This is a genomic window from Halobaculum halobium, from assembly GCF_030127145.1.
In the GTDB taxonomy this organism is placed as follows: Archaea; Halobacteriota; Halobacteria; order Halobacteriales; family Haloferacaceae; genus Halobaculum; species Halobaculum halobium.
Genome location: NZ_CP126159.1, coordinates 1 through 57,671 on the forward strand (window position 1 = coordinate 1; position 57,671 = coordinate 57,671).

Genomic DNA, 57,671 nt, shown 5'->3' on the forward strand with positions numbered 1-57,671 from the left:
GAAGACCTCCGGAAGGCGTTCGATCTGGCACACGAGGACGCCGACTTCTTCGCCACGCAGCTGCGACGCGAACCCGTGATGCGAATCGCCGCCGGAAGTCGCGACTACTACTCCGTCGGGTCGCGCCTGAAAGAGGAGACCGGCGAGGACGATCTCAAGGGGAAGCTCAAGCGACGCTCGACGCACGGAAAGCTCTCGCACGGTCAGTTGGAGGAGGCGATCTCGGTCGCCGCGACGTCGGACGTGATCGGCTACCTCCAAGGCGAGGGACTCATCATCGACATGGACGGCGAGTACCTGGTACGGAGCGCGCTCGACGAGTTCGCCGAGAAGCTCGGCGACGACTTGGGCGACGACGTGGCCCGATCGTTCGACGACGCGGGCAACGTGATGCCGACCGGCGAGTACAGCTCGCTGATCGAATCGGAGATCGAGGTCCGCTCGAACGTCCTCGCGCACGTCAGATCCAGCGGAGCGGACATCGGCAAGCGCGACGTCATCGAGGCCGTCCAAAGCGAGTACAACGACGACGCTGCCGATCCGCACATCGACGTGCTCGATGCCCGCAGCTTGGCGGTCGCCGTCGAGCCGTTCGAGCAGATGGTCGAGGCGCGAGCTGAGGACCTCACCCGTCCGCTGCTCCAAGACCTGACGGCCGCGACGGCGGACTCGCTGAAACAGGAGCTCCGCGAGTCCATCGACGACCTGCACCTCACGACGAGCGACGCCGGAAACGCCTACGCCCGCACGCAGGTTCGCGAGCGCGGCGAGGAACTGATCGACGAGCGATTCTAACCACCCGCAGCCACTGCCCCTACCACATCCAATGCGATACACCACCTTCGACGAAGACGAGGAGTCCGGAACAGTCGTCGCGCGACCCAAGAGCCAGACCGACTCGGCGGTTCGATTCGAGTTCGGTTTCGCCGAGTGGGCTGACGAAGACAGCGGCAACTGGGAGGAGTTGCTCGCCCATCTCATGGAAGAGGTGCTCGGCGGCGAAGAGCTCTCCATCGACCAAGACGGCAACGCGGTCATCGACGTCAACGAAGCCGCACAGACCCTCGCAGAAAGCGACCACGCCCGCAGCGAGGACTCGGCTCGCGCCATCATCGACTACCTCGGGCACAACGACATCGTCTCGATCGAGAGCTCCACCGTGACGGTCCTCCGTCCGCCACACACCTACGACGAGGACGAGATGGACCGGGCGGTGAAGATGTACAGTAACTGGGCGGCGGCCTTCGACACGCTCACAGAGCGGATCGAAACGGCGGTCGGCCGGGTCGAGGAGGCACAAGAGCGACTCACCTCACGGGCCGAGGAGACGACCGACGTGACCGAACACCTCCAGAACCTTCGAGAAAAGCGCGAGGAGTACAAACAGGAGATGCTGTCGGTCGCCGGCGATCGCGATATCTCAGACCTCGAAGAGGAAGAGCGCCGGAAGTTCGATCACGCCCGCGAACAGTATTACCACTACGACAACCTCGTCGAGCAGGAGGAGAAACAGGGCGACACGATCCCGAATCCGAACCCCGACCAGATGGACCTCGGGAGATCATCGATCAGCTCGAGTCGACGAAAGACCAGTTCTCGATCGAACAGGAGCGCCTTCGCGATCGGATCCGTACGCAGCAACTGTGGCCGACCGAGGCCGTCGCGGCATCTGAGCAGTTCACAAACGTGCTCTCGGCGATGGGCAACGTCGTCCCGAAGCAAGAGCGGATGGAAGAGGAGGACCCGCAGAACTTCCTCGACGACCTCCGCGGCAACTCCGACGAGATGGAAAAGTTGAACGAGTCGTCTCAGGCGATCACCCAAGAGGACGCCGGGACGGAGACGATCACGGAGTCGTGACGATGTCGGCCGGGATCCGATCGAGCGGCGACGCGGCCGCGGTGGTGTGCTCGATCCGCCGACCCGCGGCGCGGCGAGGCGGGAGGTAGCCGCGTGACACGTCCCGTTCGCGCAGAACCGTGGGTCGAGCACGTGGCAGCCATCGAGGAGACCAGCGAACGGATCCTTTCGTGGACGTCGCCGCCCGAACCACGGGAAGTCTGGGCAGCGATCGCTTCGTTCGACGGGTCGCTGCGCGGACTGGGGACGCTGCTTGCGGACGCGTTACCCCTCCCGGTACCCGCCACAGTCGACGACGGACGCGTCGCCGCGGCAGTCGAGCAGGTGATCGGAGCGGCAATCGACGGGGAAGAGCCGCCAGCGGAGGCCGTCGAGACCGCGCGAGCAGCGAATCGGATCTCCGTCGGCGACATGGACACACCGACTGTGCCCCTGGCGACCGTCGGCGAACCGGTCGCGAACTGGTTCGTGCTCGTCCCCGTTCTCACCGATCGGCTCGAACGAGCCGCGGCGATGGTCGAGCGCGGCGCCGGACGAATGGAGCTGTACAGCCGCGACGACTCCGCGGCCGCGTTGTACGACGTGGCGGGCGCGCTCCAGGACACCGTCACGACGGTCAGGAACGTCGCCACGCGGACGCTGTGGGTCAACCCGCCCGACGGGTTGATCGACGCCGAGGACAGGCGGGTTCGCGAGTACGTGACCCGAACGATGAACGCTTACAACCCAGTCGCATGACGAGTGTCAATCTCACGCCGATCACGAAAGAAGAGCAGCCGACCTCCCACGTCACCGTGGGAAAGAGTAAAGTCGGGTCGCGGGCGGAGATCGCCCGCGTCCGCCACGCCGGCCGCGAGGCGTTCTTTCGAGTCGACACCGAGGAGGACGGCTTCGCGTCCACGATCAAGAACAAGGTCTATCTGAACAGTAACGTCGCGACGCTGTTCGGGGGATCAACCGAACCAACGACTTCTACGTGGACACCGACGTGTCGCTCGGGAGCGTCAGAGCCTGCAAGCGCGCGACCATCTACGCCGAGGGAGTAAACGAGGAGGCGTTGACGTCGGCGCTCGCCGAGCGACAGTTCCTCTTGCACCCCATCCACGAGGTCGTCGATATCGGCGGCGAGCGCGTCGAGTTCGTCGTCGACGAACTGGAGCCGCGCGGGACGACCCTCCGCGTGGACGAGGACACCGAGTTTGTGTTCCTCGATGAGCCGCCGGCGAGCACGGGCCCGCCGGCGGGCGCCGGGGACGGGACCGACGCCGATGGAGCGCCCGGCGGCGACGGGTCCGGCGGGGGCGGCGCCGCGGGCGACGAGGAGGAGGCCAACATCGACATCACCCCGCAGAACCCGACGACGAGCTTCGAGGAGGACGTCGCGGGACTCGAGGAGGTGAAGAACACCGCAGAGATGATGCTGTCGCTGTTCGAGCCCGACGTCCGCGACGAGGTCGTCGAGCGCTACGGGGAGGAGTTCGCCGACCGCGGCGGCGGCATGATGCTGTACGGCCCCGGTTGCGGGAAGACGCTCGTCTCTGAGGCGATCGCCTACGAGGCGAAGCACAACACCGACATCGAGGACAGCTACGGCGAGGTTGTCTTCCTCGAGGTCCGCGGCAGCGACGTGGTCTCAAAGTACTCCGGCGAGTCCGAGAAGAACGTCCGCGCAGCCTTCGAACAGGCACACGAGGCGGCCGGCGACGGGTTCGCCGTCCTCTTTTTCGACGAGGTGGAGACGCTCATCCCGGACCGCTCGGACGACATCCAACGCCACGAGCGCGCGCTGACGAACGCGTTCCTGCAGGAGATGAACGACGTGGAGGACAACCTCCTCGTCATCGGCGCGACGAACATGCCGTTCAGCATCGACCCGGCGGCGACCCGTCGATTCCCGATCCAGCAGTTTATCCCCCAACCCGACGCGGCCGTGATGTCTGAGGTGTGGCGCACGTCGCTCGGGCGTATCAGCGAGGAACTTGGCGAGGAGGCCATCGCAGAACTTGGCGAGGCGTCGGTCGGATACACCCCCGCGGAGATCGCTGACCGCATACTCGGCTCGGAACTGCAGCGCGAACTCATCGAGAGCGTCATCGACGGCGACGCGATCACGCCAGACAAGGAGTACCTCATGGAGAAGCTCGAGGAGTCCGAGCCCAAGACCGTCCGGCAGTACGTCTCCTCGACGATGAAACAAGCCTCGGAGCTGGAAGGATACCCGGAGATGAAGCGCTACCTCGAGGAACAGGCTCAGCAGATCCGCGAGGAGAACGCCACGAGTGCGAACGCGGCCGCGACATCCGACGGCGCCGCAGGCGAAGAGGGATCGGCCGCGTCTGGGAGCGACACGGAGGCCGAGTAGCCGTGGGTGACGCGGGCTCGGACCCGGATGATTGGGGCAGTGCGTCCGCCGATCCGGAGTCGGACGAGTGGGGAGATCAATCAGACGGCGACTCGAGCGGGCCCGCAGACGCCGGGGCCGAGGGCGAGTCGAACGCGACTGCGCCGACAGACACAGCGGAGACAGCGGACGAACCGGCCGAGACAGAAGCAACGGAGTCGACGAGGGGATCGGGCGACGACGACACCACGCGCGACGTCAGCAATGAAGTCGGAGCGGACGCCGACGACCCTGAGGTTCCCGAGCGCTACGTTCAGGTGGACGCCTTCGACGTGGCGGAGGTCGCGGCCGCCGATGCCGGCGCCGGCGCCATCGCGGTCGCGACCGCAGACGGCAGGGTGTCGCTCATCACGTCAGGCGACCGTCGCCGCGTCGCGCGCAAGGACGGCGTGATCGACGTCGCCGTCGCCGACAGGGTGTACGTGCTCAGCGGTGCAGAACTGGAGGCGTTCTCGCACGCGGGGAGCCGAGTGTGGGGCGTCGACGTTCCGGACGGCCAGTCGGTCGACGCCGACCCCGACGACGACCGGGTGTACGTCCGGACCGGCGACGGAGAGTTCGTCGTCGTCGAAGGACGAACCGGCATCGAGGCCGGCCGGTTCGAGCAGCCCCACGCGGATGTCGCCGAATCTCCGGCTGTCGCGGCAGCCGACGGTCGCCTTGCGGTCGCCTCGTGGTCCTTCCTGACGGTGCTCGATTCGACGGGCGAACAACTCGACGAACAGACGCTATCGGGCGCGGTCACCGACGTCGGGTTGCTTCCCGGACGGGCGGTTGTCTCCTTGAAAGACGGCCAACTCGTCGGCTACGAGGGTGACGACTGCCTGTGGGAGATCGACGGGGACGTCTCCTGGCTGGCTGACGCCGGCGTCGCAGCGCTTGCGGCCCGTGTCGCCGGCAGCGACTTCGCGGTCGACGCCGACGGCAACCGCCACCCACTCGACGGAGTGAGCGGTACGCCGATCGCGGCGACGCCGTCGCTGGATCTGGTGTGTACGGTCGGCAGCGGGACGGCGACAGTGTACGCCGCCGTCGGCCGAGCCGACGAGTCGGTCACCGTGACCGTCGAATCGGAATCGCTTCGCCCCGCTGACCCGACGGTGGTGCTCGCGTTCACGAACGAGGGCGACCGCGCAGTCGAGGTCGATGCGACCGTCGACGCCGATGGCGCCAGCGTCGCTTCCTCGACCGTCTCAGCTACCATCGACGCCGGATCGACCCAGCGGCGGCGCGTCTCGTTGGGACCCTTGTCGGCCGACGAGGTGACCGTCACCGCCGCGGTCGGCGACGCGTCGACCGAGAAGGTCCTGGAGGTCCAAGAGGAAACGACTGCGCTGCACGTCGAATCGGTCCTCCACGGCGTCGAAGACGGCGTGCTGTCGGCGGCCATCGACGTGGAAAACGACGGGGATACGAGCGTAACTGGGGTGACCGTCGGCGAGACGACGGTCGGGACACTCGATCCGGGCGAGTCGGAACGGGTCCCGCTCGAACAGGACCTGCCGAGCGGCGCAGTGACGGTCCGGGCGGACGGCGTTGACCCGCTGGAGACCGAGACGACCGTTCCCGCGACCCCCACGGGGATCGACATCGAATCGGCGTCCAAGGGTTTCCTCTCGGTGACGTTGCACAACGACACGCCCGTCGCCGTCGACGATCAAGTCACTGTCGAGGGCGTCCCCGACGACGACGGGTCCTTCTCGATGCCGGTGTCGATCCAGGCGAACGGCGCCTACCGCCTCGCGCTCCCAGTCGCGTCCGCCGGCGAGCGCTCCGTTACCGTCGAAACGAGTGGTGGGCGCGTCTCAGAACGGCTCTCGCTGACTCGGTGTTCGCTGCTTCAGGACGACGCAGACCGAGGCGCCGCGAGTCGAGGGAGTTCCGGCGGCAGCGCCCACCGCGGAGCTGCCACGTCGCGGTCTCGATCGACTGCCGACCCGCAGTCCCACCGCGGCGACAGCGGGTCCGTCCCGGTGTCCATGGACCGGCAGTATCCGTCAGCCGACCCCCGGCGAGGCGTCGTGTTCGAAGAGCGGTTGGTGGTGGCGAACGAATCGGCCGAGCCCGTCGAGTTCGAGCTCCGGACGGACGACGGCGCGTACGCACAGCGGCTGAAGGTCCGCGCGAACGGGCAGGCAGTCGGCACCAGATACCACGTGCCACTGGAGTCGACGCTGTCGCTCCCCCGGGTGGAACTCGATCACGGGGGACGAACCGTCTCAGTCCCCGCGACCGATCTTGCGGTCGAGGACGGCGAGTTGGTCGCGATGGTCACCTGGCAGCGGGCCGACGACGGCGACGGGGGTGAGCTCTCGGTGAACGTCGAGAGCGACGAGGGAACGTGGGAGGTAGAAGAGGCTGTCGTGGGCGGCGAGCCGTCTGCGCCCATCGATGCGAGGGTGTCTCCCGACTCGCCGGCACACGTCACGGTCGCGACCCCATACACGCTCGATGGTGACGTGGCGAAGGCGTTCGTTCGTGCCCACCGGGTCGACGGTGGATCGACAGAGGGTGAGGTCCGCCAGATTAACACCCTCGTCGTGCACGAGTCGACCGTAGACGGGGACAGTGACCGCGTGGACGATCTGACGGTCGCGGTCGAGCCCGAATCGCGCGTCGAACGCGGGTTCGGTTCGGTGTTTCTCTCGGTCTCGAACGACGGATCGCGGGCAGTGCGCGGCGTCACGATCAACGCGGACGGCCCACACGTCGAGAAGGCGATGTACGCCGACGGGGACGACGGCGAGACGGTTGCCCCGGAGTCCTCGATCCGGTACCTCGTCGACCTCGAGGGCGTCGATCCGGGCGAGGAGGTCGTCGTCAACGCGGAGATCGCGGCCGGCGAGGCCACCACACGGGCGACCGTCACGGCGAACGCCGACGACGAGGCGGCCGTCGCCTCGGACGACTGGACCCTTGACGTCGAGACGGACGAGTCACGGCTACCGTCTCGGCTCTCGACGCAGTACGAGTAGTTCCGAGCTCCGAGAACGGGTAAGCCACGGTAACGGGGACGGATCACTCTCCAACGCATCCGATCGGCGGACGGTTCGACAGTTCTCAGCCGGTATCGTCGAGTGTCTTGAACCAGTTCAGACGGCGTACACTCACACCGTCGAACGATCCTGGGTCGAGTGAAGGCTGCGATTGCGGGTCAGATGTGACGATGCACCCGTGAGTTCCTCACGTAGACATCTGTGTGAGGAACTCTCCCGTCGTGGCCGCTTCGGCGTCCTGCACGTACGCGTACGTGCGGAAGGCGACGCGCACGAGCACCAACACAACGACGAGTCCATAGGCTCCGATCGCTCCGAAGAGCCCGTATCGACTGATCGTCAGGCGTTCTTCGACTGTCGCCGCACGGTCGGCGGCTGTGCTCGCCTCGTCGGTCGCCCCGGCCCGCTCGAACCCTCGACCGAGTCGTCGTACCGACTGTTGATCTGGTCGACCTCTTGGAGCACCGTGTCCGTGCGCGCGGGATTGAACACGAGCGGATAACCGGCGAGCACGAGGGTCGCGTTCGAACGGTATCCCGCGTACGCGGAGTCAGCCGTCGCACGGTCACTTGCAGCGTCGTCGACGAGCGACCGGTAACGCGCCGACGCGTCTTCGTAGCTGGACTGATGTCGCCGTTCGGCCTCCTCGTCGCCGGTGTAATCGGCGAGTTGCATTAGCGCCCGGTGTGCCTCCGCCGACTCGATCGCCGATTCGTTCGCCTCGGCGACACCGGTGTAGTGCTCACGTTGGGTAGATGCGGTGGCCTCGAACGCTGAATCGGCCGCCGCGACGCCGCCCTGTGCGGTCGACCGAAGCTCGGGCTGCTCCAGCGACCCGGCGTACTGTCGCATCAGGTCCCGGGCGACTGCCGCCCTCGCGAGCGATCGCTGTGCCTGTGCGTAGCTTCCGTTTTCCTGTGCCGCCCGAGCGGTGTCGATCGAGTCGACGAACAGCAACGTCGCCCGTCCCGCGGCGAGTCCTCGCGAGAGGTCAGAGCCGGGAACGTCGGCGTCACCGCGGAGGCGCTCCTCCATCGACAGGAGCATGTCGTTCATCGGTCCGGCCGTGTCGGCTTTCCACTGCTCCTCTGAGTCGTACGCGCCGAGTGGTTCCGTGATACGATCGAAGCTGTACGGCTTCGCCGCCGCGGTCACGGTGACCGTCTGCGTCTCGACGCCGTCACCGGAAATTCGGAAGCGCCAGCGATACTGCTGGTACAGTTCCGCCTGCGTATCGAACTGCAACGCGACGACCATCGGCTTGACCTCTCCAGCCTCGACGGTGCCGCTGGGTCGGCTGACCACCGTGAGCCAGCGGTCCGGTCCGTCCACCTTCTCCACCTGCAGGTTCTCGATCGACTCGAAGCCGAGCCGCTCGGCCACGTCGATCGTCTGTGTGCGGTTCTCGGTGATCGTCACGTCGCCGTACGTGACGGAGTCGGCCACCGCTAGGTCGGGTTCCTGTGCGATCGTCACCGTCCGCGTGATCGTCTGTGTGCCGGCGTCTTCCGTCCGAACGGTTATCTCGACGTCGTACTCGCCCTCCGGCGTGTCGTCGTCGGCCGAGAGCGACAGGGTCGCCGACCCGGTCGAGAGGCCGTCGACGGTGTTCGGAAGGTCCGAAACGTCGGCTGTGATGTACTGACTTCCGGACGCCATCGTCGCATCGGCGCTCAAGACGTTCATCTCCAGGTCGCCGGAGTTGACGATGCCGACCTCCTCACTCGCTTGGAACGTCGAGGTCGAAGCTTTGGGTTCGTCGAACGGAATATCCGGGTCGGACGCCTCGACGCGTTCGAGGTTCGCGGGGTAGATCACCCGCCCGGTGACGGTGAACGTGTAGCTGGGCGCGTCCTGCGCCTCGGGCGTCACCCGCACGTCCCACTCCAGGTCCTCGTGTTGGTCCGCGCTGTCGCGGGCGGACATCGTCGCCGAGACGGTGTCGCTGCCGCCCGGGCTCGTGGTGGCGTACTGGAGGTCATCGAAAGAGACGCTGCCGTCCGTCTCCGCGCCGATGACCTCGACGTCGAGCCCGTCGAGGCCCTCGTTCCCGGCGACCTCCTGGATCTGGAAGTCGACAGTGCTGGAGGAGCCAACGAGCACGTCGCCGACGTTCACCTCGTCGTCGGGAACCGAGACGATCGGCGGCTTCACCACATCGACGGAGACGGTCACGTCTCGGGTGTTGCCGAGGTTGTCCTCCAATCTCATCGTGAAGCTGTACGATCCCGCGGACACGTCGTCGTCTGCGGTGACTTGGATCTCCACGTCGCCCTCGTCGTTCGCGTCGATCGTGCCGGGGATCGACTCGGTGTCGACGGAGAAGCCCGAGGGAACGTTCGAGAACGTCGCATCGGAGATCACCATCGCCCCCTCGCCCGTGTTCGGGACGCTCACGTCGAAGGTACTCGACTGCGACTGGCTGTTGGAATCGTCGAAGACCAACGTCGGGTTCCCGGCGTCAGGGAAGCCGAACTCGGGGTACAGTACGTCGACGTACACGTCGAGTCCCTCGGAGTGGGACGCGGCACCCGAGATTTGGGCCGTTCCGGAGTACGTCTGCTCGCTGACTTCTCCGGTCACGATCACATCGTACGTGACCTCGTACTCCGCTCCGGCGACGGCGGTCCAGGAGCTGGAACTCCCGCCGCCACCGCCGCCGGCGTCGATCCGATCCCACGAGTCGAACTCGAAGACGACGTTCCCGTTCGCTCGGCTGATCTCGTCGGTCGCCTGGACCGTTCCGTTCGAGTCAGCCGTGAACGTGAACGAGAGCTCGTCGGTCACCGTCTGATCGGTGAGCGCCGCGTCCGTCTCGACGGTCGTAGAGACGCCGAGGGCCGGCGTCGCCGCGCCGAGCGCGACGACGACCGTCAGCAGGACCGCGAGGAACGGGACTGACCGCGTCCGGCGGCTCATTGGCCCGGCACCTCCACTGGGTCGCGCGGAACGATCTGTCCTACCTTCGAGCCGTCGACATCCTCGGCCCACGTCGCGATCCGCCAACCGAACGCGGCCGCGACGAGTCCGACAATGAGGGCGTACACGAGCGACAGTATCGTCGCGGCCACCGACAGCGAGAACAGCGCGTCGCTGGTCGCGGTCTCGAGCGTGTTCGCACGCTCGCTCTCGGCGTCGAGGCCGTGCTTCTCGGCCAGTTGGACTGCGACGCCAGCGTCGGCTGTCGCAGAGCGCGCGTCGGTGTAGGTGCCGAATACGCCTGGACCGAGCGTCGTCATGGCAGCGACGGGCGACCCGCACGCGTCGCCGCAGTCGTCGACGAACGCGCCGGCGGCGGTTATCGACGACTCCATTCGCTCGCGGTCGGACTCGTAGATCGCTCGAATGCGACTCGCCTCGGCGCTGACGGCCGAATATCGGCTGCTCGCCCCGGCGGCTTCAAACGCCGACGCGGCGCTCTCGAGGTCTTCGAGTTCGTCCGACGTGTCAGTCGCCTCGCGTGATCGCTCATACAACACCTCGCCGCGTTGGCGGTAGAACCGCTCGAGGCCGAGGCGTGCCAACGTCGCGTAGTTGTCGCCGTCCGCCGCTTCGAGCTGATCGATCGCTTGTGCGGTGGCATCGGCTCGCTCGAGGCTCTCATCAGTGCTGTCGTTCTGCGCGGCGCGATAGGCCGCGGAGAACTCCTCGAGCACGGTCACGACCGCGGCCATTCGCTCGCGGTCGGCTTCTGTGAATTCGCCCGTCTGTACGTCTGTGACCGCCTGTCCGCGCATCACCTCGAATTCGCTGTACGTCGACAGCGCCGGCGAGTCCTCGTATTGCCGCAGCTCCGCGAGGAACTCGTCGGCCGTCTCGGCGTCCGTCTGGGTCGCCCCGACGGGTACCGTGCCGACGACGAGCAGGAGACACACGGCGATCGTTGCGATCGGTGGGGTAAGTTGGTCGGATAACATGGTCAGTACATCGTCCTGTTGAGTCGGTCGAGCAGCCGCGGGTGTTCGAACAGTTCCGTCACCGCCTCGACGAATCCAGCGACTGCGAAGACGAACGCGGCGTTGCGCACCTCATCGGACTCTCTCGTCTCGCGTTCGTACTCCCGGAGTTCTTCGAGGACGTCGCCGGCGGGCGAAATGACGTTCACCTCGCTCCGTTGGTCCTCGACGGTCGATTCAGCTTCTGAGAGCCGCGATTTTAATTCCGCTCGCTGGCCCACGCGGTCGGACGCCACAAGATCGAAGAGGTCGTCGAGGTCGTAGTCCGCCCGCCATTCCTCGGAGACCCCTCGCATGTCGGCGCACGCGCTGAAGAGGTCGACGTTGTGTTTCGTGTTCATCGCGTTGTCGACCCCCTCGACGCAGCCGCGCCCAGCCGATACCATCGCGTCGACGACCGGGTCGGGATCGATGCTCGTCTCCGCGAACCGGATGCCCGACTCAGGGACCCGTTCGGCGGCGTCGGCCAACGAGCGTGCGACGCTGGCGTAGTACCCGTGAACGGCTGAGTCGAGTCGCCCGCTCGGGACGAGTTCGTCCGCCTCGCTGCGCAACGCCTCGATTGCTTCCCGCTGTGTCGCCGACAACTGGTACTCGAAGGGCACGTCCAGTGTGACGGCCACCGTGTCGTCCTCTGGGACCGTGACACGCTGTCGTACCTCCTCGAACGGTGCGGCATCGACCGAGCCGACGAGCGTGTACTCGCCCGCCGGAAGGCCGACCGCGTCGCCGCCCTCGTCCGTCGGGTTCGACTGCTGGAGCCGCTCGCGCAGCCACTCGTCGTCGGTGTCCAGACTAACTTCGACCGCGTCGGTCGGATCGCCGCCGATGGCGGTTTCGACTCGGAGCGTCCCGGTCTTCCCGACGACGCGCAGTTCAGACGGGAGGTCGTTCGGGTCGGTCACCCGGCGCGTGTCCGGTTCGTATCGGTCGTGTTCGGCGGTCACTTCTACGGTGGAGGCGGTTACCGGGAGCGTCAGCGACGCCCGCCCGTTCGCGTCGGTCGGCTCGGAGATCCGCTGACCGTCGAACTCGGCGGTCACGGTCGCACCCTCCACCGGCTCTCCCGTCTCGTCGATGACGCTGACGTGTTTCGTCACGGGTTGGAAGCTGAGCGTCAGTCGTTCGTCGAGCAGCTCCGCCGTCTCGGTGACGGTGGCCCCGTTGTAGGAGGCGGTGAACTCGTACGGTTCGGCCTTGAGCGTCCACGTGACGATCCCGCCGTCGACGGCCTCTTCGCGGCCGCCGCCGTTTCGATTCACGCCGCTGGTCGATGCCGACGACTGTCCCGTCGGGCGCGCGGTCAGGTACACCTCCTCGGAGAGCTGCTCGTTCGCGAACCCGTCGGTGATCCGAACTCGCACGTCTCGCGTCTGCTGTGTGGCCGCGGCCGACCCGCCGGCGCCCGAACCGCCGCCCATCGACTGTCCGACGGCGTATCCGACTCCCAACACGAGAAGCACGATCAGCCCAGCACCCAGCCCGAGCGTGAACTGTCCGAAGGGGATGCCTCCCGAGGAGAATGGCAACAGGGACGACTCGTTTCCGGTAGATCCGTTCGCCGTTCCGTTCGTGTCGGGCGATGGATCGGTAGCCGGCTGGAGCGATGACAGCTCACCGCCGTCGCCGACGCTGACGGTCGTCGCCGGCGCGTCGGCAAACGCGACGACCATCCGGTAGGAGCCGGCCGGGTTCAGTTCGGATTCGTTCGGGAGCCCGGACAGTGAGAGCGTCGCGCCGTCGACCGACGCGTCACTCATGACGCTGACCTCACTCGATGTAGCCAGGAGGACGAACGAGACAGCACCACCGCTGAACGGGCCGTCTTCGAGCGACACGCTACGGTTCCCTTCGTTGACGGTCGCGGTGTTCGGATCAGTGTCGTTGTAGGTCGGAGACACCACAGACGACCCCGCAGTTGTGACGTCGACAGCGACGCTGTCGGCGCCAGCGAGGTACTCGTTCTCGACGGTCACCGACGTGACGCCGTCTGTCTCGCGTGCGGACGTGGTGGCTGCGTACTCGCCGTCCGGTCCGGTCGTGGTGAGGTGAACGCCGTATTCAGTGCCGCCGACCAACAGCGGCGACTGGACCGTCACGCGCCCAGGGGACACGAGGACTGTCGCGGGGCGTGCCGCGTCCGCGAGCGACACGTCCGTATTGCCCGAGAGCGACGGGCCGCCGTCGGTAGCCGCGAGCGTCAGGGTCGCCGGCGGGGTCAGTAGCCCGGTAAACGCGTCGTTGCGGTCTATCGTGACAGTACCGTTGTCGAGCGTCGCCGAGAGCGTCGCAGAGCGACCGTCGCCGGCGGCGGTCGCCGCCAGTTGGAACGACGACCCGTCGAGCCCGGCGGTGTCGTTCGTCGCCGTCAGGGTGAGCCGTCCGCTGTCGTCGAAGGACGCGCTCGCTGCGGTGTCGAGGTGCCGGAGGTCGACGCCCTGTTCGGTGAGATAGTCGGTTCCGTTGCCGCCCTCGGCCGAGACCGTGATCGTAGTGTTCGCGAGCGGGAAGTCGGGGAGGTCACCTGACGCGATCCGGTAGCGGTACACGTCGTTCGAGTTCGGATTTTCGGCCGTCGTGGTAACGGTGTCTTCCCCGCCGGACGACTCGAACAGGACGTTCACCGCCGACTCGTTCCCGACGCGCTCGGCATCGAGTTCGAATCGGAGCGCTCCCGAGTCCGCCTGGCTGAGATCACCGGCCGCCGTCACCGTCCCCGACTCAGTCAGCCCGTCGGCCGTACTGCGCCAGGCGCTGCGACCGTTGCCGCGGCCGTCGCCGGCCCGGCGACGAGTCCGATCGCGAGGAGTGCCACGAGCACCGACTGAAGCGTCTTCGTTCCCATTTCGATCACCTCGCGTTTATCGACACGTAGCGTTCGAGGTTCTCTGACAGGTCGGCGACGTGGGCCTCGGAGATGGCGTCTTCGGGCGTGTTGCCGAGTTGGCGAGCCGCCTCGACGTTCTGCTTGTGGGTTTCGAAGGCGTCCCGCGAGTGATCGAGCAGCGGGTTCAGATCGAACCCGCCGAGCAACACAAGCACGTCGACGTCGTTGCCGCGGGTCTGCTTCGGCGTGAGCGTCGTCATCCCGACGGCGCCGCCGATGTCGTTGTCCCGCTTCCACTCGCCGAACGCCGACTGGATCCCCGTCTCCGTGATGTCGCCCGACTCGATGAGCTGTTCGGGCGCACGAACGACTGCGTACGCCGCCCGCGAGGTCGTCACGTCCATCGGGACGAACGTCTGCTCGGCCGCGCGGTCGAACATCAGTTCGTACTCGAGCATCCGTCCGTTGAGTCCGGTCGCGACGGCGGGCGTGAAGTGGTACGCCCCGATGTTCGACGGCTGGGCGACGTAGTCCTCAACGTCGATGACGCCGCGGGCCTCGCGCCCGGCGCTGATGAACAGGTCGATCGCGGTGACGATCCGGTCGTTGACCGCGTCATAGCTTCCTTGGGTCCCGTCACCGTCGAGGTGTGAGTTACTCGCCAGCAACACCATATCGGCGTTCTGCTGACCGTCGCGTCGCATCAGGAGCCTGGACAGCCCCATCACGGCGTTAAACTGGCGCTGTGCGGGTTCGTCGTAGTACGGCCACGCCGCAAGCGCGACGTGAACGACGCTGTCCATCCACGGCCGGAGGTTCGACGCCTCAGATCCGCCCGACAGTTGCTCGATCAGGTACGGGATCGAGCCGTTGCCGGTGCCGCCGCCGAGCGTCGTCATGTGCATGAACGCGTCGGCACCCGTCATCCGCTCTTGAATGTCGCCAGTGATGAGGTCGATGTCCTCGCGGGCGCACTCTTCGCCCGCGATGAAGTTGTTGCCAACGCCGCGCTTCGAGCCAAACACCGTCGTGTACTCGGAGGTATCGTCGAGTGACGCCCGCTCGATGGTGTTCAGGATGTCCGCGCGGTTCGTGTTCAACAGTGCGATCCTGTCGTCGATTCCGGGATTTTCCTCGCGTGCGAGCAACTCGGCCGCGATCCGGCCGCCGCCCTCCCCCGACGAGATAACCCCCCAGCGAGTGAACGTGTCCGCCCGGGACATCAGGCGCTCACCCCGGTCTCGTCGGCGTCGACATCCACGTCGAGTTCGCGCAACGTCGTGCGGATGAGGTCATCTGAAGCCGGTACCGAGAGGAACTTCCGCCGCATTTCGTCGTATGTCATCGTATCGCCGTCACTCAGGTTGTGGGTCGTGATCGTGTCTAGGCGGGACCGGAACTGGTCGTGGTCGTACACGAGGACGCGCCCGTCGTCAAGCGCCGCCTCGTGGCCCTCCTCCTCGGCCCATAGCACGAGCAGACAGGGGACGTACTCGTCGGCAACCGGGATGTCCGACTCCGGCGTGAGGTACTCGTCGGCGGCGAATCCGGTCTCCAACTTCGGCGCCACCGTCGGGAGTTGGCTCCGCACGTCCTCGGCGTTCCCGCCGCAGACGCGTTCACGGAGCCCGACTTCTTCGAGCACGAGTTCGACGGACTCGTCGTCGGCCACTTGGATCGTTTCCGCTTGGTCGGCGAACTCCTCGGTCGGGGTACTCCCCGACACCGTGTACTCTCCGTAGGGGACATCCTCGAACGTCGATTCCGTGGCCACGTACGTGCTCGCCGTCTCGCGTTCATCGACGCCGTCGCCCGATAGCTCGATCACCAGTTCGTGTTCGTCCCCGGTCGAGGTCGCCAACTGCGCAGTGACAGTTACGTCGAACGACTCACCGCCGCCGTCGACGACGACGGCTGGCACCGACGGATCGAACTCGACCTCCGACTCCCCTTCGGCGTATAGTTCGAGGAACGGGGTCGGATCGCGGACCGGGAGGTCGTCGCCGGTCACGCGGCCGTCCGTTCGGATCCCCTCGTCGATCCGGTCTTCGACCATATCGTACGAGTCGGCCACCGACGCTTTCGTCTCTGCAGCCTCGACCGCTTCCGTCAGCTCACCCGCGGCCGCGAGCCACTCCTCGCGGAACGCGTCGAGGTCCTCCGTCTCCCGTAGTCGCGCCTCGAAGTCGGTTGCGACTGCCGGCGGCGCCGTGTAGAAGCCGACCGGCACGTTCGCCTCGCGGATCACCTCGACGTCGGTTTCGAGCTCCGTTTCCAGCGTCGCGACGACGCTCGTGGCCGCGCGACGGACATCCTCACCGACCGCGTCCAGTTCGTCGCTGGCGAGCGCCGAGTCGATGCCCGCGAGCGTCTCGCGCGCCTCTTCAACCGTCCGGAGGTCCTCGTCGGCCGCGTAGCGGTCGACGTCGACGGAGTCGATCGTCGACAGGAGCTTGTCGATGCTCTCGCGATCGGCGGTGAATGCCGCACTCACCTCAGATTCGGCGTCACCCTGGGCGTCTGCGATCGCGGCGCTCGCCCCGTCCCAGTCGGCGTCCTCGATACACTCGCGTGCGGTGTCGAGGTGCGACTCGATCCGCGCGGCGTCGCCGTCGTACTCGTCGACGGTCGCTTCGATGCGGTCGACTGCGTCCTCGAACACTCCCGCGGCTTCCTCGCGTGCCGTCGAGACGGCCCGCTCCGTCTCCTCGGGAGTCGCGCCGGCGGGCACGTTGTCCGACGTCATCGAGATCGGCACCCCGGTACCGTCGAGGACGGACTCGTTCACCGAGCGCGCCCCCTGCCGGGCGTGTTCGATCTGCGACCGTCCGAACTCCGCGAACGATTCGTCGCGGTCGTCGGCAAACGCGCTCACGTCCGCTTGGAGCTTGTCGAACTCCTGGACCCGGCCGGGCGAATCGACCGAGATCGTCGCCGCCGAGACGTCGACCGCGACGCCGGCGTCCGCGAAATCGTCGGCGATCTGGCGTGCCCGCGTTTCGAGTTCCCCGGGTTCCCATCGGTCATGGGTAGCCGTGAGCCCGTTGTACGTCGTCAACTCGGTTCGAAACGCCTCGGCGGCCGCGCGGGCGGCTTCCTGTACGAAATCGCCTTGGCTCGTGTTGTCGCGCGTGAGCACCCCGCGGACGTACAGTCCGATAGACGCGACGACCGCCAGAGGCGCGCCGACGCCGATGACGTACACCCCGATCTGTGAGCCGAAATAGAGGAACGAAACCAGACCCACGAGTGCGGTCGCGAGAACGATACCACCGATTCCGAGTGCTGCCTTGTACTGTCGCTTCATAGAATCACCGCCAGGAGGTCACCGCCGCCGAGGACCGCGCCGGCCGCCGCCGTGAGCAGCGCCACCGCGCCGACGGCCAGCGGAACCGCGATCTGCTTCGGGCTGTACTGGGTTGCCGTCGAGACACCGCGGTCGATCTCGATTTTCTCTAACGTCCGTCGGGCGAGGAAGTATCCCAGGCCCCCGCCGACGACAAGTCCGCCGACCAGCGAGCCGACGAGGACAAGCCGGACGGTGTTTGCCGCGCGTTCCCCGCGCTGTTCGAGCGCGACGAGATACGCCTGCAGGTTCTCGCGAGTCGTCTCGCGGGTGGCCGAGCGCGATGTTCTGACGCCGTCGATCACCGTCCGCGCGTCCTCGGCATCGCCCGACTCGGCGGCAGCGAACGTCGCCCGTTCGAGCTGCTGGCCGGCGGTCGTTAGGTTGGCTTCCTCGATGGTCGCCAGTCGGTCGGCCGGGTCGGTCTCGAGCGCGTTGTCGTCTTCGGCCGCCGCTGCGAGCGCTGCCGAGGCGTTTCTCATGGCCGAGCGCCGAGTCTCGAAGGTCTCGTTCGCATTCCGGTACGCCTCCAAATCCGACTGAGAGCCGAACTGGAGGGTAACTGGCTCGCCGTCAACAGTTGTAGTGGTCGCGTACCCCTGCTGGATACCGATCGTCGGTCCGCCAAGGTCTGCCTTCTGCGTGACCGCATCCGCGAGTGCGACCGAGTCTGCGTCGGCAGTGGCGCGGACGACGACGCTCTCCTCACGCTCCGTCTGAACGTCGATACCCTGTACTGCGCCCGCGTCGAAGCCCCAGGCCACGTCGTACGGCTCGGGCTCGCCGCTGGAACAGACGTACAGCGTCAGCGTCGTCTCCGGGTACACCGTCGCGTCTCCGACGCGGTCGTCAGTGTCGTAGTAGGCTACGAGCCGGTTGTCATCAACGCCCGCACACGGTGCGTTCGGGCTCGCGGCCGCCGCGGCGCCGGCAGGTCCGACTGCGAGCGCGACCGCGAGGAGCGCTACCGTGAGCGCGACGCCAGTTCGCGTGCGGGTCATCTCAGCGCATCCCCCGGTTCCGGTACGCGAACACCGCACCGCCGATGGCGCCGACCCCGACGCCGAGGCCGCCGCCGAGAAGCGCCGGCGAGAGGGGAAGCGACGCCATGGATACCGCGGCGTTCGTCTCCTCGTGCTGACTTGTGATCTCGTCGGTGAGCGTTGCGATCGTCGGAGTGTCATCGGCGGACTCTTGGGCGAGGCCAGGCGCCGCGAACACGCCGCCAAGCAGGATCAGTCCGACCGCGAGAAGCAGTGCGACGCCGCGCGTACTGTCGACTCCCTTCACGGCGTCACCCCCGCCGCGTGCTCGGCTGCGAGGTCTTCGATCTCCGACAGCCGAGAGATGTCCTCACGAGCGAACGTCAACAGCGTCGTGAACGACGCGAGGTTCCGCTTCGTTAGCGTCATCCCGATGTTGACCTCTGGGCAGTACGAATCGAGCAGTCCCCGGATCACCGACACCTGGATCCGGTAGTCATCGTCGACCAGGTACGGCGCCGGCGCTCGAACCTGCCCGATCGCTTTGACCGCGTCCGCTGGACTCACGTCCTCGACGCTACGCTTCGAGACGGCCAGTCGAGAGAGCGTCGCCCCGTCGACCGATTTGCGCCCGATGAACGGAAGGAGATAGCCGGGGAGCGAGCGCGTCATCGTGACCGATCGGCCGAGCGTCGCGTAGCCGACATCACCGTCGTCGAGCGTGAGTGACGTGACCACGTCCTGCAGGTCGATGACAGGTGCGTCGAGATCGTCGTACTCGCCGGGGTTGATCCGCTCGAGGATCGGCCCGGAGATGAGGTCGACGATGGCCGAGGCCGCGTAGTCGTTGTACTCGTTGAACCGCCCTCTGCGGCGTCCTCGTACGCGAGCCGCTGGTTATCGATGAGGATCACGCCGTCGACGTGCTCCTCGAGACGGTCGAGCCCGTAGATCGCGTTGGTCGCCTGTCGCGTGGCACTGGGCCCGTCATCGCCCGTCACTTGGCCCGCGGTGTTCGGCAGCACCGCGACGGCGATGATGTCAGTCGAGGACCCGCCGTACTCGCGGATCGCCTCCGCGAGATGCGGTGCGATCCCGCAGCCGGTGCCCCCACCCAACCCGAGGAACAGGAACGCGAACGGCGGTGAGCCGTCGCCGAACCGCTCTTCGTAGGCGTCGACCAGCTGCGGCTGCTGGCCGGCGAGTGCGGCGTCAGCCTTCTCCGGGTCCCGGCCGAATCCGCCGGTCACCTCTTCTTCGAACCCAGCCGTCGTGCCGGGCACGAGTCCGCTCCCCTCTGAGACACCATACCACGCCTCCCGTTCGATATTCGAGAGGTTTTGGAGGTCCCGTATCGTCGAATTGAACGCGATTGGCGTGGCCAGCTGGGCGACCCGCTGATGACTGAACACCGAATCCACCAGCGAACACCCGGCCTGACCAGCGCCGACAAAGAGATATGGCATTGTCTACCTGTGTCTGACTTTTGGTAACGTCGACATAACTCTACCGTCACCTGTACACATTGCGATAACTGGAGTCGTGATCACCCGCGGAGTTGTCTGAGCATCACGCTGTACTCGTTCCGTTCGTACAGCGCCTCGACATGGTCGAGCAGGTCGTCGGTCGCCGTGGCGATCCCCTCAGCACGTGCCCGCTCGCCAGCCATGAGTGACTCGCGTGCGCGCTCTTCTAACGACTCCGTCAGCGACACGAAAAACATCGGGATGCTGTGGTTGTGGTCGGTCCGCGAGTCGACGTACCGCGTTCTGATCTCTTGTCTGCGTTCTTCCAACGCGTCGACAGCTGCACTAGCGTCGTCGGCCACCGTCCCCTCGGGTGCACTATCAGCGGTCGGTCCGTCCGTCTCTGCGGTGCTATCGGCCGTTCCCGATTCGAGCACCGGGACCAGATCGCGTTCGTAGAAGGCGACCTCCTCACGGATCGCGTACGGGACCACCGTGTTGCTTTCGTCCGCGCGCTCCAGCATGGCGTCGAGCCGGTCGGCGCGGTTGTCGAGCGCGTCTGCGACGGGGCCGTCGATTCCGGACACTGTCTCCCCGAGTGACTGGACCCGGGCCGACACGTCGGCGGGGTCGACGTCGACGGTGAGGTTACGCACCGTTGCGGCCTCGTTGAGCGCATCGACGCCCGCACGGAGCGCGTCGGCGACCTGCTCGGTGTCGTCGCTGGCGACGCCGTCGAGCAGATCCCGCGCCGGCTCGCACTCGGCACGATTGGTACCGCGGACGCGACGCGCCGCCTCCGCACCCGGCGCGTCAGCGGCGGAATCGGAGTCGGAGTCCGCGGCGGCCTCCGCGAGGTGCTCGATCCGATCGACCAGCGTCGCATCCCGTTCAGGGGTGGGGGAATCGGTGCGCTCGAGCGCGCGGTCGACGGCGACACGCGCATCCTCGATCTCCGTCGCCGCCGTCTCGTCGCCCCGGTCGCCCGCGGCTTCCGCCAGACGGGCCACGTCGGCGGCGAGGTCGTCGTCGACGCCAGTCAGTCGACCGGCAGTCCGATCCGGGTCACCGGGTTCGAGCGCGCGGTCGATATCGTCGGTCGCCTCAAGGCGCTCAACGGCGGCCGCTATCGCCTCTCGGAGCGCCCCTTCTCCCGTGGCCGACGGCGTCGCGAGCGCATCGAGCAGCGCCGCGGATCGATGCCCCGTCGGTCGCTTCGATCGCGACACGTCCTCTGCGACGGAGGCGACGACGCCGTCGTCCTCGGATCCGCCCGCGGCGTGACTCTCCGAGGCGGTGCGATCGATGCTGAGCTGCCCTCGATCGACCAGCGTCGCAAGCTCCCGCGCCTTTGCGGCGGGCGGGGCGTCGTTCTCGACGCGGCCGTCAGGGCCGGCGATATCGGCGGCCGCCGCCAAGCGGTCCATCGACTCCGCGAGTTCGTCGAGCGTCCGTTTTACGTCGCCCTCGGTCGGGCGGGAGCCGAGACGATCGGCGATCGCCTCGATATCCGGGTCGTCGGAGCCGCCGAACAGGCCCATGAACACGGCCGCAATAGGTGGTCCCGACATGGGTCACAGCATGTTGGACCGGCCGAGGCAGTCGAACAGCGGCTGCACCTCGTTCCACACGTCGCGGATGTCCTCCGCCTGCACGCTCTGGCCCTCGTCCTTCAGGCGCTTGGCGTGCTCGTACATTGACTCCAGCGACGGCATTCGGGGGTTCCACAGCGTCCCCCACATGAACACGTCGTCGAGGTACGGGATGACGAGCTGGTTCACCTGCACGTCCACGGTTTCGACGCCCGAACGAGTGCCGGCGTCGAGGAACTCCTCGCCGTTGAGGATTTCCTGGAGCGTCCCGTCGGTGACGTACTCGGAGATGTCCGACATCTGCTCCTCCGGCCCGTAGATCATGAAGTTGCCGCCCCACGCCGTCGAGGGATCGAAGTCCGCGAGCCGGTTTTGCAACAGCGTGTTACGCGCGAGCAGTTCGAGGCTGGACTCCGAGATGTCGTCCGAACGGAGGCGTCCCAGCGCGGGCGCGAGCACGACCGCCGGGCGTTCCTCGGGCGCCATGTCGTGCGGGTACTTGTCTTCGACCAACCGGAAGCTGTCGGCCACGTCGAAGACGCTCCCGCGGATGCTCATCGTCGCATCGCGGTCAGTGAGCTGCGGCGTCGAGGACATGGTAAACGCTTCGAGAAACGCCACGAGCGGCTTATTGAGGTCCGAGAACTCGGGCGGGTTGTACCGGTCGATTCCCTCGATCCGCGGGTGGATGTCGGTGCTCGCTTGGCGGAGGTGGTCGTTGTTGAACGGGATGATCGCGTCGGCCGACCGCGAGATGCGCGACAGGCCGATCACGCCGTTCGTCTTCGCGCGGCCGCCGACGGCGGACTGTTGACCCCTTCCGACGGGATGACGACCGAGCTGAGAATCGCCTGGTCGATGACGAGGCCCGACTCTTGGACCTCCTCTCGGAGCTTCTCGGCGATGACCGGCGTCGCGCCGCACCCGGTTCCTTTCGTGACGCTGTGGACGAGCATCACCGCTTGCGCGTCGCGGATGTCCTGACTCGTCATGTCCCAGCGGTCGCGGAAGGGGTTGCTTCCGTCGGCGAAATCGGCCTCGGCAACCTTCGCGCCGTTGCTCCATCGGTATCCCATCCCGCTGTACCCGTGTTTGCCGAACCCGATGATCGAGTTCGACAGCAGGTCGTTTCGGGAGTACTCTTTCAGCTCCTTCGTGTAGTAAGTCTGTTCCAACTCTGCGATGTTGGTGTTGAGCAGGCCGTAGCCCGCGAGCCCGCCCTGCCAGATTCGGGCGCGGTCCTCGTGGTTGCGCGCGAGCGTGTCGCGGCGCATCAACACGGCGTCGACGATGTTGTTCCCCGCGCCGCCGATCCCGATCAGGAACCACTTGCGACCGTACATCTCGCCGTCGTCGTCCATCGATACCGGGCCGAGGTCATCGGCGCCGCCCGGGTCACCCGGAGCGTCACCGCCCGAGGGATCGGGGCCGTCGGCGTCGGCGACCGCGTCCGCGCCGTCCTCGAACAGGCCCGCGAACCGGTCACCGTAGATGGCTCGGACCGATGGCTGCGCGTCACCGTGAGCGTGCAGCAGGTGTTCTTCGATGGTATCTGTCTCCCAGTCCGCCGGTTCGGTGTAACATATCTCGCAAGATTCGGTCATTTTGTATACTCAGTGGATACGGTTACGTGTACTTTTCGCGGAAGCGCCGGTGCGCCGTCGACATGGATCGCTCGATCGACGCCCCGTCCGCGGGCGTGAACTCGATGAACCCGGGCGGTTCGGGGCTCTGTAAGTCGACGGCCTCGAACAGATCGGACTGCCGCCCGGCGAATCGCTCGACGTTGACGAGCACGTCCGGCGTCGCGACCGCCTCCGGGAGGTCTTCGAGCCGGAACTGGACGATCCGGTCGTCGCCGTCGGCGGCACGCTCGAACTCGCGGAACGCGTACAACACGCCGTCGACGACCTCCTCCGGCGAGGCGACGCGAACCGACTCTCGCCCCGAACCGGTCCCGACAGTGTCGGGCTCGTTCGATGGACCGTCGCGATCGCCGGTGTCGCCCGAATCGAGGTCGTTCACAGCGTCTACTTCGGTTGATGATTCCGACTCGCCTGCGACCGCGTCGTACGTGAACGTGATTCGACCGCCGGCAGCGTCGATAGTCGCGTCGACGCCGTCGTACCCGGCCCTGATGGCGGGAAGGATCGCCTCGAGGTATCCGTCGGGTATCTCCGTTGGGATCGAAACGGTGGCGTGACGAGCGTCGATCGTCGCCTCCAGTGTCGACACCAACTCGGCCGTCGTGACGAGCGTCGCCGCCTGCGTGGCGGCGTCCTCGGCGGTCGACAGCGCGTCTTCGAACTGGCAGTCGTGCAGGGATTCGCGCGCGCTATCGAGTTTCGATCGGACGTCGCGTGCGCCGACGAGATCGGGGTCGCGTCCGGCGAGCAACACCTCGTCGATCCGATCTCGGAAGGGAACATCCATCGCTCCGATCTGTTCGTCGAGCGTGTCGAGGCGGGCCTCGGTCGTCGAAATCGCTTCGACGACTGGCGCCTCCCGCTCGCGGACGTGCGCTCGGACACGCTGCCGGTGCGCGTCGACCGCCTCGACCGCCGCGGCGACGGCGCCAAACGAGTTGGCTGTCCGCGTCAGCGACTCGAGTTCCTCGTCGACGTGATCGAGGTGGACTGCGTCCGCACCGCCTGGGATCGACACCTCGCGGTGCTTCGTCGGGAGGTTGACTGTTCGGTAGCGGTCGCCGTATTCGGAGCTGACGATGAACTCACCGTATTCAGTTCGGATACCGCTGGCGAGCGCCTGCCGGAGGCGCTCGGTGAGCTCTTCGATTCGGGCGTCCGGATCGACGCCGTCGATCTCCGACTCGACGCCGGCACGGGCTGCCTGGGCCGCCTCGCCGTCGGACATCGACCGGATCTCGGCGATGTCTTCGTCAATCCCGTCCAGGCGAGCGCGGAACTCATCGGCTCCCTCTCGAACGTCGCGAACGCCGCCGGGAGCGACGTTCGAGAGCGTTTCGAGCCCCTCGAATCGCGTGTCGAAATCGGTGTTGAACGCGGACCGGCGATTCGCGAGGTCAGCCTCCAGCCGTCCGAGGTCGTCGCCGGTCTCCTCGAGTACTACCTCATTCCACGGGTACGTCCCGACAGCGACCAACTGTAGCGCGGCCGCGCACACCGGAACAGCGTAGAACGCACCGAGCTGGACGAGCGGGATATCAGCCGAAGTCAGCGGTGCGTACACGCCGAAAAACAGCGCGAAGAACAACACCGACGAGAGCGTGGCTGCCCCGTAGGCAGCCTCTCTGTGTTCGACGACCAGCATCGCTGCTCCCTGCGCGGCCCACGCAAGCGCGATAAGCAGGAACAACCCCATTACGACCGCCGAACTGTTCTTGAAAACCACCGCCGCCTCGAACAGCACCGGGATAGACAACACCGGCTCGGCGATGGGCGTGAGTCCCGCAGAGCTCGACGTGTAGCCGAACAGCGCCAACAGTGTTTGCACGAGCGCGATCACGAGGGGAACGCCCGCCGCTCCCCAGGCGATCGTTTGTCCGTGCGCGGTTCTGGCATATACTACCAGCCACACACGGGCACACGTATAAAACAGTTGACCGTATTTTTCGGATCTGAGAGTTGAGAGAAAACTGAGTCTCTGCGGAGTGCTCATCGGGAGCGGCCGTTATTGGTCGAAATAGGCGTCTCCTACCAGTCAGACACGGACCGTTGGTTACCGAGACCGAGCCAATCATGATCACTGGCCCAGTTTTTCTCGTGACACCTTCTCCGTTCAAAATGGAGCCTGTCCGTGCCGAGTTAGAAGTGCGAGATGCACACTGCTCAGCGGGAAAGTTGTCGTACGCCAACCGTCGCGCTTTCATTGACCGGTACCAAGGTGCAGGTATGGTCTCACGCAACTCGGCGGGCGACGGAGATAACTTGGGTGAGGAACGAACCCACGAATCTCTTTCCGACGGGAGCGTCTCCCGCCGAACCGTCCTCTCGGGCGCGGTTGCAGCCGGAGTCGTCTCGATTGCTGGCTGTGCGGGGACAGGGGGCGGTGGCGCCGATTCCGCTCCCGACGCAGTGACACTCTCGGAGGACGCGACGTGCGACGTGTGTGGAATGGTCATATCGAAGCATCCGGGTCCGAGTAGCGAGGCGTTCTACGAGGACCAGGAACCGAACGGACATGCGAACCCGGCACGCTTCGACAGTACGTGGGAGGCGTTCCAGTTCGACTACGAGCGCGAAGGCTGGACTCGTACGTCATTTTACGTCACCGACTACTCGGCGGTCGACTATGAAATCCGAACTGACGGTGACCAGCAGCTCATCTCCCGGCACGTCGAGGCGTCGACGTTCGTATCCGCCGACTCGGTCACGTTCGTGGCCGATTCGGCTGTCGTCGGGACTATGGGAGCCGATCTCATCGGATTCTCCGAGCAAGCAGACGCGGAGGCGTTCCGATCGGAATACGGTGGCGAGTTGGTTACTGCTGACGAGGTGACGAAAACTCTGATCGGTCAACTTGGGAAGTAGAGACCCGTCGATGTACGCACGAGCAGCTGTGATCGCCGTCGCGCTGTCGGCACTGGTGTTGGGCAGTTCTTTCGCCGTCCCTGTCGGCGTCGGCGATTCGGTTGGTCCGGTGCCGTTCGAGGACACCGTATCTCTCGGAATGACCAGCACCACGCTCAGGGCCGCCGACGCGGAGGGAGTAGCGTTACCGAAGGTAGAAGTGTTCTACGCGGAGTACGAGTACGTGATCGGGTACTACGGGGTCGAATCGTATCTCGCTGAGCACCGCCGAACCGGCCACGACCGGCAGTTCGGGCAGCCGCTGGCGGTGTTCGTAACCGATTACGCGGGAACGAACGTCTCGCTCACCGAACGCGGCTATCCCGTCGTAGACACGAACACGGACCCGTCGTTCGTGCGCGCCAGTGATGCGTACGTCGTAATCGGGAGCGAGGCACGAACCGCGACGGGGTCTCTTGCCATGCCGTTCTCCGATCGTGAGGCCGCCAGCGAGTTCACCGAACGCTACGGCGGCGAGGTGATCCCCTGGGATGGCGTCGACGAAGCGGTTGAGGCCTCCAACCCGATCACCCGCGAGCGCTACGAAGCGACTGTCGACGAGCGCATGCAGTGGGCGGATCGTGCGGTCGAGGCGACACGGCCGCTCCGTGAGCGCCCAGTTACCGTGACGGTGGGCGAGGACGTGCCGACGCTACAGGCGGCGGTGGAGGCTGCGCCGCCGAACACCACAGTGTTGCTGCCGCCGGGTGAGTACGCAGTCGATGAGGTCATCGTGAACAAGTCGGTCACGATCAGAGGTGCCGGCGTCGCAACACACATCCGCGGCGACGGTAACGGATCGGTCCTCCACATGAACGCGAGTCACGCGGCCGTGACCGATCTCCGGATCTCGGGCGTCGGCTCGGTCGGCAGTCCAGAACGGTCCGCCAACACTTCCAGCGATTGGTCGGAATCCGTCGAACTCGCGTACGGCCGCGGAGACGCCGCAATTCGGCTGGACGGTGCCGACGGCGCGCTCGTGGAGAATATCGTGATCGACACGCCAGCGAGTGGAATTATCTCCAGAGCCGCGGATGGAGCTGTCGTACAGAACATCACGCTCCGTGGCGCAGCCGCCCCCGAAAACGGGTTTATGGGCGTCGTTGCGATGTACGCGCCGGTTGTCGTTGAGAACAGCAGCTTCCACGGCGGTCGGGACGCCGTCTACACCCACCGTGCACACGAGACTGTAATACGGAACAACGAGATGGCCGATGCCCGGTTCGGCGTCCATTTGATGTACACATCGCGGACGCTCGTTGCGAACAATGAGATTCACAACGAATCCGTGGGCGTGATCGTCATGACGCGTCCCACCGGAAATCTCGTCGTCGGAAACCGCGTGTCTGCCACGCGCACCGGCATCAGCACTGTCGGGGCAGACTCATACTACGCGGAGAACGTCCTGACCGACAACAAGTGGGGGATGACTGTATCGGGAACCGGCTCGCTGTACACTCGAAACACGATCGTGAACAACACATACGGCCTACGTGGGTCGTCACTGCTACCGACGAATCTCGTGACGCACAATGACGTGGTCGACAATGAATATCCCGTCGACTCGTATCTGGGCGCGTTGCGCGTGTGGACCGTCGACGGTGAGGGCAACTACTGGGGTCGGCTCCCCGGCGCGGACCGCGACGGCGACGGGACCGTAGAACGGCCGTACCGCCCGTCGGGGGCGATTGACAGTCGCCTCCACTCAACGCCCGGCGCGTGGACGCTCGCCCGGTCACCCGCGGTCGCGCTAACGCGGGGGCTTGCGAGTTCTGTTCCCGGGCTCCGGGCAACGGGTGTCGTTGACACGGCGCCGCTGACCGCGCCGGTTCGACCGGACGTGCTCACGACAGTACGCACAAACGAGAGTGACGCTCCCAACGAGACCAGCGCCAACGCGTCCGGTAGTGCCACGGAGGTGCCGACGTGACCGACTCAGTCGTCTCGCTGTCCGACGTGCACATGAGCTTTGGTGACGTGACCATCGTTGACGACTGCTCGGTGTCGATCGAGTCTGGCGAACTTGTCGCGCTTGTCGGTCCAAACGGCTCCGGTAAAACGACGTTTCTCGAACTGCTTACTAGCATTCGACAACCAAATTCGGGGACCGTCTCTCGACCGACTCCGCAATCTCGTCGGCTGTCCGAGGGGACCGAGGACCGTCGCGACGTTGCGTACCTCCCGCAGTCGCCGTCGTTCCGACCGGGATTCACTGCGGCGGAAACACTCCAATTCTACGCGTCGCTGGCCGGGACCTCGGTCGACCCCGAAGCCGCGTTGGGTCGGGTCGGGCTCGCATCGGCGACTGACCGCCGCGTCGGGGCGCTCTCCGGCGGGATGACGCGTCTGCTCGGGATCGCCCAAGCGCTCGTAGGGGATCCGCCGCTTGTCGTACTGGACGAACCCACAAGCGGACTCGACCCCGAGATGGCCGATCACATCTTCGCGACAGCCCGCGACGTCGTAGACGAGGACCGAGCACTCGTCGTCGCGAGTCACGATCTTGCAGGCGTCGAGCGGGTCGCCGATCGCGTCATGGTACTCGCCGACGGCGAGATAACGCTCGACGGATCGCCGGCGGAGCTCCGATCGGAGATGGGCGCGGAAACGCTGCGCGACGTATTCTCCGGATTGGCGACGAGTCGTGATCACGATCGGGTCGTCCCACCGGCGAAGGCGGCGACAACTGACGGTTCGCCACCGACTGACACGGCGGAGTCAGAGGTGTCGAAGCGATGAGTCGCCGCTCGCGGACGGCAGCGGTTTTCGACCGCGAGCTTCGAACGCTCGTCCGAACGCGGTCGTTACTCGCGGTCGCAGCCGCGTTCGCGTTGATCGTGATCGCCGTCGCTGGTGGGGCAGTCGGCGCGCCTGGCGGGTACGTTTCGCTCACGTTGGACTTGCTGACTGTGGTCGAAGTCCTTGTGCCGGTGTTGTCGTTCGGAATCGTGTACCGCTCGATCCGAGGGGACGCAGAGCGGTCAGAGCTCGACGTGATACGGACGTATCCCATTTCGCGGGTGGAGTACGTCGTCGGCGTCTATCTTGGCCGGACGTTCGGGGTGCTTGCAGTTGTTTCGGCGTCACTGGCGGTTGCTGGCGCGCTCGCATCGTTCGCCTCGCCCAGCGCTGCCTCGTTCCTCGCAACCCACTCAGCGGGCGACTCACCGATTGTATTCGTTCGCTTCGTCGCCCTCGCGATGTTGTACGCGCTGACCGTCTCGGCGGTGATCACTGCCGCCTCCGCGGCCGCGCGGACCACCAGAGAGGCGCTCGCGGTCGGTGTCGCCCTCGTCGTAGCTGTCGCCGTCGGCCTCGATCTCGCGATCGTCGGGCTCCTCTCCGGCGGCGTCGTCGGTGGCGGTCTCGAGGCGTTACTCGGAGTGAGCCCGGCCGCGTTCCGCGGGCTCGTGATCGAACTCGCGGTCGCGCCGGCCTTGGCGTCGCCGCCACCGATTCCGGCGGCGTCACCGGCTGTGAGTCTTTTCGGACTTGCCGGCTGGACAGCAATATCGCTGGGTATCGCTTGCCTCGCTGTCTGGCGATAACACCGCTTCGACGATTTGGGTCGACGGTGTTCAAAACGGTGGACACAGCACCATCCGGTTTCGGACCGTAGCGAACCGTGGCTGATCGACACCGACGAACCACCGCCGGGCGCCGGGGTCCCGGAAGTGCTCCGTGACGAGACGAACTCCGCGGGCAGATCCCGTCCCGAGCGCCGAGCGGTTGTCCGAGGAGGATTGGGAACCGACTAACGGTGTACGTGTAGTGTTGGGGCCCACCGTATGAACATAGAACACCAGTGGCTCACCCAGATCACTAACTACTCAGTGCTGCTCATCGACGGCCTGTTGATGTGAGCATTTCACACCTGAACATATCGCCACTGCGTGGTTCTCGGCGGTGGTGTGAGTCTGCTTCGATTCGTAGTCGTCAGATCCAGGCGGTACCTCACGTCAGTTCACTCTCCGACTTCGATCGGAACCCCGATCAAATTACCCCATTCAGTCCAGGACCCGTCGTAGTTGCGTACGTGTTCGTACCCGAGCAACTCTTCGAGCACGAACCAGGTGACCGACGAGCGCTCACCGATCCGGCAGTAGACGATCACGGTGTCGTCGGGATCGATCCCGCGTGACTCGTACACCGCTCGGAGATCGTCCGGCGATTTGAACCTGCCGTCCGGGCGGACGTTCTCCGCCCAGAAGACGTTCGTCGCCCCCGGGATGTGGCCGCCGCGCAGTGCACCCTCATCAATCCCCGGCGGCTTCGTGATGTCGCCGCGGAACTCCTCCGGGAGGCGGACGTCGATAAACACCGTCTCTGGATGAGTGTTGAGCGCCTCGCGTACGTCCTCGCGATATGCTCGCACCGCAGGCCTGGCTGGGGGATCGAGCGTGCCTCCGTACTCCACAGTCGGAGGGGAAACCTGTTCGGTCGTGATTGGGTAGTCGTAGTCAGTCCAGTACTCACGGCCGCCATCCATAATCCGGACGTCGGGGTGACCGTAGTAGGTGAGCTGCCAGTAGAAGTGCGTCGCAAACCAGTTCGAATTGTCGCCGTAGACCACGACGGTCGTGTCCGCGGTGATCCCACACGATCCGAGGAACGACTCCATTTCACGAGGTCCAAGGATATCGTGGGAATCGGCCGATCGAAGGTCGGTCCGCCAATCGACGTCCACGGCGCCCGGCGCGTGCCCGGTCTCGTAAAACGCCGTGTTAACGTCGACTTCAAGCAGCCGCATGTCGGAGTCGGCGGCGGCGAACTGGCCCAGTCGGGCGTCAACCCAATCAGGGCTGACCAGTACGTCTACTGGATACTGTGTCTCTGCCGATGCGTCGGTTCGCGTTCGATTGGCGTCGTCTGGTGGGTTCTCGGCGGTCATAGTTGCTGGTTTGCGAATCGTTTCGCCAGCTCCGCGGTCGCTCGTCGGAGCCGATACGACACGGTCGAACGGGGTAGTTCAAGTTCCTCGGCGAGTTCGTCGAGCGTCACCTCACGGGGCGTTTCGAAGTAGCCGCGGTCGACAGATACCTTCAGGATCTCGCGCTGCTCCGCGCGGATGTCCGCTCGGGAGAGCAGCCCGCTTTCCCAGTTAGTGACCTCGATCAGATGCTTAAACGAGAACGACAGCCCTTCCCCGAGTTTTGCGGACAGCGTGTCATACAGGAGACCGATCTTCGAGTCGTCTTGCACAAGCACGCGCCACCGCACCGTATCGCCGGTCCGGGTCTGCTCGAAGAGGACACCACCGTCGATGTATTTCGCGGCTATCAACGGGACAGCTTCGCAGTAGTCTACCTCAGAAACGTAGGTGTACGTGACCCGCCGCCGCTGTTCCTCAGTGAGGAGGCTCGTCGTTCGGGTCGAATTACACTCCCGACCGCTGATCGACTCGCGCTCGACGGACTCGTCCAACAGCAGGTCGTCGACGGCCGCGAGGTCAGCAGGGTCTCCCGTTACCGATTCCAGCGTCCATAGTTCCGAAGGGTCGAGACACGAGTATATCGCCTCAGACCGCAGCGAATCGCGATCCATGAACAGGTCGACGTACTCATCGGCTCCGGCGTCATACGTTATTTCGAACGTGAAGTCGTACATCAGCAGGTGAGTTTGTGGGTGCCGACCAGCGTCGTCTGCCACGGCTGTGACAGCGGCGATCTGGTGGAGTTCATTGATCGTGTCTCGGTGCGTGAGCCGGTTGGCTCTCGACAACACTCCCGATATGGGTTCCAGAGACGTACCGTGTCTCGTATGGAAGTTCCAAACCCAACCACCGGGGTAGTTGGTGCGCTCCGGAGCCACCTACTGGTCCCCGCATTCGTCGCGCTCGTCGCCGGCGTCGGCGGCGTCGTCTTCGGGTTCTCCCACGACGACGTCGTCACCGCGCTGGGTGCGTTATTGTTCATCCCGAGCGCGTTGCTATTGTTCGGCATCGTTGCCAAGCGCCATGAGATCGGCCCGTTCGGCTCCACCTCACGTCGGACGGACTGACGGCTATCTGCGCTCCGTTCGATGGACTTCAGTTCGGTTCCGCTTCGAACCCCGCGCCTGTACTGGTTCATCAACTGTGTTTCAGAGGCTGAGCAACCACTGCGAGCTGCCTCGGTCACGTTCCACCTCGGATCCGTGCGGCCACGAGTCGGTCGACGTTGTACATGACCACCGCAACTGACCCCAGTATCGTCGCGAGGTAGACGATCAACTGGGGCGGTCCGGAGGCGGCGCCGCCCAGCGCGGCGCCCACGAACCCGACAACGAGCAGCTCTGCCCACGTGATTAGCACGCGCGACAGCAGCAGCGTCCCAACTGGCGAGACACGCTCAACTGTCCCAGTCCTGGATTTATCACTCATATTAGTACGCCTCCTCTGCCGATATCGGCCCGCTGAACGCCGAGTACAGCACGACAAAGTACGTCGCCACGAGCGGCAACAAAAGCGCCGCGCCGATCGACATGAGATTCAGCGGCAGCGTCGAGACGATCGCGTCGGCGACGGTGAGGTTCGCGGCGGGGTCGACGCTCGGGTACATGACCACCGCGACGACCGCAATGAGCCCGTACGTTAGACCCGCAGCTGCAGCGAGCGCAGCGAGGTTCGACCCGCGTCGGAGCGTGACCACGTAGCCGCCCGCGAGCACGATCGAAGCGACGACGAGTCCGATCACCGGTGCCGTCAACAGCGCGTCGACGCCGGCGGGGAGCCGAACTGCGAGGACCCCGAGCGTCAGTATTACCGAGAGCAGATACGCCGCGACTGCGCCGGTACCGATCCGCCGCACGGATTCCGGAAGCGCGCTTTGAGCCTTCAACCGTAGGAACGCGGCTCCGGAGACGACTGTCAGTGCCGTCACGGTAACCCCGACGACGACGCCAACGAGCGTGAATGACCGAGGGCTTCCGGCGAGCCAGTTGCCCGCGAATGCGCCGAGGAGAAATGGCGCGAGGACGCTCCCGGCAACGAACGATCGGCCCCACCAGCGCTGCCACCGTTCGTCGTGGCGCTGTTCGTACATCTCCGGAGCGAGCCCACGGAGGATGAGCGCGCCGAGGATCCCAAACATGAGGAGGTAGTGGCGGCTGAACAGGTTGGCATACACCGACGGAAATGCGGCGAACAACGCACCCCCGAAGACCACGAGCCACACCTCGTTTCCGTCCCAGAACGGGCCGATAGCAGAGAGGACCGTTTCGCGCGCTTCGTCGTCGTCGAGCGTCGCGAATATCGCGCCCGCGCCGAAGTCGAACCCATCGAGAAACAGAAACGTCCCCAGCATAGCGAACACCAGCGCGAACCACAGCTCCGGCAGCGGCAAACCGAACAGCGGCCCCGCCGCGAGCGTCTCGACGCTAGTCATCGCTGGATACCCCCGCAGGAGTCTCCTGGTCGGGCGTCGGATCCGGCATCGACTCGATTTCATCGCTGCCGGGCGGGCCATTCCGGATGATCCGGGCAACAACGTACGTGTACAACGCGAGTAGCGTGGTGTAGACGCCGACGAAGCCGGCGAGCGTGATCGCCGCCTCGGTCCCAGTTAGTCCAGGCGAAACGCCCTCACTCGTCTTGAGTACCCCCTGGATCACCCACGGCTGGCGGCCAACTTCGGTGACGATCCAGCCGAGTTCGACCGCGACGATCCCGAGCAGACTCGAGCCCATCAACGCCTTGTGCAGGAGCCCGTCTTCGAATAACCCACCCGTGAACCACCGGTAGCCGCCCCAGAACGCCAGCAGGATGAACCAAAAGCCCATCCCGACCATGGCTCGGAAGGACCAGAACACGATAGCGACGGGCGGCGCTTCCGAGTCGAAGGAGTTCAGCCCCCGTATCTCCGCGGTCGGGTCTCCCCGCCAGCGAGCCAGGACGCGCCGCCGGGAATCCCGATACCGAACAGTTCCTTCGCTCGCGGGTCGGTTAGCTGACTCAGGTCCGTCGGTATCGCGAAGATGTACTCGGGGACGTACGCCTCGGTATCCCAGACGGCCTCCATCGCAGCGAACTTCTGCGGCTGCGTCTCGTACACGTGACGGGCGTACAGATCGCCTTGTAACACCTGCAGCGGCGCGGTGATCAACAGTGCGACGAGCGCGATCTTGAGCGTCTTCTGCCAGAACGCGATATGTTCGACGGGGTAGCCCCACACGTGGTGGCGGTAAACGTAGTAGGCTGCGACGCCCGCCATGAACAGCGCGACCGACTCGACTGCCGCGTTCTGCATGTGGACGAACATGAACCCAAATCGCGGGTTTAGATACGCCGCTATCGGGTCGACCAAGTGGACGATCGTCTGGCCGTTCTCGGTGGCGACTTCGTAGCCCCGTGGGGTTTGCATCCACGAGTTCGCGATGAGGATCCAAACGGCCGACAACCACGTCCCGAGACCGACCGCCACGCTGGAGATCATGTACAGCCGGTCCGACACCCGCTCGCGCCCGAACACGAAGATCCCGAGGAACGTCGCCTCAAGCATGAACGCCATCATGCCCTCGACGGCGAGCGGACCACCGAACAACTCGCCCGCGGCCGTCGAGAACGCCGCGAAATTCGTCCCGAACTCAAACTCCAGCACGATCCCCGTAACCGTTCCGACGACAAACGAGACCGCGAATATCTTTGTCCAGAAGCGACGCAACTGTTCGTACACGGGATCGCCGCCTCGAACGTCTTTCCACGTGAAGTAGATGAGGAAGGGCGCAAGGCCCATACTCATCACCGGAAAGATGATGTGGACGATCGTTGTCAGGGCGAATTGGAGCCTGCTTGCGATTATGGGGTCGATCATTATTGATATGTCTGGGAGTTGCCGTTACGGTGCTTTCTGCACGAACGTCATAGTTCGGGTCGCTCAATACGAACAACACACTACGGATCGTTAACCACCCGTTTGGCGTAGGACAACTACCGTACCGACGTGATTGTCAGTTGATAGGGCTGCGGTCAGTTCCTTGGTCAATCCCCCCACGCTGAAGCCACACCTCACATTGTCGCAGGACAAACGATCATCCATACTGGGTCCTCCATTGAGCGAACCTATGGACGTTGGGCCACAACTAGCGTTGACTATCCTCATGGGGGCGCTTCTGTTTGGAGTCGCCTTCTGGGTCTCTCGGCTGGAGAACTGGCGGGTTGCATCGACGGCGGCCGACGGCGCCGCTACCGGCGATCGATACGGTCGCGAGAAACCGTCCGGTGTGATCCGGTGGCTTACCACGGTCGACCACAAGGACATCGGGCTCATGTACGGCGTCTACGCCGTCAGCATGTTCGCATGGGCCGGCGGAGCCGCGGTCTTGATGCGTGCTGAGTTGATTACGCCGGAGTCAGATCTCTTCGCGGCCACGTTCTACAACTCGCTGCTGACGACCCACGGTATTGCGATGTTACTGCTGTTCGGGACGCCGATCCTTGCTGCGTTCGGAAACTACCTCATCCCACTGATCATCGGCGCCGACGACATGGCGTTCCCACGCATCAACGCCATCGCATTCTGGCTCCTTCCGTTCGGAACGGTGTTCGTGTTTGCCGGCTTCCTCCCGATCGAGGGACTGATCCCTGCCCAGACGGCATGGACGATGTACCCGCCGCTGTCCGCCGGGATTGGTGCCGGTAATCAGGGGAATGTCGGGGTCGACCTGATGCTGCTGGGGCTGCATCTGACCGGAATCGGCGCGACGATGGGCGCGATCAATTTCATCGTCACCATCTTTACCGAACGCGCCGAGGAGGTAACTTGGGCAAATCTCGATATCTTCTCGTGGACCATTCTAGTGCAGTCTGGACAGATCCTGTTCGCGTTCCCACTGCTGGGCTCTGCGATGATCCTCCTCCTACTCGATCGGAACTTCGGGACGACGTTCTACGCCGTTGACGGAGGCGGCCCGATCCTCTGGCAACACCTGTTCTGGTTCTGGGGCCACCCCGAAGTATACATCCTGATCCTCCCGGCGATGGGGATCATCAGTCTGCTCATTCCCAGGTTCTCTGGGCGCAAGCTGTTCGGATTCAAGTTCGTCGTCTACTCCACGCTAGCGATCGGCGTGCTCTCGTTCGGCGTGTGGGCTCACCACATGTTCACGACGGGCATCGACCCGCGCCTGCGCGGGTCATTCATGGCAGTCACGCTCGCGATCGCGATCCCGTCCGCCGTGAAGACGTTCAACTGGATTACGACGATGTGGGGCGGAACGCTCCGTCTCACGGTGCCGATGCTGTTCAGTATCGGCTTCCTCTCGAACTTCATCATCGGCGGTGTGACGGGCGTGTTCCTCGCTTCGATCCCCGTCGACCTCGTACTCCACGATACCTACTACGTCGTCGGCCACTTCCACTACTTCCTGATGGGCGGGATGGTGTTCGCCGTGTTTGCGGGTATCTACTACTGGTTCCCGCTGTTCACGGGTCGGTGGTACCAGCGCCGTCTCGGGAGAGCGCATTTCTGGCTGACACTCATCGGGACAAACATCACGTTCTTCGCGATGATCCTCCTCGGGTACGGCGGCATGCCCCGCCGGTACGCGAGCTATCTCACACAGTTCACCGACCTCCACCAGATCGCATCGGTCGGCGCACTGTTCATCACTGTCGGGCAGTTGATCTTCCTCTGGAACGTCGTGCAGTCGTGGTTCGAGGGGAAACGCGTCGAGAGCGGCGACCCCTGGGATCTCAAGGCCGACGACGTGTTCACGGAGGAATGGGCGTGGTTCGAACGGCAACGTGAGACAGCACTCACCGACGGCGGCGACGCGGACGGTGAGGCCGTCTCCAACGACGGCCAGCCAACGGCCGAGACCGAGGGCCCGACGCGCGACCGATCAACGGGTGACGACGACTGATGTCAGGTGCGACACCCGAGACGGCCGACGATCGATTCTCCGACGACCATCCGGCCACGTCGGGGCTGTATCACGTGTTCGTCGCGTTCGGCTTCGCCGGCGCCGAGGTCGGCATTGCGCTCGGACTCCCGCTCCTGGCCGCCATCGGACTCACGATGTTCGGGTGGAGTGTGGCCGGGATGCTGGGTGAGACCGGCCTCCTTGAGGCGACCAATCGCGCTCAACATGTCGGGGCCGCCGGGGGCGTGTACGGCCTCGCGGCAGCCGGCCTGGTTGCGCTCGCCAGGCCGGCCGGGATCACGCTCCCGCAGCGTGAGCTCGCCTTCGCCGCCGCTGCCGGTGCACTGATCGCGTTCGCCGGGTACGACGCGGTCCGGCCAGACGGACGCTGACGACTGATTGGTCGCACGGACGCTGATCGTCGATTGGCGTGCGCCAACAGATCCTTTTGGGCATCGGGACCAATAGTGGACGTATGGAAACGCGCCACGCTGTGCTGGCGCTCGTCGCGCTCGTCACGCTGGTGATGGCCGTCCGAGGAGTTGTCGCCGGCCTCAACGGGGACTTCGGGACGGTCGGCCGACAGGTCGGCGTCGGCGGCTTCATCCTCGCGTTCGGCGTAGTATTATACCGAAACTGGGAGGCTGTCGGGTGACTGATCTACGCAGCGTCCGCCCGCGCAACGAGCACGACGCACACGCGAACGCGCGACCACTACTACGACATCGATGAGTGAGACACGACCCTCGACCAGATCTGATGGAACCGCCGAGGAGTTGCCCGACCGACAGGAGTCGATCGCGAGGCGACTCGTTCGCATCATCGGCGTGCAGTTCGGACTCGTGGCCGTCGGACTCCACTTCACGTGGGGACTGCCACGCGCGCTCGTGTACTTCGAAACGGGAACCCTCGCCGACCCGCGGCCGTATCTCTTCGTCGCCTCCGGCATCGCGGTGACGCTCGCACTGCTTGGACTGTACATGGTCCCGGAGTACTTCCCGGAACGTGGGGTGTTCGCGTTCGCCGCGGTCATGATGACGGTGTGGATCGGCGGATACATCTGGTGGCACCTCGGCGGCCACGGCGGTGCGATCCCCGGCGTCGACGGGTACGGGCACCCCGAGTTGGGGAACGTGGCGATCCTATTCTCCGACCAGCACCTGTTCCAGCCGCTGGACTTCGCGACGGTGTCCTCGGAGGTGATAGCGATCACCGCCTATCTGTGGCTGCTGGCGACTGGTGGGTCCTCATAGCTGGGCTCGCTTCTCGAAGGGAACCCGACGGGTGGTCCGAGCCACCGAGACCAACCGGTACTGTCGCTACCGAATCTTGGAGGCTCGACTGGGCTTCGACCGCCGTTCAACTTGCGCGTTTTCGACGACAGACGGCCGATTCGCCTGACTACAGTCCCTCTTCGATTGCCGACGATATCGTCGAGTAGTCGGGTCTGTCGAGGAGAGTTCCGTCGACGAACACGCTGGGGGTAGCCTCTACTCCCCGGTCGAGGCCCGATTCGCGGTCGGCCTCCAACACCGGGCGGTATCGATTGCCGCTCGCGTCGGCCACTACGGTGTCGGGGTCCGCGTCGACGGCACTCGCGAGATCGCGCAGGAGCGACTCGGAGTACGTCGGCGACCCGTCCGACCATCCTTCCTCGAACAGTCGCCCGGTGAACGTGAAGAACGCCTCGTCCCCGACCGTGTTCTGTACCGCTCGCGCGGCGCCGGGAGCCTCCCACGACCAGCGGTCGTCCACCGGGATCGGGAAGTCGTGATGCTCGAATCGTACGTCGCCGGAACCGACGTACTCGTCGACGATTCTCGGCTGGACGTCGACGGCGAACGTCCGACAGTGCGGGCACGCGAAATCCTCGAACACCGCGACCGTCACCGGCGCGTCCTCGTCGCCGTGAACTGGCGTGGGCAGCGATTCGACAGCGTCGGCGGGTACCTCATCGCTCCCGCCGCTACTGCCGCCACCGCCGCCGAGACAGCCGGCGGTGGCGGTTGCCGCAGCCGCAGAGAGCCCGGTGAGGACGGCGCGTCTCGATGGAGAGGTCCGATCGGGCCCGGATATCTGTCGGGTCACACTCGAGAGCCGGACTCCGCGAGCAACACAGTTGTGGTCCGATCCCGGTATTCGAGAGTCGTACCAAACCGTCCGACGGCCCCGGGCGTTCGTCGACGCCAACATCTCGATATCAGGCCGGTAACGACGTTGCACTGCCAAAAGGTATTGTGCACTATTTACAAGACAGATTCTATCGGTTGCAGTGTTTTACTTACTATTCAATAGTACTTAGCCTGCGGTCAGCAGTCCCCAGGCCGATAACACCCTCTAAAGCGCCCTCAAAGAGAATTTTCGACGTGAGCACGGCTATCTCACACGGCACCCTCGGCAAATGGTCTTGGTTGTATTGCGCAATATTTATTATTCCGACTCCCATTGAGTCTCGTGATGGCAGACGAATTTCCCGAGCCGGAGGTCGAGGTCGAATCGATCGCACCAGAGGATCTCAAGAGCCGCATCGATGCCGGCGAAGAGGTCACGCTGCTTGATTCGCGGATGACCTCCGACTACGAGGAGTGGAAGATCGACGGCGAGAACGTCGACTCGATTAACATCCCGTACTTCGAGTTCTTGGAAGACGACATCGACGACGACGTTCTCGATCGGATCCCCGACGATCGGGAGGTAACCGTCCTGTGTGCGAAGGGCGGGGCCAGCGAATACGTCGCCGGCGCCCTGAAGCAGCGCGGCTACGACGTGAACCACCTCGAGGAGGGGATGAACGGCTGGGCGCGTATCTACGAACGCGAGGAGGTCACGGAGTACGACGGACCCGGCTCCGTCTACCAGTACCAGCGGCCCTCGTCGGGCTGTCTGGGCTACCTCCTCGTCGACGGCGACGAGGCGGCCATCGTCGACCCGCTGCGCGCGTTCACCGACCGGTACCTCGAGGACGCCGAGGAACTGGGCGCAGATCTGACGTACGCGTTCGACACGCACATCCACGCCGACCACATCAGCGGCCTCCGCGAACTCGCCGCGGAGGGCGTCGAGGGCGTCATCCCCGAGAACGCCGTCCCGCGCGGCGTCACGTACGCCGACGAGATGACCACGGCGGCCGACGGCGACGAGTTCGACGTCGGCGACGCGACCGTCGAGACGATCTACACCCCCGGTCACACCAGCGGGATGACCTCCTACCTGCTCGGCGGCAGCCTGCTCACCACCGGCGACGGGCTGTTCATCGAGAGCGTTGCTCGTCCCGATCTCGAGGAGGGCGACGACGGAGCCCCAGCCGCCGCAGAACAGCTGTACGACACGCTCCAGGAGCGCGTGCTGACGCTGCCTGAGGAGACGCTCATCGGCGGCGCCCACTTCAGCGACGCCGCCGTCCCGGCCGACGACGGGACCTACACCGCGCCAATCAGTGATCTAAAAGCGCGGATGGACGCGCTCAGTTACGACAAGGAGGAGTTCGTCGAAACCGTCCTCGCCGACATGCCGCCGCGTCCCGCGAACTACGTGGATATCATCGCGACCAACCTCGGCCAGCAGGACGCCGACGACGAGGAGGCGTTCACCCTCGAACTCGGCCCCAACAACTGCGCCGCGAGCACGGACGCAATGACGAGCGACTGATCGCCGGCGGTACCCTGTGACCGCCCAAGTGTTCCCACCCTCTTGACCGACCGCTTCAGCGGGTCACCCCGAATTCCGCTGGTGTGGTCGATTTCCCCCTTTGGGAATCTGACAGTGTGAGTATCGAGGCCAGCTTCCACTCCGTATTCGACCGAGAGTATTGCACAGATTACGAAAGATAGATACCACCCTGAAGTTTTCTTGCACATATGGGATTGGTAGTTCCTTACGACGGATCGACGCTCTCGGACGCAGCGCTCGTCCGCGCGAACCAATTCGACTGCATCCTCGAAGAAGGTGTGACCGCAGTGACGGTGATTCCCAAAGGGAACAGGACATACGCCCGGGATCACGGGTGGATCGGGTCTAATGAGACGTACGACACCGATGTGATCGTTGAGACACTCCGGCAGTCGGTGCATGCCATCGTACCCGATGCTCGCTTCGAACCGATCTTCGTGGGTAGTCACGCGCCGTTCGGAACGATCGCAGGCCGAATCCGACGGTTCGCACGCGACAACGACACGAGCATCGTCTTTCTTGGGAGTGACAACGCCGGGCGGATGGTCGGATCGCTGAGCGTCGGAGGGGCAGTCACAGCGGACAAGACCTACGACACGATGATCATCTCCCAATCAATCCCAGCGGAGATCGAGAAACTCGAGGAGGAACTCCCCTGTGACGAACTGTTGGCTCGCGCCACCGTCGACAACTAACGCCGACGACGCCGACTAACACCGGCAGTCCCGTTCGCTCCGTCCGTCCGTCCCGACTGTTGTCATCCGCCCCTCCGATACGTTCACCGATCGATCGTACAGTCGTGTGTGAGTTATACACGCTGGCTGCCCGCCGAGAGCGCGAAGTTGTCGTGTGCCAACTCAAAACCGATGTGACGCGGTCGCTTGCATCCGCCACGGAGCGATACTGAATGAGCGACGCACAACTCGAGGCCGACGTGACGGTGAACGCGGTCGGATCGTCGTGTCCCGGCCCGATGATGGAACTGATCGGGAAGGTCAAAGACGTCGATCCGGGGACGCTGATCCGACTCCAGAGCTCGAACGAGGGCACCGAACCGGACGTGTCGGAGTGGGCCGAGACGTCCGGGAATGAGCTGGTCGAGGTGGTCGACCACGGCGACCACTGGGACCTGTACGTACGGGTCGATGACTGAGCGCGTCGTCATCGTCGGTGGCGGGACCGCCGGGTCGGTGCTCGCGAACAACCTCGCTGACGAGGTCGCCGCGGAGATCGACGCGGGCGACGTCGAGGTTGTCCTCGTCAACGATCGCGAGGAGCACGTGTACAAGCCGACCTGGCTGTACGTCCCCTTCGGAGAGAAGACGCCCGAGGACGCGAAACGACCACTCGACGACCTGATCGACCGGCGGGTGGATCTGCTGATCGACCGGGTCAGCGCCGTCGACACCGACGCCGAGACGGTGTCGTTCGAAGGGAGCCGCAGCGATCTGGCGTACGATCACCTCGTGCTCGCGATGGGCGCGCAGGTAACGCCCGAGGAAACGCCAGGGCTGGCGGAGGGCGGCCACCACTTCTACGGGCCCGAGGCGACCGAGGAGCTCCGCCAAGAACTCGCGGAGTTCACCGAGGGGCATCTCGTGATGTCGGTCGTCGGCGTGCCGCACATGTGTCCGGTTGCGCCGCTGGAGTTCCCGCTCATCGCGGATACCTGGCTCCGCGAGCGGGACCTGCGCGAGGACGTCGACATCACGTACACCTATCCGATCAATCGCGCTCACGGGATCCAGTCGGTCGCCGACTGGGTCGGGCCGCTGATGGAAGAACGCGATATCAACGTGGAGACGTTCTTCAACCCCGAGCGGGTCGATCCCGACGAGCAGGTCGTCCACACCGTCGAGGGGCGAGAGCTGTCGTACGACCTGCTGGTGACGATCCCGCCACACGACGGCAGCGACATCGTCCGGGACGCCGGGCTCGGCGACGACGGCTGGGTCGACGTCGACCCGGCGACGCTGGAGGCGACACACGCCGAGAACGTGTACGCGCTCGGCGACATCGCGGACCTGCCGACGAGCAAGGCCGGCAGCGCGGCCCACTACGCGGCCACGTCGCTGGCCGACCGGCTGGCCAGCGTCGTCCGCGGTCACCGCCCGACCGCCGAGTACGACGGGAAGACCGTCTGCTTCATCGAGAGCGGCGAGGACGAGGCGACGTACATCTCCTTCGACTACGACGAGGAGCCGACGCCGAAGCAGCCCTCGAAACTGATCCACTGGTCGAAACTCGGGTACAACCAGTCGTACTGGCTGACCGCTCGAGGGGTGTTGTGATGAGCGCGCTCGACGGCGGCGACGGCGGCACGGACGCCGACGCGGAGTCGCTCCCGCCGGAGGTCCGTGAGGCGATCGCGGACAATCCCGAGACCGTCGCTGCCCTGCTGGAGCAGTCGGGGCAGCTGTCAACGCTGCTCGACGCGCTCGCGCTCATCGAGGACAGCCTCGACGATGAGATGGTCGAATCGCTCGCCGGCGACGCGACGACGCTCGGACTGGCGGCGACCGAACTCGCCGACAACGGGACGGTCGAACTCGGCGCGGCCGTCGGAGAAAACGGCGACGAACTCGCCGCGGCCGTCCGCCGCGTCGCGGTGCTCCAGCGGACCGGGACGCTCGACCGACTCACGGAAGTCGCCGACGCGGTCGCGCTGTTGACGGACGCGATGGACGACGAGATGATCGAGACGGTCGCGGCGACCGGCACCTCGCTGGGCGAACTCGCCGACACGGCGACCGACGACGAGGTCAACCGGGGCATCGTTCGGATGCTGGAGGGCGTCGGCGCGGCCGGATCGGCGGAGGCCGAGCCGGTCGGCCCCATCAGCTTGCTCGGCGCCTTGCGCGACCCGGAGGTGAAAGCCGGGATGGGGTATCTCGTCGCGGTCGCCCGCGGCATCGGCGCTGCAGGTCCCGAACCCGACGGATCGAACGACGACTGACTACCGAAGCCACATTCACCATGACAGCAACACGACCGAACGTCCTCATCCTCGGCGGCGGCGCCGGGGGGACGATGACAGCGAACGCGCTCCGTCGGCGCATCGACGCCGACGTGACCGTGATCGACAAGAGCCGGACGCACAGCTACCAGCCCGCGTACTACCTGATCCCGTTCGACTACATGGACCTCGACGAGCAGCAGCGAAACACGCGTGACCTCCTCCACAAGGAGGTCGAGTTCGTCCATGACGAGGTTGTCGGGATCGACCCGGACGAACAGACCGTCGCAGGAGAAGCGGACTCTTACGAGTACGACATCCTCATTTCCGCGGTCGGGAACAACCGCCGACCGGACGCGATCCCGGGGATGCTCGAAGGCTGGAACCGGACGGACTCGGTGTACCCGTTCTATCACGCCTCTGCCGCACGAGCGTTGGGCGACGCTGTCGACGAGTTCGACGGCGGGCGCTTCCTCGTGACGGTTCCGGACACGCCGATCAAGTGCGGCGGCGCACCGCTGAAGCTCACGATGCTGATGGAGGAGTACCTCCGGAAGCGCGGCGTTCGCGAGGACGCCGAGATCGTGATGACCAAACCGGGATCCGAGGTGTTCGGAACCGGACCGAAGGCACCGTACCAGGAACGGATCGAAGAGATCTGGGAGGACCGCGACATCACGTTCGTGCCCGACTTCACCGTCTCCGAGGTCGACTACGAGAACCAGACGGTCCACTCGGAGGAGGGCGACTCACTCGAGTACGACCTGTACGCGCCGGTTCCACCCCAGTACGGCCACGAGTTCGTCGTCGAAAACTCGCCGCTGACCGACGGTGGCGAGTACGTCTCCGTCGACGACAACACGCTCCAACACGAGACGTATTCGAACGTCTTCGCGCTTGGCGACAACGCCGACGTGCCCACCTCCCGGACCGCCTCGGCGGCGCGCAAGCAGTCGCACGTCGTCGTCGACAACGTCGAGCGGTTCCTCGAGGACCGGCCGCTGGCGCCGGAGTACGACGGGTACACCGCCTGCCCGATCCTCACTGAGAAGGGGAAGGCGATGATCGCGGAATTCGACTACGAGGACTCCATCTCCGCACCGGTCGTGAGCCGGCTCAACTGGATCCTCGACATCAACGTGATCCCGTCGCTGGACTGGAACGTCTGGATGCGCGGATACGACCCGGTTCCCTGACATGAGTGAATCACCACCCGACGCGGACGCGTTCGCGACCGCCGCCGGCGGCGATGCCAACTTGGAGGCGTTGGCCGCCCGCGTCGACGCGCAGGCGGATGATCTGATCGCGCTGTTAGACCTACTCACGGTCGTCCGCGGGCTGAGCGACGAACTCGTGCCGGAACTGCGCACGGCCGTCTCGGAGAATCGCGAGCCGCTGGCGGACCTGCGGACCTCCCTGGAGAACGAGGAGACGATGCACCTAGTCGAGCAGGTGGGCGACAACGCCGACGCGCTCGCGGACCTGCTCGATCTGGTCGTCGTCGCCCAGGACCTCTCGGCGGAACTCGTCCCCGAGTTGCGCACCGTCGCCGCCGAGAACCGCGGCGAGATCGCCAAGCTTCGCGTCGCGTTCGAGCGCGAGGAGACGCTGGTGCTGTTGCGACAGATCGGCGACAACACCGACACGTTCCTTGACCTGCTGTCGACGCTTGAGGTCGCGAGCGGCGCCCTCGCGGATGTCGCCCCGGAGGACGAAGCGGCCGCCGAGGCCGCCCGTGAGGACGTGCGCCGCCTCGCGACGGCGTTCGACCGCGCGGAGTCCGTCGACACGCTCGTCGCGCTCGGGGAGAACATGGACACCGTCCGCGGGCTGCTCGCGCTCGTGGAGGGCTTCGGCGACGCCGCCGACCGAAGCACCGAGGAGTACTACCGGCTCGGCACGCAACTGGGCCAGGCCGCCGACGTGGCCGAGCGCGCGAGCGATCCCCGGGTTATCGAGACGCTCGACGCCGGCGCGAGCGCCTTCGCCGACGAGACGGCCGACCGCCGGGTCGGTCTGTTCGGGCTGTTCTCCGCCCTCCGCAACGACGACGTGCAGCGGACGCTCGGAACCCTCGTCGATGCAGCCGAGCGGGTCGGGCGAACGCGCAACTCCGGTTCAGAGTGACGACGCGTTCCCCGCGGCCGTCCGTCCAGCCGTCGCGGTGTCGCTCGACGTCTCGGTTGGCACGCACTCGACCGCGAGAGCAACACCGAAGTACGACACCAGCCAACGCCAGTTCGTGACAGTCGACGAGCGCCAGACGAGGCCCGGGAGGCACCGCGATGGCTGAGAAGGGCCCGATCGATGTAGGAACGTTCACACCGGTGTGGACCGCCGGCTGGCAGTGGCCGTGGGCGGTGGTACTGGCACTACTGCTGGGCGGCAACTTCGTCCTCGCCGCCGATCGGATCTATCTGGGGGCCGCGATCCTGATCGGCGGGCCGGCGCTCGCGGTCGCGGGGGTCCGAGCGGTGAAGCGCGGCGCCGCCGAGGCGCTCGCCGACGCGGAGGCGGACATCAAACGCGCGGCGGTCGCGGCCCTCGACACCGACCCGGACCGGACTCCGACGTACACGATGACCGCCGCCGGCGATTCCGTCATCGGGATCGACGAGTCCAAACAGTACCGGGTCACGGTCGTGGCCGTCGGCGAGTCGGCGTTGACGATCCGCCCGGACGCCGAGGCGAATCTGCTCAACACGAGTTGGACGCTCGGCGCCGACACCGAGGAGCTACCGTACGACCGGATCGTCGGCGTCGACTACACCGACGGGGCGGTGCACGTCCGGTTGACCGACGGCGACAACCTGTCGTACCCAGCCGACCGACGCCCAGACGACTTGCTGTCGGTGATCGAGCGACGGCGATCGGCTGCCGGTGTGTGATCCATTCGTCAGCGGCACAGGGCGTCAGTCCGATAAACAAGCACCTGGACGACTGCGAACCGGCCGGCCTGTCCGCACACGATTTCGACGCGGTCGATCCTCTCAAGAGCACTTCAACGAGACTCTACCCCCACTCGGAGTTCGTGTTCGTCTTCATTGGGTTTGCTGATGACGCGCAGGATTCCGGCTGACCCCTCGAAACACGCTCCCTCGTATGGCAAGACACTGATGTGGTCCTCACAGAGAACTGATTCCTCATCCTTTAGCTGAATCTCGATTTCGAACTGCACACTATCGGGCCCGTCCGATGAGAGAATACGACCAAGATGTGCTTCTGCTCGTGTACCTGTCGGCCGCGTACCCGCTCCCCGGACTCTTTCAGTTCGGTGGTATCGCCACGGTCGAACTCTCGTGGCTGCCGTACACGCTCGGCGCCGAACACGCCGTACTCGTCTCGATGGGTGCGTACGTTCTCGCCCTCGAGGCGTTAGTCACGTCTACGGCATCGGGTTGTGTCAGCCATCGTCCCTCCTCACGACCGGCCTTATAGAGATAGGCCGGGGCGACCCCGGCAGGATGGACGACCGTCGTCACGCCGCGCTTCTCGGCCTGCTCGGAGAGCGTTCGGACCGCTGTCGGATCCCATCCGGCGACTCTCGTCAAGTCATCGCGTCGGACCGCGCATCGTTCGTTCGTGCGTACTCGACGAGCACGTCCACGTACGATGCGAAAGGTGGACACCGGATGCCACTCCCCGCGAGTGCGCGGCGAGTCGCAGGGTTGGCGTACCGTGTCGGGAGCGTGAAGTAGTCGAGCGTCTCCGGCGGAATGCCCGTCACTGAGCGGACCGCCCGCGACCCGAGCAGGCGCTTCCCAACGCCTAGGGTGGTCGGGACGCGAAAAACCTGGGTGTTCGTAGCGTCGGCGAACAGTCGCGTGAGTTCGGGGATGGTCGGCGGATTGGGGTCACAGAGCTGGTAGACTGCACCGGGTTCACCATGCTGGCTCAGGTGGTCGATCGCATCGACCACGAAGTCCCGTGGGACGACGTTCAACTCCGTCGAGTCCGCCCCCGGGAACCACGGGAGCGGAGCGACGCCCGGACAGCGCTGCAACCAGCGCAACACGTAGTACGGACCGTCGTATTTCTCGGTTTCCCCCGTTTCGCTGTGCCCGACGACGATGGCGGGCCGGTACACGGTCGCCGGGAATCCCTCATCCATGCGCTCTTGTACCAGGCGCTCGGCTTCGAACTTCGTCGCCTCGTAGTGGTTGTTGAACGACTGCCCCACGTCGAGGTCCGATTCGGTAAACACGCCGTCGTAGCGGCCGCTCACGTAGCAGGTGCTCACGTATTGGAACTCCTCGACATCACAAGCGGTGGCGAAATCGAGGACGTGCTGAGTCCCGTCGACGTTGACTGCTTCGCCGACCGCTCGACTCACGCCCAAGTCGTACACAGCAGCGAGATGGAATACCTCCCCGACAGCGGCGTGAAGTGCGCTTTTGTCCTCGGCGGTGAGTCCGAGCCCCTGCTCGGTGATGTCCCCTTCGTAGAGGCTGACGTCCGCCCGCCAGTCATCGCCGGCAATCTCGGCCGCGCGGACCTCGGCGGCCGCCCGGTATTTCGGCTGGACGAGACAGTGGACCGTCTCAGTTCGAGTCACGAGCCGCTCAACTAGGGACGCCCCGAGGAAGCCAGGGAACCCCGTTACGAACACCTCCGGGGTGGTCACCGCAGCCACCCCGGAAGTCGCTTGAGAAGCTTCGAGAAACTGCTCATCAACCGTGCCCAGACCCAGTCGGGAAGTGGTCCCGGCCCGATTTGGATCCCCCGTTGGACCGCCACCGTCTGGGCCTCTGTGTACTTCAACAACCCTTCGTCACCGTGTCGCCGACCGATACCCGAATCACCCATCCCGCCCATCGGCGCATCCACCGACGCCCATGCAGCCGCGTAGGCTTCGTTGACATTCACCGTGCCGCAGTCGATGCGTTCAGCAACGCGCTCACCGCGGTTGCGATCGCCCGTCCAGACAGATGCATTCAGCCCGTATCGAGAATCGTTCGCCCGTTCGACGGCTTCTTCGACGTTCCCGACCGGGTAGAGGCTCACCACTGGCCCGAACGTTTCCTCATCGTAGAGGGTCATCTCGGGGGAGACAGCCGACAACACCGTCGGTTCGTAGAAGTATGGGCCCACGTCCGGCCGAGGCCGCCCCCGACGAGTACCTCGGCACCCTTCTCGATGGCGTCGGTCACGTGGCGTTCAGTCTTGTGCAGTTGTGCGGCGGACTGCAGCGATCCCATATCTGGCCCGTACGCGAACCCAGTTCCAAGGTTGAGATCCCGGGTCTCAGCGACGAAGGCGTCGCGAAAGTCTTCATAGACAGACTCGTCGATATAGAGCCGCTCGGTGCTGATACAGAGTTGGCCCGCGTTCGGGAAGCAGGCACGGATTGCCCCACGAGCTGCCTTCCGTGGGTCAGCGTCGTCGAGGACCAGCAGCGGGTTCTTCCCACCAAGTTCGAGCGAGCAGTCGATGAGCGCACGCCCCGCGCGTTCGGCGACACTCCGCCCCGCCTCGGTCGATCCGGTGAAACAGACGTAATCGACGCGGTCGACGAGTTCGGCCCCCACCCGTTCACCTGTCCCGGAAACGACCTGAAACAACTTCGGCGGGAGGCCAGCGTCGACGAGCAGCCGGCGAGCCAGTAACGCCGTATGGGTGGTCTCTTCTGCGGGTTTCAACACCACGGCGTTGCCCGCGAGCAGCGCCGGCAGTGCGTCAGAAACCGACAGCGTGACGGGATAGTTCCACGGCGAGATGAACCCGGCTACTCCCTTCGGCCGACGGTGAACCGTGGTCTTCGTCAGCCCCGGGATGGCCCCACTTCGACGCTCGCTCTCGAGTAGTTCCGGGCCAGCATCGGCGTAATGGTTGGCTGTCTGGACGACGTCAAGCACTTCCTCGAAGGCGTCCCGCCGAGTCTTTCCCGTTTCCAACTGCGCGATATCGAGTAGCTCGTCCTGTGCATCGAGCACCCGGTCGGCATATCGCTCCAGAATGGCCGCCCGCTCGGTCACCGGACGGTCGGCCCACGACGCTTGTGCCGCCTCAGCCCGCCCGACGGCGGCCTCGACATCCGCCTCAGTCCCTGCGGGAATCGATGTGAAAGGGTCGCCGCTAAACGGCGCGATAACGTCCAACCGCTCACGCTCACCGGTTACAACAAGGGCTTCACGGAGCGATTCGAGTCGGTCCCTTCCGACTCGGCTTTTGTGCATACAGGACCTACATAGAGACGGAGTATAAACCGCGGTGAAGCGGTTCATCGATCGTCTTCTTCATCGAACGCGATACAGCCGTCGGTTGACCGCTCGGGTACGTTTGATGTGGGAGTGGTGCTCTTGGACGACGGACCGGAGTGCCTAGAGGATCATCTCAGCAGCCAGCGGCGAAATATCGATGAACCCGCTGCTCGAGAGACAGTCAAGCGACTGTAGAGCACCGGTGAGGTACCGCTCGTACTCACGGACGTCGAAACGGTACGTATGCAGCTTTGCTTCGAAACAGATCTACCAGACGTTGCGGCGACAGAGGCGTTCACCTGTCTCGAAGCGCTCTTCGAGAACTCTCCTGATATGATCGACCGACAAGCGACAGACTGTCGCGTCAGTTACAACTTGACCGTGGCCAGATCCGCTTCCAACTCCGCCACAGCTTCGCTGTACGCTTCGACGAATCCACGAAGCTGGGGCACGTACTGGCGAACGTCGGCCGCCGATGGAGCGTCGTACTGCGAGAAGAGTAGGCGCCGCCACTGGCGCCCGCCCGAAGGTAGAGACGCCGTCGCGGTCCCATTTCAGATCCCAATGGACACCGTCGACGCGGGCGGCGTAGGTGCCGTAGTCGTCCCCCCTCGTAGCGGTGGAGTTTCCCGGCGATCCGATCGCAGGCATCGTAGACGGCGTCAAGCGCGCGGTCGCGCTCGGCGACGACTAGTCTCGGTGGTCATCGCCTCCGCGTAATCAGGCGAGACGTTGTCGAGAACGCCCCAGCGAGTCCACGGGGCGTTAAACCCGCGGACAAAGGCGTCGTCGTCGGCCAGCGCATCTCCTCATCGACAGCGGGGCCCGTTTTACAGGCGTTCGTCAATGAGAACCCACTCCGAAGGATATCTCGTCGCTGCCGAAGAGTCGCCGGTACCCGAGAGTACCGGAGGCGTCTGTCACAAAGACGTGTCAGCTCAGGTGTCGTTCAGAGACTTCCGAGTTCAGTTTTGTTGGTATGCTGACGACGTGGACTCCATCTATTGAGCAATCAGCCAACCGGATATCTCTGCGCTGTTGGTGCGTCTTCCTCATGAGAATGGACAAAAGACCTAAGAAATCCCACTCAAAGGTTTTCGTATGGCGACTTGTGGAAACTGTGAGGGCTTCGTTACGCAGCGGTATGTCGATGTGTTTGCGCCGACTGGCTCAGATTCTGTTCGGGTTTTGTCCAAACTGCGAGGACATCATCCGCGACGGCAATGGGGTCAGAGAAGCACGCAGTTCGAGGCAGTGACCGTTGTTGCTGACAATACCGATTAAAAAATAGGGAAGATAGGTAGCTATCGTACGACGATCAGTCCCCCTCGGTGCTGGGAAACCGATCAAGATGTAGCGCAATTGCTCCACCACCTCAAAGAGTGATATCCTCATTGGGTTGCCATCGGAGTCCTCTCCTTGACGAAACCTAGCGGCCTTCCGAACAATCTCTTCGTAGAACGGCACGGAGGCGCGATATTCCGGTGCTTTTGATTTTTGGTTACTAACAGGACAAGCTCAGCGGATCGTTAGATACTGATCAATGGCCCATCAGTTCAATCGTTCCTGTATTCGTCTACCGGCGAATCGATAATAACAGGACATACTTGTCGGCTCGCCATGGCCCGAGGTGGAGATGGCTGGGCGTGTACGAGACGGGAGTAGTCGAGTGTTCTCCGGTGCCATCCTGAAGTACTATCTCTACAAGTCGACGAAAGCTGTCGAGTTTTATCGGCCAATTATGTATCTGTTCTTCCTGGCTCAAGGGCTTTCGTTTACCCAGATAGCGATTTTGGAGGCGATCTACAACCTGACAACGCTGCTCGGGGAAATCCCGACCGGCTACATCGGCGACCGTGTCGGGCGACGCAACAGCTTACTCCTCGGAACAGCTTTGATCGCAGTGACGCTGTTCGGTATCGGGCTTTCCAACTCGTTTCTTCCGTTGGCGGGGCTCTACGTCTGCTGGTCGATGGGGTACAATTTCCGCTCCGGCAGCGAGGACGCATGGCTCTACGATACTCTCACAGATGACCTCTCGGAGGACGAATTTGCCCACGTCAGGGGGCGTGGCGAATCGGCAGCGTTGGCGGTCGGCGCGGTAGCAGCGATACTCGGCGGCTATCTCGGGAGTATCGACCTCTCGTACCCGTGGTTCGTCGCGGCGGCAGTCACCAGCATCGGTGTCGGGGTACTGCTGACGATCGATGAACCAGAGGCGTACAGGCAGACTGAGACCGACACACTGAGTCTTCGCCGAACGGTTCGTATCGTGCGGGATGTCCTCGCTCGTCGTCAATTGCGTGCGTTCCTGCTGTATTACTACGTACTGTACGCTGCAGTCACTTACCTCGTGTTCGTCTTTCTCCAACCGATCTTCGAGACGGTCGTTCTCGATCTTGGGATAGCTGAGCCGCAGGTCGAAGCGTTGCTAGGGTGGTTCTATGCAGCGTACAGTCTCGTCGGCGCAGTCCTCAGCTATTACACGGGGGCGATCAAGGAGACGGTCGGCGTTCAAACATGGTTTCTGGTCATCCCGTTCGCTGTCGGCGGGGCGTTGGTCGGGATGTACTTCATGCCCGTCCTCGCGCTCCCGACGTTCCTCCTCATCCGTGGGGTGTCGGACGTCACCCGTTCGTTCGCCGGCCAGTACATCAACGACCACGTTGAAACGCTCGGTCGGGCGACCGTGTTGAGTGCGATGGCGATGGTCAGCGGCCTAGCTGTCGTCCCATTCCAGCTCGGGAGTGGCGTCATCTCCGACGTCGTCTCACCGCTGTTTGCGCTTGGAGTCGGTGGAGTGGTTCTCGTCATCGGAGCAGCGGCTATTCTCCTGTGGGGAGGTCCGCTCATCGCAGAGTCGGGTTGACCGGTTGGACCTCTCAGGAGTATTTAAAAAGTAGAATTCAGTTTGATCAGCTGTCCAGATGGGCGAACCGGCGAACCTCTGTAATACCTGTGGTCGCTGACAATCTCATACGACACTCTCACACACCTGTGAGAAGGTTGGTCGGCATCTTACGGTAAGGCCTGAAAGCTCTCACACTGTTGGTAGCGGTTTCAGACTACCCCGGCAAGCACGTGCTTGCTGTCTTGTGACACCACCAAGGGAAGGCGCACAGTTAGAGTTGCCAACGTGGTGGTGAGTCCCCGCAGTTGGTCCGTTGCTTCTAACGGGCAGCCACATACCTCACGTGATACTAATGCCCAATAATTTATACATGGTTCCATTGTATCAGCCACGCATCACGGAGCTAGCATGCGAATTCCAATAGTCGCTGTCTCCCCGAGATAGCCACCACTCTCCGATGAACCAGACCTACTCCACAGACGCTTACCCTGTATGACCCAACAGTATCGCTCAACGTTCGCTTTCATCGGGGCCTGTCTCGTCATCGGGACACTTGCGTTGACCCCTGCAGTTGCTGGTACTTCCGTACCAACCTCTCCCTCTTCTGCCGACATGACGGAAGCAAGCACTTCCGACGGTGCCGTGAAAGGAAGCGGCGCCCAGCTTGAATCACCGCGCCCCCAGGTCTCTGACGCCATCCCGGAAGAACGGGTGATTCCAACCACAGTTGAGATCAGACGGCTCAATGAAACCAATACAGTTCACTTCACATATGAATTCGATCTTCCCAGTGACACGGTCGAATTCAGAATCACCGATATCGACTATATTGAGAGGTACTCCGTGGTAGAGACGACTGGGTTCGAAGACAATCAAAAATTAACGTGGGATACCACGACAGCTGCGCCCTCACTTACGATCGCACATCCGCTTCCCAACGACTCAAACGCTGGGATGCACCGTGTCACCGTTCCGTCTCCGTCGGGAGAGGTTCAGCGTGAGGATCCCCCTGATGAGCGGTTTGTCGACTCAGTGTACGAAGAGCCCGTCGGGTTTCACCTAGACACAACCATCGAGGTTCATGGTGAGGGTGACCTCGCAGCCCAGTATTTCGTCACTGGTTCATATACAAAATACTCTGAACGGGCGGATGGGAAGGTGATCTCACTGTACGTGCCTGAACGGGTCGAAATGGCAGTCTCGCCGGAGACAGCTATCAAGGCACTTGCGGCAACTGAACGGACAATCCAAGGTGATCCGCAGCGAGACGTTTCTGTCTTCGTTCTAGAGGGCCAGTTTGGAGCTGGGGGGGCAGGGCGATCAGATGCAGTTGTTCAAGCGGGGTCTCCGCTTTCGATTTATGTTCATGAAACCGCTCATATCAATGAGATCACATTTTATGATAGAGATATGGCGTGGTTCACCGAGGGCAGCGCTACCTACTACGGATCATCTTTCGAGCCTGACGGCGGCCAACTCAGGTGGAAGCCTGCCACAATTCTTCGCAAAACCGATCCGGACACGAAGTGGCCACGGGGAGACCATCACGAGGATAGCACACTTGGTGACGCCGACACCTATGACCATCGCACTAGTTATGAGAAAGGCTCACGACTGCTGTTCGCACTGGATGTGAAACTCAGAGAGGCAACAGATGGTGAGGCGACGATACACGACGTGATGTATCGAGTCAATCAGCGCAGTGGACAGGGCAGCCTGAACTACACCGAGTTCCGGGGTATCGTTGTTGACCTCGGCGGCGAAGATCTGGGTACTTGGCTTGATCCCTACGTGCTGACTTCACAGAACCCACCGCAACCCAACGCCAGTGTGTTTGGGCCCACACCAAGCTTCGCCGAGGGTACGACTAACACCAGCGGCGATGCACGCGAGACGTACGAATTTACCATCACGATTCCGTCTGGCGACCAAGCGCGCCTTGACTCGGTCACAGTATCGATCGAATCACGGTGGTCAACGGTTACCGCTGTCGTTGCAGATGAAAATAATGATGGGCGTGTGAGGGTCCAGTTCCAGCCGTATGGGCCCGATGGTGGCACCGTTTTGCAACCGACCGACGCTGCAGATGAACTGACCCTCACGGAGGGCGGGTTGGAGGAACCAGTTGCTTCCGAGGTTCTGCAAATCAAACTGCAAGTGACGGATACAACCGGCTCCTATACACTAGCCACGCGGTCGATTACGTTGGAGTCAATACCAACGACGACACCACAGTCGGAACCATCTCCGACACAGGACGGAGATAGCTTCGCGGCCCTCGGGATCGATCGCTTACAGAATCACCTCTATACGTATGCGTCCAAGCTCCCCCTATTTAACGCGGTACTCGGGGTGCTCCTTTGTAGTGCTATTGTTGGTCTTATGATAAAAGGACGATATGTAGAGTAGTGGCTGCTGGATACGGAATCACCGGTTCTTAGGCGTGATCCGACACAGGTGAAGACATGGAGTATTCGGATGCATTTGAATCGGATCTTGAAGATTTAGAGGATGCGGCAATTCAACTCGTCACAAAGACAGAGGACAGACTTGAGCACGAACGCCGGTTCGCCGCCATTCTGGATCACATCGTGAACACGTATCCGATCGAGTGTGAACAAGTTGTGACGCACACGAAAACCGTTGCTCGCATCTGGGAGACGAGAACGCACGCGACAACCGCCAGCAAACACACCGACACGGTGCATCAAGCGTTTCTGGATGGAATCTGTGACGACTACGATCCAGTGTATTGAGGATTTGGTTTAGACCCTGTTCGTTGCCTCATTGGTCCTCTACTCTCTCGATGAGGCCTCCACTGTTAACATTCGTCGGAGTGATCCCAAATTCCGAGTATAGCCGCTGTAGTTGATGGGCGAGCAGTCTGACGTTTGTGTTCTCAGGATGGGGTGACTCTTCGATGAATTCTTTGAGAGAATAAATCTCAAACAGGATCGACTTCGGATCGTCGGGAGTATTACTGTTAGTCAGCATGGGCCGGACATCGTCGAAGCGGGGGTCTTCAGAATGGATTGGCCGCCCTGCTCGAAGATCCGCGATAGTGACATCCGTACTCTCGTCTCTAGCATCGTCCAGCGTCAACCCATCAGATGGGTACTCAAGTAGTTCCCAAGCATATGCTATCCAATCGTTTTGCGTAAATGACACAAAGTCTTGATCAGAGTTTGTCGGCATTGAGAACCTCGTTATCGTGTGTAGAGATATCGATGTAGGCACTTAGTGTACTTAGCGACTGTTGTGAACGTTCGCTATCACCGATCGAATGATTTCAGCAACGTTTCTGTTGTGACCGACTCTGGCACTATTTTCAGCAGTGACACGCGGATATCAACGGACTCTAGCAGAATATATAAATATATTAACAATTTATCCTGTCGGCTGTTTCATACATCCGTACAGTCGGCGGGTCACATCTCACGACGCCTTCGGGAGTCGGATCGTGACCGTTGTGCCCTCATCTCTCACCGTCGTTTCGAGTTCGCCGTCGAGGCTGGTGACGATCCAGTGGATCAGCCACAAACCGAGGCCCTCGCCGTGAATTAGCGGCGTCTCCACGTTCGACTGCAGGACTTCCCGTTCGATTTCGGGGAGCCCCGGTCCGTTGTCCACGACAGCAATCGTTACCCACGTTTCGGTGACCGTCACGTCGATCTCGACGACGGGCGGGTCACCACCGTGTTTCGCGGCGTTTTCGACAACCTCCCACAGCGCCGTTTTGAGTCGCTCGTGAGTATTCACCACGACAGTGTCGGGGGTGTCGATGCCTACCGATGCCTCGGGATACTGCATCTGGAGCTCCGAAACGGTGTCCTCGAGCATCGGGACGATGTCGACAGGTTCGAGCTCGGGTGACAGCTCCCGATACTCCTCGAGACGCTGGGCCGACTCGGTCAGGTCGAGTAACTGGTCGGCTGTGTTCTTGATCTTCGTCGCCTTCTCGGCGTCCTCTCCGCTGAGTCGGGCTTCGAGCATCTCCGCGTACCCGGTGATAATACCCATCTTGTTCCGCATGTTGTGACGTAGAACGCGGTTGATGACGCTGATGAGGCCCTCGCGCTCCCGGCGTTTCGTCGCGTCACGCACCATGAATTGAACGCCGACGATGTCTTCGGTCGTTCGCTTGTCGGCGGGTACGCTTCCTTTATAAATAGGGGCACCACGCACGTCCGTGAACACGGTCGCCCCGGCTTTCGTCTCTAGTGGAAAGTCCCGCACCATGTTGCGTTCGCCGTTGAAGATCGGCTCGATCTCCTTCCACGCCCGGTCGACCGTCGCCTCGTTCGGGAGAGTGACCGAAACCGGTTGGCCTTCGAGTTCTGCTGGCGAGTAGCCGAGGAACTCTTCTACGGACGGCGAAGCGAAGGTGAACCGGCCCTGCTTATCGATCCGGAAGACGAAGCCGAAACTGACGTCGATAACGCCCCGATAGAGTTCGTTCTGATCGTTGATTTCGGCCTCGCGATCGGCGAGTTGACGGCGCTGGCGCTCCGTCCGAGTCACGTCCGATAGCAGTACGACCTGTGCTCCGGCGTCACCGAGCATGGTGGTACTCGTGGAGACGAAATAGTACCGCTGTTCGCCGGACTGCTCGCGTTCAAGTATTTGAGTATCGCTTTCAAGGGCCTCAACGACCGACGGAACGGCTTCGGAGAGGCGATCGCCCGTCGAGTCGTCGAGTTCCGGTAGCACCTCTCTGACAGTCGCAGAGTAGTCGCGGATACATCCCCGTTCGTCAAGATAAATAGAGAGGTCGTCGCCGAACGACGCCCGCTGTACCGCGAGGAAACGGCGTTCGAAAACGAACAGTACACCGATTGCGAACACTGCCACCCCGATGGGCGCGTAGATAATGTTGATGAGCAGCGGCGTGAACTGGGCGACGATGTCAAGTACGACCGGGAGTCCGATCAAGACCGAGAGCACACTGAGGGGTCGGGTGTCGTACTCCGATTCAAAGAAGAGTTGGAAGATCATGAATAGCCCTACCGCCGACAGCACGTACGACAGGCCTGTCGCAGTCCAGTGGAGCACATTGTGTTCTACCGCGAGGTGTACGAACGGCGTCGACACCTCCCTCGCAGTGAAGTACGCCCCGTGGATGGGATTCGTGACTTTGATTCCGAGCACGGTGAGAAAGATGGCCGCACTCGCTCGTCGT

Annotated in this window: 45 protein-coding genes and 4 pseudogenes (1 of these 49 running past the window's edge); 26 read left to right on the forward strand and 23 right to left on the reverse strand. The window is 64.0% G+C overall.

The features are described from left to right. Positions 1–78 precede the first annotated feature (78 nt). The 5 genes from P0Y41_RS15030 to P0Y41_RS15050 all read left to right on the forward strand — a co-directional run bounded on the left by P0Y41_RS15030 (position 79) and on the right by P0Y41_RS15050 (position 7,236). On the forward strand, positions 79–795 hold the full coding sequence (locus P0Y41_RS15030; RefSeq protein WP_284063635.1) for a hypothetical protein: 717 nt from the start codon (positions 79–81) through the stop codon (positions 793–795). 31 nt (positions 796–826) lie between these two features. Beyond that, the gene (locus P0Y41_RS15035; RefSeq protein WP_284063636.1) at positions 827–1,798 is read left to right on the forward strand and encodes a hypothetical protein; all 972 of its coding nucleotides are present in this window, start codon (positions 827–829) and stop codon (positions 1,796–1,798) included. Between the two features lie 155 nt (positions 1,799–1,953). Then, positions 1,954–2,598, forward strand: a complete 645-nt coding sequence (locus P0Y41_RS15040) for a hypothetical protein (RefSeq protein WP_284063592.1) — start codon at positions 1,954–1,956, stop codon at positions 2,596–2,598. Between the two features lie 238 nt (positions 2,599–2,836). Then, the gene (locus tag P0Y41_RS15045; protein ID WP_284063637.1) at positions 2,837–4,222 is read left to right on the forward strand and encodes an ATP-binding protein; all 1,386 of its coding nucleotides are present in this window, start codon (positions 2,837–2,839) and stop codon (positions 4,220–4,222) included. A 2-nt stretch (positions 4,223–4,224) separates the two neighbouring features. Further along, positions 4,225–7,236: a hypothetical protein gene (locus P0Y41_RS15050; RefSeq protein WP_284063638.1), complete on the forward strand. Its 3,012-nt coding sequence runs from the start codon at positions 4,225–4,227 to the stop codon at positions 7,234–7,236. A 360-nt stretch (positions 7,237–7,596) separates the two neighbouring features. On the opposite strand, the gene P0Y41_RS15055 is transcribed toward P0Y41_RS15050, so the two are convergent. The 13 genes from P0Y41_RS15055 to P0Y41_RS15115 all read right to left on the reverse strand — a co-directional run bounded on the left by P0Y41_RS15055 (position 7,597) and on the right by P0Y41_RS15115 (position 24,901). Continuing rightward, positions 7,597–10,176, reverse strand: coding sequence for a COG1361 family protein (locus P0Y41_RS15055; protein ID WP_284063639.1), 2,580 nt, complete (start codon positions 10,174–10,176; stop codon positions 7,597–7,599). Next, positions 10,173–11,174, reverse strand: a complete 1,002-nt coding sequence (locus tag P0Y41_RS15060; RefSeq protein ID WP_284063598.1) for a hypothetical protein — start codon at positions 11,172–11,174, stop codon at positions 10,173–10,175. The genes P0Y41_RS15055 and P0Y41_RS15060 overlap by 4 nt, the downstream gene beginning before the upstream one ends. 2 nt (positions 11,175–11,176) lie before the next feature. Beyond that, the gene (locus P0Y41_RS15065) at positions 11,177–13,924 is read right to left on the reverse strand and encodes a carboxypeptidase regulatory-like domain-containing protein (RefSeq protein ID WP_284063640.1); all 2,748 of its coding nucleotides are present in this window, start codon (positions 13,922–13,924) and stop codon (positions 11,177–11,179) included. Positions 13,925–14,063: 139 nt separating this feature from the next. Continuing rightward, positions 14,064–15,263 (reverse strand): FtsZ/tubulin family protein, encoded by a 1,200-nt coding sequence (locus P0Y41_RS15070; RefSeq protein WP_284063641.1) that lies wholly within the window; start codon positions 15,261–15,263, stop codon positions 14,064–14,066. After that, positions 15,263–17,347 carry a hypothetical protein gene (locus P0Y41_RS15075; RefSeq protein WP_284063601.1) on the reverse strand — a complete coding sequence of 695 codons (2,085 nt, stop codon included), beginning with the start codon at positions 17,345–17,347 and terminating at the stop codon, positions 15,263–15,265. Before P0Y41_RS15075 ends, P0Y41_RS15070 begins: the two co-directional genes overlap by 1 nt. Beyond that, positions 17,344–18,387 carry a hypothetical protein gene (locus P0Y41_RS15080; protein ID WP_284063602.1) on the reverse strand — a complete coding sequence of 348 codons (1,044 nt, stop codon included), beginning with the start codon at positions 18,385–18,387 and terminating at the stop codon, positions 17,344–17,346. The genes P0Y41_RS15075 and P0Y41_RS15080 overlap by 4 nt, the downstream gene beginning before the upstream one ends. Before the next feature lies 1 nt (position 18,388). Continuing rightward, the gene (locus tag P0Y41_RS15085; protein ID WP_284063603.1) at positions 18,389–18,676 is read right to left on the reverse strand and encodes a hypothetical protein; all 288 of its coding nucleotides are present in this window, start codon (positions 18,674–18,676) and stop codon (positions 18,389–18,391) included. Further along, positions 18,673–19,041 (reverse strand): hypothetical protein, encoded by a 369-nt coding sequence (locus tag P0Y41_RS15090; protein ID WP_284063642.1) that lies wholly within the window; start codon positions 19,039–19,041, stop codon positions 18,673–18,675. The genes P0Y41_RS15085 and P0Y41_RS15090 overlap by 4 nt, the downstream gene beginning before the upstream one ends. After that, on the reverse strand, positions 19,038–19,790 hold the full coding sequence (locus P0Y41_RS15095) for an FtsZ/tubulin family protein (protein WP_284063643.1): 753 nt from the start codon (positions 19,788–19,790) through the stop codon (positions 19,038–19,040). Before P0Y41_RS15095 ends, P0Y41_RS15090 begins: the two co-directional genes overlap by 4 nt. A 125-nt stretch (positions 19,791–19,915) precedes the next feature. After that, positions 19,916–21,406, reverse strand: coding sequence for a hypothetical protein (locus P0Y41_RS15100; protein WP_284063605.1), 1,491 nt, complete (start codon positions 21,404–21,406; stop codon positions 19,916–19,918). A 3-nt stretch (positions 21,407–21,409) separates the two neighbouring features. Further along, a complete protein-coding gene (locus tag P0Y41_RS15105; RefSeq protein ID WP_284063644.1) occupies positions 21,410–22,201 on the reverse strand; it encodes a hypothetical protein in 792 nt (263 codons plus the stop codon). Then, a complete protein-coding gene (locus tag P0Y41_RS15110; RefSeq protein WP_284063645.1) occupies positions 22,198–23,031 on the reverse strand; it encodes an FtsZ/tubulin family protein in 834 nt (277 codons plus the stop codon). Before P0Y41_RS15110 ends, P0Y41_RS15105 begins: the two co-directional genes overlap by 4 nt. Before the next feature lie 22 nt (positions 23,032–23,053). Continuing rightward, complete coding sequence (locus P0Y41_RS15115; protein ID WP_284063646.1) at positions 23,054–24,901, reverse strand: hypothetical protein; 1,848 nt, start codon at positions 24,899–24,901, stop codon at positions 23,054–23,056. Between the two features lie 398 nt (positions 24,902–25,299). Here P0Y41_RS15115 and P0Y41_RS15120 point away from each other — a divergent pair, with 398 nt between their 5' ends. From P0Y41_RS15120 to P0Y41_RS15135, 4 genes are read left to right on the forward strand one after another with little or no spacing between them, the layout of a single operon-like run. Further along, complete coding sequence (locus tag P0Y41_RS15120; RefSeq protein ID WP_284063608.1) at positions 25,300–25,938, forward strand: nitrous oxide reductase accessory protein NosL; 639 nt, start codon at positions 25,300–25,302, stop codon at positions 25,936–25,938. 10 nt (positions 25,939–25,948) lie between these two features. Next, a complete protein-coding gene (locus tag P0Y41_RS15125) occupies positions 25,949–27,907 on the forward strand; it encodes a right-handed parallel beta-helix repeat-containing protein (RefSeq protein ID WP_284063609.1) in 1,959 nt (652 codons plus the stop codon). Then, positions 27,904–28,716, forward strand: a complete 813-nt coding sequence (locus tag P0Y41_RS15130; protein ID WP_284063610.1) for an ABC transporter ATP-binding protein — start codon at positions 27,904–27,906, stop codon at positions 28,714–28,716. Before P0Y41_RS15125 ends, P0Y41_RS15130 begins: the two co-directional genes overlap by 4 nt. Next, the gene (locus P0Y41_RS15135) at positions 28,713–29,525 is read left to right on the forward strand and encodes a copper ABC transporter permease (protein WP_284063647.1); all 813 of its coding nucleotides are present in this window, start codon (positions 28,713–28,715) and stop codon (positions 29,523–29,525) included. The genes P0Y41_RS15130 and P0Y41_RS15135 overlap by 4 nt, the downstream gene beginning before the upstream one ends. 416 nt (positions 29,526–29,941) lie before the next feature. Here the strand turns inward: P0Y41_RS15135 and P0Y41_RS15140 are convergent, their stop codons facing one another. After that, entirely contained in the window at positions 29,942–30,868 is a 927-nt protein-coding gene (locus P0Y41_RS15140) for a sulfurtransferase (protein ID WP_284063612.1), read from the reverse strand. Beyond that, a complete protein-coding gene (locus tag P0Y41_RS15145) occupies positions 30,865–31,584 on the reverse strand; it encodes a helix-turn-helix domain-containing protein (protein ID WP_321170870.1) in 720 nt (239 codons plus the stop codon). The genes P0Y41_RS15140 and P0Y41_RS15145 overlap by 4 nt, the downstream gene beginning before the upstream one ends. 153 nt (positions 31,585–31,737) lie before the next feature. Between P0Y41_RS15145 and P0Y41_RS15150 the strand changes: the two genes are divergently transcribed. Beyond that, a complete protein-coding gene (locus tag P0Y41_RS15150) occupies positions 31,738–31,977 on the forward strand; it encodes a hypothetical protein (RefSeq protein ID WP_284063614.1) in 240 nt (79 codons plus the stop codon). A 115-nt stretch (positions 31,978–32,092) separates the two neighbouring features. Here P0Y41_RS15150 and P0Y41_RS15155 read toward each other — a convergent pair whose 3' ends face one another. The 3 genes and pseudogenes from P0Y41_RS15155 to P0Y41_RS15165 all read right to left on the reverse strand — a co-directional run bounded on the left by P0Y41_RS15155 (position 32,093) and on the right by P0Y41_RS15165 (position 34,766). Continuing rightward, positions 32,093–32,338, reverse strand: coding sequence for a hypothetical protein (locus P0Y41_RS15155; protein WP_284063615.1), 246 nt, complete (start codon positions 32,336–32,338; stop codon positions 32,093–32,095). A gap of 1 nt (position 32,339) precedes the next feature. Next, entirely contained in the window at positions 32,340–33,341 is a 1,002-nt protein-coding gene (cydB, locus tag P0Y41_RS15160) for a cytochrome d ubiquinol oxidase subunit II (RefSeq protein WP_284063616.1), read from the reverse strand. Next, a pseudogene (locus tag P0Y41_RS15165) lies at positions 33,334–34,766 on the reverse strand (cytochrome ubiquinol oxidase subunit I). The gene cydB and the pseudogene P0Y41_RS15165 overlap by 8 nt, the downstream one beginning before the upstream one ends. 286 nt (positions 34,767–35,052) lie before the next feature. Here P0Y41_RS15165 and P0Y41_RS15170 point away from each other — a divergent pair. From P0Y41_RS15170 to P0Y41_RS15185, 4 genes are all read left to right on the forward strand, one after another. Continuing rightward, positions 35,053–36,816: a cbb3-type cytochrome c oxidase subunit I gene (locus P0Y41_RS15170; protein ID WP_284063618.1), complete on the forward strand. Its 1,764-nt coding sequence runs from the start codon at positions 35,053–35,055 to the stop codon at positions 36,814–36,816. Continuing rightward, positions 36,816–37,208: a DUF7541 family protein gene (locus tag P0Y41_RS15175; protein ID WP_284063619.1), complete on the forward strand. Its 393-nt coding sequence runs from the start codon at positions 36,816–36,818 to the stop codon at positions 37,206–37,208. The genes P0Y41_RS15170 and P0Y41_RS15175 overlap by 1 nt, the downstream gene beginning before the upstream one ends. Before the next feature lie 83 nt (positions 37,209–37,291). Continuing rightward, positions 37,292–37,471 (forward strand): DUF8073 family membrane protein, encoded by a 180-nt coding sequence (locus tag P0Y41_RS15180; protein ID WP_284063620.1) that lies wholly within the window; start codon positions 37,292–37,294, stop codon positions 37,469–37,471. Between the two features lie 73 nt (positions 37,472–37,544). Beyond that, positions 37,545–38,069, forward strand: coding sequence for a hypothetical protein (locus P0Y41_RS15185; RefSeq protein ID WP_284063621.1), 525 nt, complete (start codon positions 37,545–37,547; stop codon positions 38,067–38,069). Between the two features lie 148 nt (positions 38,070–38,217). Here P0Y41_RS15185 and P0Y41_RS15190 read toward each other — a convergent pair whose 3' ends face one another. Then, complete coding sequence (locus tag P0Y41_RS15190; protein WP_284063622.1) at positions 38,218–38,904, reverse strand: DsbA family protein; 687 nt, start codon at positions 38,902–38,904, stop codon at positions 38,218–38,220. 366 nt (positions 38,905–39,270) lie between these two features. Here P0Y41_RS15190 and P0Y41_RS15195 point away from each other — a divergent pair, with 366 nt between their 5' ends. The 8 genes from P0Y41_RS15195 to P0Y41_RS15230 all read left to right on the forward strand — a co-directional run bounded on the left by P0Y41_RS15195 (position 39,271) and on the right by P0Y41_RS15230 (position 46,329). Further along, complete coding sequence (locus P0Y41_RS15195; protein WP_284063623.1) at positions 39,271–40,464, forward strand: MBL fold metallo-hydrolase; 1,194 nt, start codon at positions 39,271–39,273, stop codon at positions 40,462–40,464. Between the two features lie 209 nt (positions 40,465–40,673). Next, positions 40,674–41,180 (forward strand): universal stress protein, encoded by a 507-nt coding sequence (locus tag P0Y41_RS15200; RefSeq protein ID WP_284063624.1) that lies wholly within the window; start codon positions 40,674–40,676, stop codon positions 41,178–41,180. A gap of 212 nt (positions 41,181–41,392) precedes the next feature. After that, positions 41,393–41,638, forward strand: a complete 246-nt coding sequence (locus P0Y41_RS15205; RefSeq protein ID WP_284063625.1) for a sulfurtransferase TusA family protein — start codon at positions 41,393–41,395, stop codon at positions 41,636–41,638. Further along, a complete protein-coding gene (locus P0Y41_RS15210) occupies positions 41,631–42,776 on the forward strand; it encodes an NAD(P)/FAD-dependent oxidoreductase (protein ID WP_284063626.1) in 1,146 nt (381 codons plus the stop codon). Before P0Y41_RS15205 ends, P0Y41_RS15210 begins: the two co-directional genes overlap by 8 nt. Continuing rightward, complete coding sequence (locus P0Y41_RS15215) at positions 42,776–43,441, forward strand: helical membrane plugin domain-containing protein (protein ID WP_284063627.1); 666 nt, start codon at positions 42,776–42,778, stop codon at positions 43,439–43,441. Before P0Y41_RS15210 ends, P0Y41_RS15215 begins: the two co-directional genes overlap by 1 nt. Before the next feature lie 20 nt (positions 43,442–43,461). Next, the gene (locus P0Y41_RS15220; RefSeq protein ID WP_284063628.1) at positions 43,462–44,637 is read left to right on the forward strand and encodes an NAD(P)/FAD-dependent oxidoreductase; all 1,176 of its coding nucleotides are present in this window, start codon (positions 43,462–43,464) and stop codon (positions 44,635–44,637) included. Position 44,638: 1 nt separating this feature from the next. Beyond that, positions 44,639–45,568 carry a DUF1641 domain-containing protein gene (locus tag P0Y41_RS15225; protein WP_284063629.1) on the forward strand — a complete coding sequence of 310 codons (930 nt, stop codon included), beginning with the start codon at positions 44,639–44,641 and terminating at the stop codon, positions 45,566–45,568. A 158-nt stretch (positions 45,569–45,726) separates the two neighbouring features. Then, entirely contained in the window at positions 45,727–46,329 is a 603-nt protein-coding gene (locus P0Y41_RS15230; protein ID WP_284063630.1) for a hypothetical protein, read from the forward strand. Between the two features lie 451 nt (positions 46,330–46,780). Here P0Y41_RS15230 and P0Y41_RS15235 read toward each other — a convergent pair. The 3 genes and pseudogenes from P0Y41_RS15235 to P0Y41_RS15245 all read right to left on the reverse strand — a co-directional run. Then, a pseudogene (locus P0Y41_RS15235) lies at positions 46,781–46,985 on the reverse strand (transcription initiation factor IIB family protein); the annotation flags it as partial. Between the two features lie 3 nt (positions 46,986–46,988). Continuing rightward, entirely contained in the window at positions 46,989–48,065 is a 1,077-nt protein-coding gene (locus P0Y41_RS15240) for an SDR family oxidoreductase (protein ID WP_284063648.1), read from the reverse strand. Continuing rightward, positions 48,062–49,617 (reverse strand): annotated as a pseudogene (locus P0Y41_RS15245) (succinic semialdehyde dehydrogenase). Before P0Y41_RS15245 ends, P0Y41_RS15240 begins: the two are co-directional and overlap by 4 nt. Positions 49,618–50,742: 1,125 nt before the next feature. On the opposite strand from P0Y41_RS15245, the pseudogene P0Y41_RS18070 reads away from it, so the two are divergent. The 4 genes and pseudogenes from P0Y41_RS18070 to P0Y41_RS15265 all read left to right on the forward strand — a co-directional run bounded on the left by P0Y41_RS18070 (position 50,743) and on the right by P0Y41_RS15265 (position 55,248). Further along, a pseudogene (locus P0Y41_RS18070) lies at positions 50,743–50,899 on the forward strand (DUF7563 family protein). Between the two features lie 378 nt (positions 50,900–51,277). After that, on the forward strand, positions 51,278–52,510 hold the full coding sequence (locus tag P0Y41_RS15255; RefSeq protein WP_390214266.1) for an MFS transporter: 1,233 nt from the start codon (positions 51,278–51,280) through the stop codon (positions 52,508–52,510). Positions 52,511–53,104: 594 nt separating this feature from the next. After that, complete coding sequence (locus P0Y41_RS15260) at positions 53,105–54,901, forward strand: hypothetical protein (RefSeq protein WP_284063649.1); 1,797 nt, start codon at positions 53,105–53,107, stop codon at positions 54,899–54,901. Between the two features lie 56 nt (positions 54,902–54,957). After that, entirely contained in the window at positions 54,958–55,248 is a 291-nt protein-coding gene (locus P0Y41_RS15265) for a hypothetical protein (protein ID WP_284063634.1), read from the forward strand. 679 nt (positions 55,249–55,927) lie between these two features. On the opposite strand, the gene P0Y41_RS15270 is transcribed toward P0Y41_RS15265, so the two are convergent. Beyond that, positions 55,928–57,671 carry the 3' portion of an ATP-binding protein gene (locus tag P0Y41_RS15270; RefSeq protein WP_284063650.1) on the reverse strand. 308 nt of this gene lie beyond the right edge of the window, so the window shows 1,744 of its 2,052 coding nt (coding positions 309–2,052); its start codon lies beyond the right edge, outside the window; the stop codon is at positions 55,928–55,930.

Excerpts from the sequence above, each read along its gene's own strand:
- P0Y41_RS15030 (WP_284063635.1), top strand. The coding sequence starts at position 79 with ATGCGAATCGCCGCCGGAAGTCGCGACTACTACTCCGTCGGGTCGCGC.
- P0Y41_RS15035 (WP_284063636.1), top strand. The coding sequence starts at position 827 with ATGCGATACACCACCTTCGACGAAGACGAGGAGTCCGGAACAGTCGTC.
- P0Y41_RS15055 (WP_284063639.1), bottom strand. The coding sequence starts at position 10,176 with ATGAGCCGCCGGACGCGGTCAGTCCCGTTCCTCGCGGTCCTGCTGACG.
- P0Y41_RS15060 (WP_284063598.1), bottom strand. The coding sequence starts at position 11,174 with ATGTTATCCGACCAACTTACCCCACCGATCGCAACGATCGCCGTGTGT.
- P0Y41_RS15070 (WP_284063641.1), bottom strand. The coding sequence starts at position 15,263 with ATGTCCCGGGCGGACACGTTCACTCGCTGGGGGGTTATCTCGTCGGGG.
- P0Y41_RS15075 (WP_284063601.1), bottom strand. The coding sequence starts at position 17,347 with ATGAAGCGACAGTACAAGGCAGCACTCGGAATCGGTGGTATCGTTCTC.
- P0Y41_RS15080 (WP_284063602.1), bottom strand. The coding sequence starts at position 18,387 with ATGACCCGCACGCGAACTGGCGTCGCGCTCACGGTAGCGCTCCTCGCG.
- P0Y41_RS15090 (WP_284063642.1), bottom strand. The coding sequence starts at position 19,041 with ATGACGCGCTCGCTCCCCGGCTATCTCCTTCCGTTCATCGGGCGCAAA.
- P0Y41_RS15100 (WP_284063605.1), bottom strand. The coding sequence starts at position 21,406 with ATGTCGGGACCACCTATTGCGGCCGTGTTCATGGGCCTGTTCGGCGGC.
- P0Y41_RS15110 (WP_284063645.1), bottom strand. The coding sequence starts at position 23,031 with ATGACCGAATCTTGCGAGATATGTTACACCGAACCGGCGGACTGGGAG.
- P0Y41_RS15120 (WP_284063608.1), top strand. The coding sequence starts at position 25,300 with ATGGTCTCACGCAACTCGGCGGGCGACGGAGATAACTTGGGTGAGGAA.
- P0Y41_RS15125 (WP_284063609.1), top strand. The coding sequence starts at position 25,949 with ATGTACGCACGAGCAGCTGTGATCGCCGTCGCGCTGTCGGCACTGGTG.
- P0Y41_RS15135 (WP_284063647.1), top strand. The coding sequence starts at position 28,713 with ATGAGTCGCCGCTCGCGGACGGCAGCGGTTTTCGACCGCGAGCTTCGA.
- P0Y41_RS15140 (WP_284063612.1), bottom strand. The coding sequence starts at position 30,868 with ATGACCGCCGAGAACCCACCAGACGACGCCAATCGAACGCGAACCGAC.
- P0Y41_RS15145 (WP_321170870.1), bottom strand. The coding sequence starts at position 31,584 with ATGTACGACTTCACGTTCGAAATAACGTATGACGCCGGAGCCGATGAG.
- P0Y41_RS15150 (WP_284063614.1), top strand. The coding sequence starts at position 31,738 with ATGGAAGTTCCAAACCCAACCACCGGGGTAGTTGGTGCGCTCCGGAGC.
- P0Y41_RS15155 (WP_284063615.1), bottom strand. The coding sequence starts at position 32,338 with ATGAGTGATAAATCCAGGACTGGGACAGTTGAGCGTGTCTCGCCAGTT.
- cydB (WP_284063616.1), bottom strand. The coding sequence starts at position 33,341 with ATGACTAGCGTCGAGACGCTCGCGGCGGGGCCGCTGTTCGGTTTGCCG.
- P0Y41_RS15170 (WP_284063618.1), top strand. The coding sequence starts at position 35,053 with ATGGGGGCGCTTCTGTTTGGAGTCGCCTTCTGGGTCTCTCGGCTGGAG.
- P0Y41_RS15175 (WP_284063619.1), top strand. The coding sequence starts at position 36,816 with ATGTCAGGTGCGACACCCGAGACGGCCGACGATCGATTCTCCGACGAC.
- P0Y41_RS15180 (WP_284063620.1), top strand. The coding sequence starts at position 37,292 with ATGGAAACGCGCCACGCTGTGCTGGCGCTCGTCGCGCTCGTCACGCTG.
- P0Y41_RS15185 (WP_284063621.1), top strand. The coding sequence starts at position 37,545 with ATGAGTGAGACACGACCCTCGACCAGATCTGATGGAACCGCCGAGGAG.
- P0Y41_RS15200 (WP_284063624.1), top strand. The coding sequence starts at position 40,674 with ATGGGATTGGTAGTTCCTTACGACGGATCGACGCTCTCGGACGCAGCG.
- P0Y41_RS15205 (WP_284063625.1), top strand. The coding sequence starts at position 41,393 with ATGAGCGACGCACAACTCGAGGCCGACGTGACGGTGAACGCGGTCGGA.
- P0Y41_RS15210 (WP_284063626.1), top strand. The coding sequence starts at position 41,631 with ATGACTGAGCGCGTCGTCATCGTCGGTGGCGGGACCGCCGGGTCGGTG.
- P0Y41_RS15215 (WP_284063627.1), top strand. The coding sequence starts at position 42,776 with ATGAGCGCGCTCGACGGCGGCGACGGCGGCACGGACGCCGACGCGGAG.
- P0Y41_RS15220 (WP_284063628.1), top strand. The coding sequence starts at position 43,462 with ATGACAGCAACACGACCGAACGTCCTCATCCTCGGCGGCGGCGCCGGG.
- P0Y41_RS15225 (WP_284063629.1), top strand. The coding sequence starts at position 44,639 with ATGAGTGAATCACCACCCGACGCGGACGCGTTCGCGACCGCCGCCGGC.
- P0Y41_RS15230 (WP_284063630.1), top strand. The coding sequence starts at position 45,727 with ATGGCTGAGAAGGGCCCGATCGATGTAGGAACGTTCACACCGGTGTGG.
- P0Y41_RS15255 (WP_390214266.1), top strand. The coding sequence starts at position 51,278 with ATGGCTGGGCGTGTACGAGACGGGAGTAGTCGAGTGTTCTCCGGTGCC.
- P0Y41_RS15260 (WP_284063649.1), top strand. The coding sequence starts at position 53,105 with ATGACGGAAGCAAGCACTTCCGACGGTGCCGTGAAAGGAAGCGGCGCC.
- P0Y41_RS15265 (WP_284063634.1), top strand. The coding sequence starts at position 54,958 with ATGGAGTATTCGGATGCATTTGAATCGGATCTTGAAGATTTAGAGGAT.